Origin of the sequence: Bradyrhizobium centrolobii (assembly GCF_001641635.1) — a bacterium.
Classification (GTDB): domain Bacteria; phylum Pseudomonadota; class Alphaproteobacteria; order Rhizobiales; family Xanthobacteraceae; genus Bradyrhizobium; species Bradyrhizobium centrolobii.
Window position 1 is genome coordinate 284 of record NZ_LUUB01000074.1, and the last position, 55,754, is coordinate 56,037.

Annotated in this window: 55 protein-coding genes and 1 pseudogene; 24 read left to right on the forward strand and 32 right to left on the reverse strand. The window is 64.5% G+C overall.

Translation table 11 applies throughout. The features are described 5' to 3' along the window. Positions 1-36 precede the first annotated feature (36 nt). The 5 genes from AYJ54_RS23790 to AYJ54_RS23810 form a co-directional block, all read right to left on the reverse strand. A complete protein-coding gene (locus AYJ54_RS23790; protein ID WP_063702639.1) occupies positions 37-1,392 on the reverse strand; it encodes an esterase-like activity of phytase family protein in 1,356 nt (451 codons plus the stop codon). Positions 1,393-1,476: 84 nt separating this feature from the next. Continuing rightward, on the reverse strand, positions 1,477-2,373 hold the full coding sequence (locus AYJ54_RS23795) for a carbohydrate ABC transporter permease (RefSeq protein ID WP_063702641.1): 897 nt from the start codon (positions 2,371-2,373) through the stop codon (positions 1,477-1,479). Then, positions 2,366-3,322 (reverse strand): carbohydrate ABC transporter permease, encoded by a 957-nt coding sequence (locus tag AYJ54_RS23800; RefSeq protein ID WP_063702643.1) that lies wholly within the window; start codon positions 3,320-3,322, stop codon positions 2,366-2,368. The genes AYJ54_RS23795 and AYJ54_RS23800 overlap by 8 nt, the downstream gene beginning before the upstream one ends. Before the next feature lie 125 nt (positions 3,323-3,447). Then, positions 3,448-4,788, reverse strand: a complete 1,341-nt coding sequence (locus AYJ54_RS23805) for an ABC transporter substrate-binding protein (RefSeq protein WP_063702645.1) — start codon at positions 4,786-4,788, stop codon at positions 3,448-3,450. Between the two features lie 85 nt (positions 4,789-4,873). After that, the gene (locus AYJ54_RS23810) at positions 4,874-5,917 is read right to left on the reverse strand and encodes a C-terminal binding protein (RefSeq protein ID WP_063702647.1); all 1,044 of its coding nucleotides are present in this window, start codon (positions 5,915-5,917) and stop codon (positions 4,874-4,876) included. 260 nt (positions 5,918-6,177) lie between these two features. Here AYJ54_RS23810 and AYJ54_RS23815 point away from each other — a divergent pair, with 260 nt between their 5' ends. After that, positions 6,178-7,863 (forward strand): methyl-accepting chemotaxis protein, encoded by a 1,686-nt coding sequence (locus AYJ54_RS23815; protein ID WP_063702782.1) that lies wholly within the window; start codon positions 6,178-6,180, stop codon positions 7,861-7,863. A gap of 128 nt (positions 7,864-7,991) precedes the next feature. Here AYJ54_RS23815 and AYJ54_RS23820 read toward each other — a convergent pair whose 3' ends face one another. Beyond that, positions 7,992-8,969, reverse strand: a complete 978-nt coding sequence (locus tag AYJ54_RS23820; protein ID WP_063702649.1) for a Bug family tripartite tricarboxylate transporter substrate binding protein — start codon at positions 8,967-8,969, stop codon at positions 7,992-7,994. Between the two features lie 117 nt (positions 8,970-9,086). Continuing rightward, the gene (locus AYJ54_RS23825; protein ID WP_063702651.1) at positions 9,087-10,022 is read right to left on the reverse strand and encodes a DMT family transporter; all 936 of its coding nucleotides are present in this window, start codon (positions 10,020-10,022) and stop codon (positions 9,087-9,089) included. Between the two features lie 104 nt (positions 10,023-10,126). On the opposite strand from AYJ54_RS23825, the gene AYJ54_RS23830 reads away from it, so the two are divergent. Further along, positions 10,127-10,516 carry a DUF1330 domain-containing protein gene (locus tag AYJ54_RS23830; protein ID WP_201724248.1) on the forward strand — a complete coding sequence of 130 codons (390 nt, stop codon included), beginning with the start codon at positions 10,127-10,129 and terminating at the stop codon, positions 10,514-10,516. 204 nt (positions 10,517-10,720) lie between these two features. On the opposite strand, the gene AYJ54_RS23835 is transcribed toward AYJ54_RS23830, so the two are convergent. Further along, positions 10,721-11,359, reverse strand: a complete 639-nt coding sequence (locus AYJ54_RS23835) for a TetR/AcrR family transcriptional regulator (RefSeq protein WP_063702655.1) — start codon at positions 11,357-11,359, stop codon at positions 10,721-10,723. A 73-nt stretch (positions 11,360-11,432) separates the two neighbouring features. Here AYJ54_RS23835 and AYJ54_RS23840 point away from each other — a divergent pair, with 73 nt between their 5' ends. Continuing rightward, positions 11,433-11,837: a hypothetical protein gene (locus AYJ54_RS23840; protein ID WP_063702785.1), complete on the forward strand. Its 405-nt coding sequence runs from the start codon at positions 11,433-11,435 to the stop codon at positions 11,835-11,837. Between the two features lie 8 nt (positions 11,838-11,845). On the opposite strand, the gene AYJ54_RS23845 is transcribed toward AYJ54_RS23840, so the two are convergent. Further along, the gene (locus AYJ54_RS23845; protein ID WP_063702657.1) at positions 11,846-12,778 is read right to left on the reverse strand and encodes a DMT family transporter; all 933 of its coding nucleotides are present in this window, start codon (positions 12,776-12,778) and stop codon (positions 11,846-11,848) included. A gap of 163 nt (positions 12,779-12,941) precedes the next feature. Continuing rightward, on the reverse strand, positions 12,942-15,440 hold the full coding sequence (gene mgtA / locus AYJ54_RS23850; RefSeq protein WP_063702659.1) for a magnesium-translocating P-type ATPase: 2,499 nt from the start codon (positions 15,438-15,440) through the stop codon (positions 12,942-12,944). A gap of 321 nt (positions 15,441-15,761) precedes the next feature. Between mgtA and AYJ54_RS23855 the strand changes: the two genes are divergently transcribed. Together AYJ54_RS23855 and AYJ54_RS23860 are read left to right on the forward strand one after the other, a co-directional pair. Continuing rightward, positions 15,762-17,054, forward strand: a complete 1,293-nt coding sequence (locus AYJ54_RS23855) for an adenylosuccinate synthase (protein WP_063702661.1) — start codon at positions 15,762-15,764, stop codon at positions 17,052-17,054. A 37-nt stretch (positions 17,055-17,091) separates the two neighbouring features. Further along, complete coding sequence (locus tag AYJ54_RS23860; RefSeq protein WP_063702663.1) at positions 17,092-18,705, forward strand: hypothetical protein; 1,614 nt, start codon at positions 17,092-17,094, stop codon at positions 18,703-18,705. A 259-nt stretch (positions 18,706-18,964) separates the two neighbouring features. On the opposite strand, the gene AYJ54_RS23865 is transcribed toward AYJ54_RS23860, so the two are convergent. The 3 genes from AYJ54_RS23865 to AYJ54_RS23875 all read right to left on the reverse strand — a co-directional run bounded on the left by AYJ54_RS23865 (position 18,965) and on the right by AYJ54_RS23875 (position 20,001). Next, the gene (locus AYJ54_RS23865; RefSeq protein ID WP_347337228.1) at positions 18,965-19,240 is read right to left on the reverse strand and encodes a hypothetical protein; all 276 of its coding nucleotides are present in this window, start codon (positions 19,238-19,240) and stop codon (positions 18,965-18,967) included. 252 nt (positions 19,241-19,492) lie between these two features. After that, entirely contained in the window at positions 19,493-19,723 is a 231-nt protein-coding gene (locus AYJ54_RS23870) for a hypothetical protein (protein ID WP_063702667.1), read from the reverse strand. A gap of 35 nt (positions 19,724-19,758) precedes the next feature. After that, a complete protein-coding gene (locus tag AYJ54_RS23875; protein ID WP_063702669.1) occupies positions 19,759-20,001 on the reverse strand; it encodes a hypothetical protein in 243 nt (80 codons plus the stop codon). A 177-nt stretch (positions 20,002-20,178) separates the two neighbouring features. Between AYJ54_RS23875 and AYJ54_RS23880 the strand changes: the two genes are divergently transcribed. Then, on the forward strand, positions 20,179-20,604 hold the full coding sequence (locus AYJ54_RS23880) for a DUF5413 family protein (protein WP_063702671.1): 426 nt from the start codon (positions 20,179-20,181) through the stop codon (positions 20,602-20,604). Positions 20,605-20,665: 61 nt separating this feature from the next. After that, on the forward strand, positions 20,666-21,208 hold the full coding sequence (locus AYJ54_RS23885) for a DUF4112 domain-containing protein (protein ID WP_063702674.1): 543 nt from the start codon (positions 20,666-20,668) through the stop codon (positions 21,206-21,208). A 77-nt stretch (positions 21,209-21,285) separates the two neighbouring features. Here the strand turns inward: AYJ54_RS23885 and AYJ54_RS23890 are convergent, their stop codons facing one another. From AYJ54_RS23890 to msrA, 4 genes are all read right to left on the reverse strand, one after another. Beyond that, positions 21,286-21,573 carry a hypothetical protein gene (locus AYJ54_RS23890; RefSeq protein WP_027553305.1) on the reverse strand — a complete coding sequence of 96 codons (288 nt, stop codon included), beginning with the start codon at positions 21,571-21,573 and terminating at the stop codon, positions 21,286-21,288. Positions 21,574-21,786: 213 nt separating this feature from the next. Next, entirely contained in the window at positions 21,787-21,951 is a 165-nt protein-coding gene (locus AYJ54_RS23895) for a DUF3309 family protein (protein WP_082905838.1), read from the reverse strand. 109 nt (positions 21,952-22,060) lie between these two features. Continuing rightward, entirely contained in the window at positions 22,061-22,480 is a 420-nt protein-coding gene (gene msrB / locus AYJ54_RS23900) for a peptide-methionine (R)-S-oxide reductase MsrB (RefSeq protein ID WP_063702678.1), read from the reverse strand. 33 nt (positions 22,481-22,513) lie between these two features. After that, positions 22,514-23,218, reverse strand: a complete 705-nt coding sequence (gene msrA, locus AYJ54_RS23905) for a peptide-methionine (S)-S-oxide reductase MsrA (protein WP_063702680.1) — start codon at positions 23,216-23,218, stop codon at positions 22,514-22,516. Between the two features lie 248 nt (positions 23,219-23,466). Between msrA and AYJ54_RS23910 the strand changes: the two genes are divergently transcribed. Further along, positions 23,467-25,155, forward strand: coding sequence for a caspase family protein (locus AYJ54_RS23910; protein WP_063702682.1), 1,689 nt, complete (start codon positions 23,467-23,469; stop codon positions 25,153-25,155). A 337-nt stretch (positions 25,156-25,492) separates the two neighbouring features. Here AYJ54_RS23910 and AYJ54_RS23915 read toward each other — a convergent pair whose 3' ends face one another. The 6 genes and pseudogenes from AYJ54_RS23915 to napE all read right to left on the reverse strand — a co-directional run. Continuing rightward, positions 25,493-26,608: an ATP-dependent DNA helicase gene (locus AYJ54_RS23915; RefSeq protein ID WP_063702683.1), complete on the reverse strand. Its 1,116-nt coding sequence runs from the start codon at positions 26,606-26,608 to the stop codon at positions 25,493-25,495. Positions 26,609-26,709: 101 nt separating this feature from the next. After that, positions 26,710-27,363, reverse strand: a complete 654-nt coding sequence (locus tag AYJ54_RS23920; RefSeq protein WP_063702685.1) for a NapC/NirT family cytochrome c — start codon at positions 27,361-27,363, stop codon at positions 26,710-26,712. Then, on the reverse strand, positions 27,360-27,830 hold the full coding sequence (locus AYJ54_RS23925) for a nitrate reductase cytochrome c-type subunit (RefSeq protein WP_063702687.1): 471 nt from the start codon (positions 27,828-27,830) through the stop codon (positions 27,360-27,362). Before AYJ54_RS23925 ends, AYJ54_RS23920 begins: the two co-directional genes overlap by 4 nt. 2 nt (positions 27,831-27,832) lie before the next feature. Further along, positions 27,833-30,337, reverse strand: coding sequence for a nitrate reductase catalytic subunit NapA (napA, locus tag AYJ54_RS23930; protein WP_063702689.1), 2,505 nt, complete (start codon positions 30,335-30,337; stop codon positions 27,833-27,835). Between the two features lie 15 nt (positions 30,338-30,352). Continuing rightward, a complete protein-coding gene (locus AYJ54_RS23935; RefSeq protein WP_063702691.1) occupies positions 30,353-30,667 on the reverse strand; it encodes a chaperone NapD in 315 nt (104 codons plus the stop codon). Positions 30,668-30,704: 37 nt separating this feature from the next. Further along, positions 30,705-30,875, reverse strand: a pseudogene (gene napE / locus AYJ54_RS47735) (periplasmic nitrate reductase, NapE protein); the annotation flags it as partial. 263 nt (positions 30,876-31,138) lie between these two features. Here napE and AYJ54_RS23940 point away from each other — a divergent pair. The 16 genes from AYJ54_RS23940 to AYJ54_RS51385 all read left to right on the forward strand — a co-directional run bounded on the left by AYJ54_RS23940 (position 31,139) and on the right by AYJ54_RS51385 (position 45,450). Continuing rightward, positions 31,139-32,344: an LLM class flavin-dependent oxidoreductase gene (locus tag AYJ54_RS23940; RefSeq protein ID WP_063702693.1), complete on the forward strand. Its 1,206-nt coding sequence runs from the start codon at positions 31,139-31,141 to the stop codon at positions 32,342-32,344. Positions 32,345-32,573: 229 nt separating this feature from the next. Further along, positions 32,574-33,362: a helix-turn-helix transcriptional regulator gene (locus AYJ54_RS23945; protein ID WP_063702695.1), complete on the forward strand. Its 789-nt coding sequence runs from the start codon at positions 32,574-32,576 to the stop codon at positions 33,360-33,362. 433 nt (positions 33,363-33,795) lie between these two features. Further along, complete coding sequence (locus AYJ54_RS23950) at positions 33,796-34,335, forward strand: hypothetical protein (protein WP_245329114.1); 540 nt, start codon at positions 33,796-33,798, stop codon at positions 34,333-34,335. Positions 34,336-34,455: 120 nt separating this feature from the next. Next, entirely contained in the window at positions 34,456-34,980 is a 525-nt protein-coding gene (locus tag AYJ54_RS23955; RefSeq protein WP_082905833.1) for a lipocalin-like domain-containing protein, read from the forward strand. A 191-nt stretch (positions 34,981-35,171) separates the two neighbouring features. Next, complete coding sequence (locus tag AYJ54_RS53520) at positions 35,172-35,294, forward strand: hypothetical protein (RefSeq protein WP_283808705.1); 123 nt, start codon at positions 35,172-35,174, stop codon at positions 35,292-35,294. Between the two features lie 86 nt (positions 35,295-35,380). Next, complete coding sequence (locus tag AYJ54_RS23960; protein WP_063702701.1) at positions 35,381-35,881, forward strand: lipocalin-like domain-containing protein; 501 nt, start codon at positions 35,381-35,383, stop codon at positions 35,879-35,881. A gap of 93 nt (positions 35,882-35,974) precedes the next feature. Continuing rightward, on the forward strand, positions 35,975-36,520 hold the full coding sequence (locus AYJ54_RS23965) for a DUF3237 domain-containing protein (protein WP_136623890.1): 546 nt from the start codon (positions 35,975-35,977) through the stop codon (positions 36,518-36,520). 654 nt (positions 36,521-37,174) lie between these two features. Next, positions 37,175-38,047, forward strand: coding sequence for a L,D-transpeptidase (locus tag AYJ54_RS23970; RefSeq protein ID WP_063702705.1), 873 nt, complete (start codon positions 37,175-37,177; stop codon positions 38,045-38,047). A 95-nt stretch (positions 38,048-38,142) separates the two neighbouring features. Beyond that, a complete protein-coding gene (locus AYJ54_RS23975) occupies positions 38,143-39,312 on the forward strand; it encodes a cytochrome P450 (RefSeq protein WP_063702707.1) in 1,170 nt (389 codons plus the stop codon). 535 nt (positions 39,313-39,847) lie between these two features. Continuing rightward, positions 39,848-40,798 carry a sulfonate ABC transporter substrate-binding protein gene (locus AYJ54_RS23980; RefSeq protein ID WP_063702709.1) on the forward strand — a complete coding sequence of 317 codons (951 nt, stop codon included), beginning with the start codon at positions 39,848-39,850 and terminating at the stop codon, positions 40,796-40,798. Between the two features lie 38 nt (positions 40,799-40,836). Then, the gene (locus AYJ54_RS23985) at positions 40,837-41,790 is read left to right on the forward strand and encodes a sulfonate ABC transporter substrate-binding protein (protein WP_063702787.1); all 954 of its coding nucleotides are present in this window, start codon (positions 40,837-40,839) and stop codon (positions 41,788-41,790) included. Continuing rightward, positions 41,787-42,953, forward strand: a complete 1,167-nt coding sequence (gene ssuD / locus AYJ54_RS23990) for an FMNH2-dependent alkanesulfonate monooxygenase (protein ID WP_063702711.1) — start codon at positions 41,787-41,789, stop codon at positions 42,951-42,953. Before AYJ54_RS23985 ends, ssuD begins: the two co-directional genes overlap by 4 nt. Beyond that, positions 42,950-43,756: an aliphatic sulfonate ABC transporter permease SsuC gene (gene ssuC, locus AYJ54_RS23995; RefSeq protein ID WP_063702713.1), complete on the forward strand. Its 807-nt coding sequence runs from the start codon at positions 42,950-42,952 to the stop codon at positions 43,754-43,756. Before ssuD ends, ssuC begins: the two co-directional genes overlap by 4 nt. 7 nt (positions 43,757-43,763) lie before the next feature. Further along, positions 43,764-44,600, forward strand: coding sequence for an ATP-binding cassette domain-containing protein (locus AYJ54_RS24000; protein WP_063702716.1), 837 nt, complete (start codon positions 43,764-43,766; stop codon positions 44,598-44,600). Positions 44,601-44,632: 32 nt separating this feature from the next. After that, complete coding sequence (locus tag AYJ54_RS24005) at positions 44,633-45,214, forward strand: flavin reductase family protein (protein ID WP_063702718.1); 582 nt, start codon at positions 44,633-44,635, stop codon at positions 45,212-45,214. Between the two features lie 80 nt (positions 45,215-45,294). Beyond that, positions 45,295-45,450, forward strand: a complete 156-nt coding sequence (locus AYJ54_RS51385; RefSeq protein WP_201724249.1) for a hypothetical protein — start codon at positions 45,295-45,297, stop codon at positions 45,448-45,450. Between the two features lie 200 nt (positions 45,451-45,650). Here AYJ54_RS51385 and AYJ54_RS24010 read toward each other — a convergent pair whose 3' ends face one another. From AYJ54_RS24010 to AYJ54_RS24050, 9 genes are all read right to left on the reverse strand, one after another. Continuing rightward, positions 45,651-46,799, reverse strand: coding sequence for a M20 family metallopeptidase (locus tag AYJ54_RS24010; RefSeq protein WP_063702720.1), 1,149 nt, complete (start codon positions 46,797-46,799; stop codon positions 45,651-45,653). A 432-nt stretch (positions 46,800-47,231) separates the two neighbouring features. Continuing rightward, complete coding sequence (flbD, locus tag AYJ54_RS24015) at positions 47,232-48,617, reverse strand: sigma-54-dependent transcriptional regulator FlbD (RefSeq protein ID WP_063702722.1); 1,386 nt, start codon at positions 48,615-48,617, stop codon at positions 47,232-47,234. 134 nt (positions 48,618-48,751) lie between these two features. Then, positions 48,752-49,102 (reverse strand): flagellar motor switch protein FliN, encoded by a 351-nt coding sequence (gene fliN, locus AYJ54_RS24020; RefSeq protein ID WP_063702724.1) that lies wholly within the window; start codon positions 49,100-49,102, stop codon positions 48,752-48,754. 3 nt (positions 49,103-49,105) lie between these two features. Continuing rightward, entirely contained in the window at positions 49,106-49,726 is a 621-nt protein-coding gene (locus tag AYJ54_RS24025; RefSeq protein WP_063702726.1) for a FliH/SctL family protein, read from the reverse strand. Beyond that, the gene (fliG, locus tag AYJ54_RS24030) at positions 49,726-50,820 is read right to left on the reverse strand and encodes a flagellar motor switch protein FliG (RefSeq protein ID WP_063702728.1); all 1,095 of its coding nucleotides are present in this window, start codon (positions 50,818-50,820) and stop codon (positions 49,726-49,728) included. The genes AYJ54_RS24025 and fliG overlap by 1 nt, the downstream gene beginning before the upstream one ends. Positions 50,821-50,837: 17 nt before the next feature. Continuing rightward, complete coding sequence (gene fliF, locus AYJ54_RS24035; RefSeq protein WP_063702730.1) at positions 50,838-52,457, reverse strand: flagellar basal-body MS-ring/collar protein FliF; 1,620 nt, start codon at positions 52,455-52,457, stop codon at positions 50,838-50,840. Between the two features lie 182 nt (positions 52,458-52,639). Beyond that, on the reverse strand, positions 52,640-52,915 hold the full coding sequence (gene sciP / locus AYJ54_RS24040; RefSeq protein ID WP_002714638.1) for a CtrA inhibitor SciP: 276 nt from the start codon (positions 52,913-52,915) through the stop codon (positions 52,640-52,642). 338 nt (positions 52,916-53,253) lie between these two features. After that, positions 53,254-53,964 carry a flagellar hook assembly protein FlgD gene (locus tag AYJ54_RS24045; protein ID WP_063702732.1) on the reverse strand — a complete coding sequence of 237 codons (711 nt, stop codon included), beginning with the start codon at positions 53,962-53,964 and terminating at the stop codon, positions 53,254-53,256. Positions 53,965-53,976: 12 nt separating this feature from the next. After that, positions 53,977-55,587, reverse strand: coding sequence for a flagellar hook-length control protein FliK (locus AYJ54_RS24050; RefSeq protein WP_063702734.1), 1,611 nt, complete (start codon positions 55,585-55,587; stop codon positions 53,977-53,979). Positions 55,588-55,754 lie beyond the last annotated feature (167 nt).

A 55,754-nucleotide genomic window follows, 5' to 3' on the forward strand; every position in this document is an offset into this window, starting at 1 on the left:
GGCGGAGTTTGTGGCGGCTGAAGAGAGACCGATGTCCTACTTCGCCTTCAGGAAGTCGGCGACTTCGAGCAGCATGAACTCGTCGTCGTCGGCCTTGTTGGGATCGCGGCTGGACGAGAACGGCAGGTTGTTGTCGTTGCCGACGATGATGTGGGTCTCGTCGACGCGATCGACGTTCTCGATGGTGAAGAACGGGAAGGTGTAGACGCCGTCATTGAGCGGCTTCTTCGCCTTCTTGTCGGGGTCCTTGATCTTTAGAAGGTCGATATAGCCGATCTTGCGCACGGGCTTGCCGACATTGGCGTCCGTGAGCTCGATCTTGTAGATGCGCTTGAACTTGGCGACGTCGGGGAAGCAGTTCTCGCCGCGCACGCCTTGCGGGCAGGCCTTGTCGGCCGTGCCTTCGCCGTTGTCGCGTTCGATGACGAGGCCGGCGCTCGGATCGATCATGTTGAAGTCGCCGATGGCGTTGCCGTTCTGCTCGAACACATACTGCCAATAGCGGCCGGTGAACTTTTCCGCAGCGACGTCGAATTCGAGGATGCGAGAGGCTTCCTTGCCGTCGACCTTCTCCCAGTCTTTCTTGTCGGCATCCCACAGCGGGCCCTCGAGCAGGCCGTAGAGGAACTTGCCGTCCTTCGAGGACGCAAAGCCCTCAAAGCCCTTGGAGCGGCGGAGGTTGACGTTGGTGTAGGTCGCGCCCGGTGCGCCCGGCGTCGCCACCGCCCAGTGATCGGGCGAGCGCACCGGTTTGCCATCGGCGATCGTTTCGAACACGCCGAGGATCTTGCCGGTCTTGTCGGCCTTCAGGATGTAGGGGCCGAACTCGTCGCCGATCCAGAAGGTGTCGCCGATGATCTGGAACCCCTCGGTGTCGAAGTCGGAGCCCGTGAGGTAACGCTTCTGGGTGTCCTCATGCACGATGCGGAACGGCACCTTCTTGTCGGGATCGTGCAGGAACACCGTCTCCAGCCGCTCGATCTTGCCGCTGGCCCAGTCCATCTTGTATCGGTTCAGGTACAGCATCGAATCCGGCGAGTTGGCGCGCGCGCCCATGCCGTTGTCGGTGATCACCCAGAAGGTGCCGTCGCCCAGTGACTTGATGCCGGAATGGCCCTGCAGCGGCTGGCCCTTGAACGGCAGCGACACACCGGTCGGGCGCTCGGCGGACTTGCCCATCACGGTGCCGAGCGCGTCGACGCGCTTGCCCGTGGTGTATTTGCCCGAGGTCTTGAGATCGGCGGGCGCATCCGCCGGCGCGTCGATGAAGGACTCGGCCGGCATCACGACGTGGCCGGTCAGCGTGGCGGGGAATTCGCCTTCGTTCTGCGCGAGCGCGGCGCTCGTGGCGAGAAGGATTGTTGCGACGGAGGCAAGAAAAGTCGCGCGCATGTGCGTCTCCTGTTGAGGGAGGCCGTCTTATGCGGACCGCGTATTGCAGTTTTGTGAAGGCGGGCCAAACGCCGCAGGCGCTTGCTACTCCTTTACCGCGCCGGTGAGCGAGGACACGTAGTAGTCCACAAACAGCGAGTAGAAGATCGCAACCGGCAGCGAGCCGAGCAGCGATCCGGCCATCAGCGCGCCCCACTGGTAGACGTCGCCGGTGACGAGCTCGGTCAGGATCGCGACCGGCACGGTCTTGTTGGCGCCGCTCTGGATGAAGGCGAGCGCATAGATGAACTCGTTCCAGGACAGCGTGAAGGAGAAGATGCCGGCCGAGATCAGGCCGGGCACGGCGAGCGGCAGGGTGATCCGCCGCAGGATCTGCAGCCGCGTGGCGCCGTCGACCAGCGCGCATTCCTCGAGCTCGTAGGGGATCGACTTGAAATAGCCGATCAGGAGCCAGGTGCAGAACGGTACCAGGAAGGTCGGATAGACCAGGATCAGCGCCAGCGGACTGTCGAACAGGCCGAACTGCACCACGACGGTGGCGAGCGGAATGAACAGGATCGACGGCGGCACGAGATAGGCCAGATAAATGCCGAGGCCGACATACGGGCTGCCACGGAAGCGCAAGCGCTCGATCGCATAGGCCGCGAGCGTGCTCGCGAACAGTGACAGCGTGGTCGAGCCGATCGCGACGAGCATCGTCGTCTTCAGCCAGCGCGGATAGGAAGTCTCGAACAACAGATGCTTGATGTGGGCAAGCGTCGGCGAGGTGATCCAGAACGGGTTGTGATCCCTGAAGTTCATCAGCTCCGCGTTTGGTTTGAACGCGGTGATCGCCATCCAGTAGAACGGAAACAAGAGGATCAGCACGAAGCAACCGAGCGGCAGGTAGATCATCATCATCCGCCGCAGCCCGGAATCCCAGGCCATGGTGTCAGGCGCGGAGTTGGCGACTGCGGCGGGCTGCGTGACGGTGTCAGTCATTGCCCTCTCCCTGCTGCCATTTGCGGCGCGCGAGACCGAAATAGGAGAACAGCGTCGCGAACACCAGGAACGGGATCATCGAGACCGCGATTGCCGCACCCTCGCCGAGCTCGCCGCCGGCAATGCCGCGCTGGAAGGCGAGGGTGGCCAGCAAGTGGGTCGAGTTGACCGGCCCGCCGCGGGTGATGGCATAGACGAGCTGAAAGTCGGTAAAGGTGAAGATGATCGAGAAGGTCATGACGATGGCGAGGATCGGCATCATCATCGGGAAGGTGATGTAGCGGAAGCGCTGCCAGGCGCTGGCACCGTCGAGCATCGCGGCTTCATAGAGCGAAGGCGAGATGGTCTGGAGCCCTGCGAGCAGCGAGATCGCGACGAAGGGAATGCCGCGCCAGATGTTGGCGGCGATCAGCGAGAAGCGCGCCGGCCAGGGCGAGCCGAGGAAGTTGATGTTGGCCGAGCGCCAATGCAGCACGTCGACCAGGAGGTAGGAGATGATCGAGAACTGCGGATCGTAGATCCACCAGAACGCCAGTGCCGAGAGCACGGTCGGCACGATCCAGGGCAGCAGCACGATGGCGCGCAGCAGGCTCTTGAACGGAAAATGGTTGTTGAGCAGCAGCGCGAGCCAGAAGCCGAGCGCAAACTTCCCGAAGGTCGCAACCGCCGTATAGAACACGCTGTAGAACACCGCGCCCCACCACAGGGGATCGGTGAGCAGATACTGGAAATTCTCAAGGCCCACATAGACGCCGCGCCGTCCAATCGTGGTGTCGGTGAAGGCGAGCCAGATGCCAAGGCCCAGCGGATAGGTGAGGAAGACGGCAAGCAGCCCGATCGCGGGCGCAAGGCACATCACGATCAGGAACGGCTTGTAGTCGAACAGCCGCACCAGCCACGACGGCTGCCGCAGCGCCAGAGCGGGGGAGGAGAGTGTGGTCACGGACATCAGGTCGTTGCCCTGTTCTGGACGGTCACCGCACCGTCATTGCGAGCGAAGCGAAGCAATCCAGTCTGTCTCCGCAGTCGCAGTCTGGATTGCTTCGTCGCTCCTCGCAATGACGGTGTTTGTTGCTATCGCCGGAAGTATCGCTTGCAGCGCCGCTCAGCCTCGGCTGCTGCCTGCTCCGGCGTCGCCGCACCCGTCGCGACCGCGGCACACATCTGCACCAGCACGTAATCGGCGCTGACGGCGCCGGTGGCCGAGGAGATCGGCCCCTTGTAGCCGTCGTAGTAGGTGCTGTTCATGGTGTCCTTGAAGATCCTGACCTTCGGATCCTCGCTCCAGACCTTGGCCTCGGCATAGGCGGCCAGCGGCTGGGCCCAATAGCCGGAATTGGCATTGAGCCACGGCTCGTACTGGTCCTTCTCCAGCATGTATTGCAGGAACGCCTTTGCGGCGTTGGGATACTGGCTGTGCTTGAACACCATCGCGTTCAGCGTCAGGCCTGCCATCGGCGAAATCTTGGCATTGCCCTTGGGCAGCAGCTGATGCTCGCTGTCCTCGGCTATGGCGCGGGTCGCCGGATCGTTCTTCAGCGAGAAGTACAGCGAGACACCGTTGGCGGTCAGCGAGATTTCCTGCGAGGAATAGGCGCGGTTGTTGCTGACGTCGTTCCATGACGGCGTGCCGGCGATGAAGGTCGGGTACAGCTCCTTGACCCAGTTGAGCGCGGCGATCGTCTCCTTGCTGTTGATGACGACATTTCCCTCCTCGTCGAGCAGGGAAGCGTTGTGCGACCACAGCGCCCAGTTGGCGAAGCCGTTGCCGTCGCCCTTGGCATTGCCGAGCGCGAAGCCGGCCGGCTTGCCGGCCTTGTGCAGCTTGCGGCACAGGTCGACAACGCCGGCGTGATCCTCCGGAACCTTGTCGAAGCCGACCGATTGCAGGATCGACTTGCGGTAGATCAGGGGACCTGCGGTGGCGCCGAACGGCAGTCCGATCCAGGACTCGCTCTTGCTCTTCATGCCGTACTTCTGCGCCAGCGGCAGCCAGCCGCCATAACGTTTGCCGAGATAGTCGGCGACGTCGGTCAGCTCGATCAGCTTGTCGACATAGATATGCGGGGCGTCGGAGAAGCCGATGATGATGTCGGGGCCGGCGCCGGAGTTCGCCGTCACCGCGGTCTGCTGGGCGATGTCCTCCCAGCCGACGAAGTCGACCTTCACCTCGACGCCGGTCGCGTCGGTGAAGCGCTTGGCGTTGGCGCGGAACACGTCCTCGTCCGGCTGGACGAAGCGCACAGGCCGCAGCATGCGCAAGGTTGCGCCCTTCTCGATCGGCAGCTTCGGCGCCGGAACGTCGGCGGCCTTGATTGGAGATGGCGTTGTTTGCGCCGCAGCACCGGTCGCGGCAAGTGCCGCGGCCGATAGGCCCAGCGCCAAGGCGTCACGACGCGTAAGGTCGTTCCTCATCAGTTCCTCCCTGTTGTCTCCCTTCCCGGCGTTGATCGCCGGTGAAGGGTCTTTTCGGTGTTCCCGCGCGTTTTGCGCCCGCCGCCTAGCTGTTCGGCCCGCGGTCCATGCTGACGGGCTGCCAGCGGCGGAGCGCGGTGTCTTGCAGCACCGACGGATTGACACAGCTTACCGGCCACATGCCCTGAAGCACCAGTGACAATTCGTAGCCCACGCGGCGCTTGCGCGCTTCGTCGAACCGTGCCGAGGCCGAGGCGACATGGGCGGTCAGGGTCACGTTCTCCATCCCGAGCAGGGGATTGTTGTGCGACGGCGGTTCCTTCTCCAGCACGTCGAGGGCAGCGTGCGCGATCCAGCCCTCCTGCAGCGCCTTGATCAGGCTCTCTTCATCCACCGTGGCGCCGCGGCCGGTGTTGATGAAGATCGAGCCCTTCTTCATCTGCCGAAAATGCTTTTCGGTCAGCATGTGATGCACCTCGGGCCGGGCGGGCGCGTGCATCGAGACGAAGTCGGATTGCGACAGCACCTCGTTCAGCGTTGCCGGCATCACGCCGTGATCGTACATCAGCGTTTCCTGGATGAAGGGATCGTAGGCCATCATGCGCAGACCGAACGGTGCGGCGCGCTTCGCGACCGCACGCGCCACGCGGCCGAAGGAGATGAAGCCGAGGGTCTGGCCCATCAGCCGCGGGATCTTGAGCAGCGCAGGGCGGCCCTCGGCCCAGCGGCCGGTGCGCACCATCCGGTCCTGCTCGACCAGGCGGCGGAAGCCGGCGAGCAGCAGCATCATGGCGTGGTCGGCGACTTCCTCGATGAAGGTGTCGGGAATGTTGGTGACGGGAATGCCGCGCGCGGTGGCCGCCTTCACATCGACACTGTCGACGCCGACCGAGCCGAGCGTGATGACCTTGCAGCTCTCCAGCGCGTCGATGATGGTCTTGGTGATCGGGATGCCCTTGGCGTAGATGGCGTCGGCGGTCTTTGCGGCGGCGATGAACTCGGCCTCGTTCGCCGGCGCCTCGACGATCTCGGCATCGATCGGATCGAGCGCCTCGCGCTCGTAGGAATAATCGCTGCCCGCGACCGTGAAGCTCGCGCCCTTCGGCGTCACCACCCTGTATTTCGGCATGTCCTGCTCCGATTTGGTTTGTCGGTTTTTGTTGTGACCCGGCCTTCGTGACGGGCCTTTGCGTCTTTTACGCGAAATCGCGGCGATCGCGTACAATTCTCGGTTGTCGGACGCGGTTGATAAGGTCGGTTTTCCACGTGCGATCCGGGCTTTTACGGAGCCGGCCGTAACAGGTTGCTAATGGGTCTCACACTAGAAGTTGCTTCAATTTGTATCGATTGACTCGCGTGCCCGTATCCCTTTTGCCTCGGAGCCTCACCGTGAAGTTGAGCAATCTGAAGATCGCCCCCAAGCTCGGCATTCTTGTCGGCGTCACTCTGTTCGGCCTGTGCATTTCCGGGGTTCTCGCCGGTTATCTGATGAAACGCGCAATGTTGGACGCGCGCATCGACCAGACCAAGGCCATCGTCGAAGTGGCCCGCACCTACGCGGCCACCTTGATGAAGCGGGTCAATGCCGGTGAAATGACGAAGGATGCTGCGCTCGCGGAGCTCCGCCGCTACGGCAACGCCATGACCTACGACAGGGGCTCCGGCTATCTGTTCGGCACCACCTATGACGGCATCACGCAGCTCGCGCCCGATCCGAAGCAGATCGGCACCAATCGCATGGACGTCGAGACCAACGGGCGAAAGCTCTCCCGCGAGATCATGGATGGCGTCAGGGCCAACGGCGATATCCTGCTCTTCTACGAATATGTGAAGCCCGGCCAGGAGAAGCCGATCCGCAAGCTCGGCTACGCCGTCGCGGTGCCCGGCTTCGAGATGTATCTCGGCACCGGCGCCTATCTTGAGGACATCGACGAGAAGATGGGCCCGGTCTACTGGCTGCTCGGCCTCGCCATGCTCGGCATCGTGATCATCGCCGGCAGCATCGCCTGGCTGCTCGGCCGCAGCATCAGCCGACCGCTGGCGCTGCTCGGCACCCGCATGAAGGAGCTCGCCGACGGCAAGCTCGAAGGCGACATCCCCGGCGTCGGCCGCGGCGACGAGGTCGGCGGGATGGCGGCTACCGTCCAGATATTCAAGGACAACGCGGTCCGGATTCGCGAGATCGAGAAGACCGAGGGCGAAGCCAAGGAACGTGCCGCAGCGGAACGTCGCAGCGCGATGGAAGAGATCGCCAACGACTTCGAACGCAGCGTCAACGGCATCGTTCGCTCGGTCTCCTCGGCCGCGGCGGGCATGCAGACCACGGCGCAGTCGATGACCGCGACCGCCAGCGACGCCTCTTCGCGCGCGGCGACCGTTGGCGCCGCCTCGCAAAAGGCCTCCGGCAATGTCGGCACGGTCGCAGCCGCCGCCGAAGAGCTGTCGAGTTCGGTTGCGGAAATCTCCCGCCAGGTGACGCGCTCGACCGAGGTCGCGAGCCGCGCCGTCAGCGATGCCGAGCGCACCAACACCACCGTGCAGGTGCTGTCCTCCGGTGCCGAGAAGATCGGCGAGGTGGTCAAGCTGATCCATTCGATCGCGGCACAGACCAACCTCCTGGCGCTCAATGCCACCATCGAGGCGGCGCGCGCCGGCGAGTCCGGCCGAGGCTTCGCCGTCGTCGCCTCCGAGGTCAAGGCGCTCGCCAACCAGACCGCCAAGGCGACCGAGGAGATCTCCGCCCAGGTCGCGGCGATGCAGACCTCGACCAGCGATGCGGTCGCGGCGATTGCCGGCATCACCCAGACCATCGCCGAGATGAGCGAGATCACCGCCGGCATCTCTGCCTCGATCGAGCAGCAGGGGGAGGCCACCCGCGAGATCGCCCGCAACATCCAGTCGGTCGCGGCCGGCTCGAGCGAGATCAACGCCCATATCGGCAGCGTCACCTCCGCTGCGGAGGCGACGGGCAGCGCGGCCACCGACGTGCTCTCCAGCGCCCGCGAGCTGGACAACCAGTCCGGCGCGCTGCGCAGCGCCGTCGACGGCTTCCTCGCCAAGGTGCGCGCGGCCTGAGTCACTGTTGTCATGCCCCGCGAAAGCGGGGCATCCAGTACGCTGCGGCCTCTCAGCTCAAGTTGCGCTGCCTCTGGAATACTGGATCGCCCGCTTTCGCGGGCGATGACAGCATCCTAGGTGGCTCCCTACTGCTTCTCGATCCCGGCGTTGCGGATCAGCTTCTCCCACAACACGAGCTGCTCGCCGACGAAGGTGCCGAGCTCTTCCGGCGTGCCGGAGAAGGCATCCATGCCGAGCGTCGCGAGCTGGGCCTTGATCTCCGGCTTCTCGACGATCTTCCTGATCTCGGCGTTGAGCCGCGCCACGATCTCCTTCGGCATGCCGGCCGGGCCGAAATAGCCCTGCCAGGAGGAGATGTCGAAGTCCGGCACGCCGGCTTCCTGCATGGAGGGCAGTTGCGGCACCAGCGGCGAGCGGTCCTTGGTCGTGACGGCGAGCGCGCGCAGCGCGTTGCCGTTGACGTGGGGAAGGCCGGTCAGGATGTCGACGAACATCATCGAGACCCGGCCGCCCATGACGTCGTTGAGCGCCGGCGGCGAGCTCTTGTACGGTACGTGCAACAGGTCGAGCCCGGCATTGTGCGCAAAGGTCGCGCCCGACACGATCGCCGAGGACGAGCCCGAGGCGTAGCTCAGCTTGCCCGGATTGGCCTTGCCGTAGGCGACGAGCTCGCCGACGGTTTTGGCCGGCACATCGGGATGGACCACCAGCATGAAGGGCAGGTCGCCGGTGCGCGCGACCGGCGTGAAGTCCTTGACGGGATCGTAAGTCAGGCTCTTGAGCAGATAGGGATTGGCGGAATGCGTGGTGTTGGTGGTCACCAGCAGCGTGTAGCCGTCGGGTGCGGCGCGCGCGACATAGGTCGCGGCGATCATGCCGTTGGCGCCCGCCTTGTTCTCGATGACGATGCCGACACCGAGCGCCTGCGACAGATGCTGCGAGATCAGCCGCGTCGTGGTGTCGGTGCCGCTGCCGGCCGCGAACGGCAGCACCAGCGTGATGTTGCGGCTGGGATAATTGTCGGCCCGCGCGGCGAATGCGGCGGCAAGACACAGCGCAGCCGCGCCGACGGTGTGGATGACGCGGTTCAGCGATGACAGCATGTTCGGACGTTCCCTCTTTTCGTTGGCGGGGAACCTAGCTGCTCGAAGGCCAAAGAGGAAGGCGCGTCTTGTCGCTTGCTTTCGATATGAGATTTCGCGAGCTCCGCGGCACGGAATTTACTTGACCGCCGACCCCTGCCGCGACGCGATCACGACGCCTGCGAGCACCAGCGCATAGCCGATCAAATGAAAGGGCTGGAGCTTCTCGCCGAGCAGCAGGATCGCCATCGCCGAGCCGAACACCGGCACCAGGTGGAAGAACGGTGCGGCGCGGTTCGGTCCGATCAGCGCCACGCCGCGGTTGAAGAAGAGATAGGCGAGCGTCGACGGGAAGATCAGGATGTAGGCGAGCGTCGCCAGCGTCACCGTATCGAATTGCAGGACGTTGCCGCTCCAGGCTTCCCAGACCGCTGTGGGCAGCAGCATCATCGCGCCACAGCAGGTGGTGAAGGACAGGAACGAGAGCTGATGAACCTTCGGCCGGCGCGGAATGAAGGCTGAGTAGATGCCGAACGCCACGAGCGAAGCGGCAAACATGATGTCGCCTCTGTTGAAGGTGATGCTCGCGAGCGCCGCGAGGTCGCCGCGCAGGATGATGATCAGCACCCCCGCGAGCGAGATCGCAATGCCCCCTAGCTGCCCAGCCGTCAGCCGCACGCCGAACAGCACCAGCGACCACAGCGCCACGAACAGCGGCCCGGCCGACTGGATCAGGAGTGCGTTCAGCGCCTCGGTGTATTGCAGGGCCCAGTAGGAGATCGCGTTGTTGAAGGCAAAGCCGACCAGCGACAGGAACAGCATCAGCGGCAGGCTTTTGCGTAAGCTTGGCCAATCGCGCTTCAGATGCGGCCAGGCGAACGGCAAGAGGATCAGGAACACGCCGAACCAACGGATCGTGGTCACCGTCAGCGGCGGCACGTGCGCGCCGACATGGCGCGCGAGCACTATGTTGCCGGCCCAGAACAGCGAGCTCAGGCTCAACAGCAGATAAGGCTGATTATTGAGCCAACTGGCCGGATTCGAGGCCGGTGGCGCGGGCGAAGCAATCGTCATTGGCGTCGGATGCGAGCTTGTGCCGGATTCTCGTTGCGGCACAAGTCACGCCGTCGCAATGCTACAATGCAAGCATACCTGAGGAGGTGTCATTGGCGGTTAATATGTTGAACATCGAAGGCCTGGAGGAGCTCGATCAGCATGCGCCGGTGGTGATGCTGAACCTGATGCGCTTCAACGAGCGCTCGCGCGACGGCGATGGTTCCGGCTGGGACGCGTACTTGCGCTACAGCGCGATCACCGTGCCGATGATCAAGGGGCGCGGCGGCACGCTGCTCTGGACTGGCGAGGCCAAGGCCATCGCGCTCGGCCCGCACCAGGGCAATGAGTGGGATTTCGTCGCGCTGGTCTATTATCCGTCAGTGGCGGCCTTCCTCGACATGATGACGTCACAGGCCTACGAGACCGAGGCCGACCCGCACCGCCGCAACGCCTGCGCCGAGCATGTGATCATCGCGACGAAAGAAGCGTACAGCAAGTTCAGGACGAGTTGACGCGCCATAGCGAGATCAAGGTCGCGCGGCGCGATCTTACCCTCTCCCCTTGTGGGAGAGGGTGGCTCGCCGCACAGCGGCGAGACGGGTGAGGGGGCTCTATCCGCGAGCATCACTCTCGATTTGGATTCGCGGAAAGAGACCCCTCATCCGGCGCTTCGCGCCACCTTCTAGAAGGAAGATGAAGCGTCCTCGTCGTGACACTTACTTCTTCCGCTCCGCGCTTCCGCGCGCCTCCAGCGTCAACGCATCCACAGCTGCGTGGCACGCCGTCTGCAACAGCCGGCAGACCTCCTCCGTCGAGCGCTGCGGGCGCAGCGTGGCGAAGGTCGGATAGCACGTCAGCGCGAAGATCAGGTCGACCGCGTCCTGCACGGACAGCTTTGCTGCGCGTTTCTCGGTGATGCGCGTGATGAGCTCCGTCAGCAGCTCGCGCCGCCGCTCGTTGCGCGCAACCAGCGCCTCGCCGAACTCGGGATCGGTCGCGATCGCCTGGTTGAGCCCGCCGATCGCGGGGTCGTGGGCCCAAAAGCCGCAGAAGATCGCGACGACGCGGTCGAGCGCGGCGCGAGGGTCCGCCATCGACATCACTTCAGTAAGCTCGAACAGCCCGCCCTGTCGCGCGATATCGTCGAATACGGCCTCCAATAGCCCGCGCCGCGATCCGAACTGGTTGTAGACGGTCAGCCGGGTGACGCCGGCGGCCTTCGCCACCACGTCGAGGGAGAAGTTGGCGATGCTCGCTTCCTTCCGCAGCAGGTGCGCGCCGGCCGCGATGATGCGCTCGCGCGTTTCCGCCGCCGCCGACGCCCGCGCCGGGCTCACATAGCTGCGCTTCGGCATCGCCTTGCCTTCATCTTGACGTATTGACTATACATATTGTATATCCAATTTAGAAGCCGGTTTGGAGCTTGCCATGCAGACTGCTCTTGTGATCGCCCTGTCGCTTCATGTCTTGTCGTCGGTGTTCTGGGCCGGATCAAGCTTGGCGCTGGCGCGCACCGGCGGAGCGGGCGGCGAGCAACTCGTCTTTCCGCAGCTTGGCGCGGCGACGATCGCGATTCTGACCGGCGGCTATCTTGGCCACCTCGTTCATGCCGGCAGTTTCGGCACGACCGAGCAGGTGCTGGCGTTTGGTGCGGTTTGCGCACTGATCGGAGTTGGCGTTCAGGCGGCGATCGGGCCCCGCGCGGTCCTGACCTTGCGCCGTGGCGCGGGCGATCCGGCGGACGCACGTTCGCGCATCGCGACCGCGCAACGCGTGGCGGCGGGCCTGCTCGGCATCGCCGCGCTCTGCATGGGCGCCGCGCGCTATATCTGAAAGCGGCCTTAAGTGGTCTGCCTGCGCGAGGCGACGAACACGCCGGACAGTACCAGCGCGAAGCCGATGAAGTGGAAGGCCTGCGGGCGCTCGCCGAGGAAGGCCATCGCCATGATCGAGCCGAACACCGGCACGACATGGAAGAAAGGTGCGGCGCGATTGGCCCCGATCAGCCGCACCCCGCGATTGAAGCAGAGATAGGCGAGCGTCGAGGGAAACACCGCGACGTAGAACAGCGTCAGGAGGTTCGGGCCGTCGAGCTTCATCACCGGCCGCGCGAACAGCTCCCAGATCTCCAGCGGCACGAGGCAGGCGGCGCCGGCGCCAAAAGTGAAGGCGAGGAACGACAGGCCGTGCATCGGCGGCCGCTTCAAGGTCAGCACCGAATAGAGCGCGAAGAAGATCAGTGCGACGACGAAGATGAGATCGCCCTTGTTGAACTCGATGTTCGACAGTGTGGTGAAATCGCCGTGCAGGAGAATCGTCAGCACGCCGCACATCGAGAGCAGCACGCCGAAGGCCTGCGCCGCGGTGAGGCGGACGCCGAGGATGACCAGCGACCACAGCGCCACGACCAGCGGCGCGGCCGACTGGAGCAGCAGCGTATTGAGGGCCTGGGTGTGCTCCAGCGCCCAATATTGCAGCGTGTTGAAGGCGCCGATGCCCGTGATCGACAGCACGATCATCAGGCCGAGCTTCTCGCGGATCGCGGGCCAGTCCTGCACCAGATGCTTCCAGGCGAACGGCAGCACCAAGAGGAAGGCGAAGGACCAGCGCAGGAACGACAGCGTGACCGGCGGGATGTGGCCGGCGGCGAGCCGTCCGACAATGGCATTGCCGGCCCAGCACAGCGCGGTGATGCTGAGCAGGAGATAGGGCTGGTTGGCGATCCAGTTGTGGCCGGACGATTCGGTGCCCGTGGTCTGGCCGGTGGCGGACATTGTGATTGTTATGGCCCCGCGTCATGCGCCGAGGCCTCCGGCCCGGCGGCATCCGGGCCGGCTCACAGCCCGGCCCTGTCCAAAGACACGGAAATCGGCCTGATATCAATGGGGCGCGACGCATCGCGTCCATGCGAAAGGTACGACGCGGCGGGAACTGCGCTCAGCCGTCCCGCCCCGCGCGGATCGCAAGCGGCTTCAACAGCTCGGCACAGGCGAGATAGACGACGACCAGGGCGGTGATGCCGGCCAGCATGAGCGGTGGCGGCACGACGAAGCCGAACCACGCGCCGACCGGCGTGAACGGCGCGATCATCGCGACCAAGAGGGCGATCAGCGAGGAGGCCGACAGCACGGGATCAGGCCGGTTGCGCCAGGGACGTCCATTGGTGCGGATGATGAAGATCACGAGGATCTGGGTCGCCATGGATTCGATGAACCAGGCGGTGCGGAATTCGTCGGGTGAGGCCTTGAACAGGACGAGCAGGGCGCCAAAGGTCAGGAAATCGAAGACCGACGACAAGGGCCCCATGATCGCGGCGAAGCGCACAAGGCGCGACATGCTCCAGACTTGCGGCTGCGCGGTCGCCTGCGCCGAGACGCGGTCGAAGGGAATGCCGAGCTCGGAGAGATCGTAGAGCAGATTGTTGAGCAGGATCTGCGTCGGCAGCATCGGCAGGAACGGCAGCGCGATGGAGGCGATCGCCATCGACAGCATGTTGCCGAAATTCGAGCTCGCGCCCATGCGGACATATTTGAGAATGTTCGCGAAGGTGCGCCGGCCCTCCTCGACGCCATCGGCGACGACTTCGAGGTCGGAGGCGAGCAGGATCATGTCGGCGGCCGCCTGCGCCACGCCGGTGGCGCCTTCGACCGACAGCCCGATATCGGCGGCCTTCAGCGCCGGTGCGTCGTTGATGCCGTCGCCGAGGAAGCCGACGACCTCGCCGCTCGCCTGAAGCGCCTTCACGATACGCGACTTCTGGTCGGGCGCGAGACGGCCGAAGGCGTCGGTGGATTGAACCCGCACGGCCAGTGCCTCGTCGCTGAGCTCAGCGATGTCCCGCCCCGACAGCACACGCTCGGCGTTGAGCCCGACGAGGCCGGCCAGCCGCTTCACCACCACGGGATCGTCGCCCGACAGGATCTTGAGCTTGATGCCGCCCGAGGCGAGCCGGGCAATCGCGGCCGCCGCGGTCGACTTCGGCGGATCGGCGAAGGCGCAATAGCCCTCGAAGGTGAGATCGGTCTCGTCTTCCGTCTCGACCTCGCGCGTTGCGCCCATCCACCTGCGTGAGGCGATGGCGACGCTCCGCAGGCCCTCGGTCGCGAGCTGACGTACGCGCGCCATCGCGGCCGCACGTGCGCCATCGTCCATCGTGCACAGGTCGAGCACGGCCTCCGGCGCGCCCTTGACGATCAGGAGCATGCCTTCGGGGCCGCTCGTCAGCACCGATCCCAGCCGCCGCGAAAAATCGAAAGCCTGGCGGCCTGCAAGTGTCCAGCCCTGCGCAGCGTCCGCACAGCCTGCGATCAGCGCCGCATCGAGCGAGCCGCGGTCGCCGCCGAGCGCGGCGGCGATGGCTCCGAGCCGGGCGGCGCGGGCGTCCTCGTTGCCGCCGGCGTCGAGGCTTTTGGCCAGCGTGATCTCGGCCGAGGTCAGCGTGCCGGTCTTGTCGGTGCACAAGACCGTCATGGCGCCGAGATCGTGGATCGCCGCGAGGCGCTTCACGATCACCTTGCGGCCTGCCATGCGCAGCGCGCCGCGCGACAACGTGACCGTGGTGATCATCGGCAGCAGCTCCGGCGTCAGTCCGACCGCGAGCGCCACCGCAAACAGCAGCGAATCCAGAACGGGGCGCCCGAACAGCACGCGGATGGTCAGCACGACCAGTACCAGCGCCAGCGTCGCCCGCGCGATGACGAGACCGAATTCGCGCAGATCGCGGTCGAACGGTGAGGGGGCCTGCGCTTCCGCGAGCGCAGACGCCGCGGCGCCGAACACCGTGTCGCGGCCGGTACGCGCGGCGAGCGCGATCGACTCGCCGGTCTGCGCCACCGCGCCGCGGAACAGCGCATTCGAGGTGTCGTCGGGACCGCCGGCTGCGCCTGCGCGTTTTTGTACCGGATAGGGCTCGCCAGTGAGCGCCGCTTCTGCGGCGGTGAACGCCGTGCTCTCGAGGATCAGCGCATCAGCCGGGATGATGTCGCCGGCGCGGATGCGCAGTATATCGCCGGGCACGACCTCTTCGACGTCGATCTGGCAAAACGCGCCGTCGCGCCTGACCTCGGCCTTCAGCGCCACCGAGCGGCGCAGGATCTCGGCAGCGCGGACCGCATGCCCCTCCTGGATGGTGTCGAGCCCGATCGACAGCGTCAGGATCAGGACGATGATCAGCCCGCCGATGTCGTCGCCGGTCAGCATCGAGATGACGCCGGCGACCAGCAGGATCAGCGACAGGGGCTCGAACAGCCGTCGCAGGATCGCGCGCATCGCGCCTTCGATGCGGGGCGGCGCGTCGCTGTTCCGGCCGTACCGGGCGAGCCGTGCGGCGGCTTCAGTCGTGACGAGGCCCTGCAACCCGCAGCCGAGCTGCTTGCAAAGCGCGTCGGCCGACAGACGCCAGAACTGGCTGGCAGGGTTTCCCGATGCTTCGGTCACGGCATGTCCGCAAAGGAGGTCTGGTGCCCCGGCGCAAGGTAAGGGGCGGAGGTGACAACCATCCCTTGGCCCATTCGGCGGGTGGGGCGGTTGATGTTCGTCAATTTGCCGCCGGGGAGCTTGCCCGCGCAGGCCCGAAGGTTTCCGAATTTTAAGGGGATATCAAAGGCTTGTATCGTGCATTGAGCCCCGAAAAAGCCCCGTTCTTGCTTGCCTAGAGAGGCCGCTTCCTTTATCCGGTTGGCTGCCTCGCGTGCGAGCGGCCCCCGGCCGTGGATTGGGCTGGGCGCAATAAACAGATTGCATAGGGATTACCCGCGAATGGCCAATGTTGTCGTCGTCGGCGCCCAGTGGGGCGACGAAGGAAAGGGCAAGATCGTCGACTGGTTGTCTGAGCAGGCCGACATCGTCGTCCGCTTCCAGGGCGGCCATAATGCCGGCCATACGCTGGTCATCAACGGCCAGACCTACAAGCTCGCGCTGCTGCCCTCGGGCGTGCTGCGCGAACACAAGCTGTCGGTGATCGGCAACGGCGTGGTGTTCGACCCGCAGGCCTTCCTCGACGAGGTGACCAAGCTCCGGGCGCAGGGCGTCGCGGTCTCTCCGGACAATCTGCGCATCGCCGAGAACGTCACCCTGATCCTGCCGCTGCACCGCGAGCTCGACGCGCTGCGCGAATCTGCCAGCGCGGCGACTGCGATCGGCACCACCCGCCGCGGCATCGGCCCGGCCTATGAGGACAAGGTCGGCCGCCGTGCCATCCGCCTGATGGACCTCGCCGACCTCGACACGCTGCCGCACAAGATCGACCGGCTGCTGGCGCACCACAATGCGCTCCGCCGCGGCCTCAACCTGCCGGAATTCGACGGCAAGGAGATCCTGCGCGAGCTCAGCGCGCTGGCGCCGCAGCTTCTGCCTTATGCCGAGACGGTGTGGCGGCTGCTCGACATCAAGCGACGCGAAGGCAAGCGCATGCTGTTCGAGGGCGCGCAGGGCGCGCTGCTCGATGTTGATCACGGCACCTATCCTTACGTGACCTCGTCCAACACGGTTGCGGCCCAGGCGGCGACCGGCGCCGGCCTCGGCCCCGGGGCCGTCGGCTATGTCCTGGGCCTGTGCAAGGCCTATACGACCCGTGTCGGCCAGGGCCCGTTCCCGACCGAGCAGGACAACGAGACCGGCCGCAAGATCGGCGAGCGCGGCCGCGAGTTCGGCACCAATACCGGGCGTCCGCGCCGCTGTGGCTGGTTCGACGCCGTGCTGGTCCGCCAGGCGGTCCGGACCTGCGGCATCAACGGCCTGGCGCTGACCAAGCTCGACATCTTGGACGGTTTTGACACAATCGAGGTCTGCACCGGCTATCGGCTGGACGGCAAGGAGATCGACCATTTCCCGGCGGGCGAGGGCGCCCAGGCCCGGGTGGAGCCGATCTACGAGACCATCGAAGGCTGGAAGGAACCGACCGCCAATGCACGGTCCTGGGCCGACCTGCCGGCCCAGGCGATCAAATATGTCCGCCGGATCGAGGAATTGGTGGGGTGCCCGGTCGCGCTGCTTTCCACGAGCCCCGAACGCGAAGATACTATCCTGGTGCAAAATCCGTTTGAGGCTTAACGAAATCTTACCGGGACGCGCGTATAGTTGAGTTGAAATGGCTGATTACTATCCGCTGATCGCCCGTGCTATTGCCGCCCTGGACCCCAACGCTCCCGGCGAAAGCCGCCGTGCGCTCTATGAACGCGCGCGCACGGCGCTGATCGCGCAGCTCCGCAGCGTGCAGCCGCCGCTCTCCGAATCCGAGATCACCCGCGAACGGCTGTCGCTCGAAGAAGCCGTCCGCAAGGTCGAATCCGAGGCCGCCCAGCGCGCCCGCGAGGCCTCCCGTCCCGCCGCCGGTGGCGGTGGGCGCGGCGGCAGTGGCGATGCCTTCCGCAGGGCCAGCGCCGCTCGCGCCGCCGAGGGCAATCCGCCCGCGGCCTCGCCGGCTGGCCCGCCGCGCGCCCGTCCGGCTGCGCCGCCGCCGCGCAACGAGCGCCCCTCGTTCGGCGGCGACGAAGAGGGCGATCGCGACACCCAGCGCCAGCCGCGCGCCCCGCGTTTCGACGCGCCGCGCCAGCCGGCTCCGCAGCCGCCGATGCCGGAGCCGCCGGCCCCGCCGACGGGGCGTGATCGCTCCGCTCCGCGCCGCGCACCCGACGTCGGACCTCCGCCGCCGCTGCCGCAGTCGCCGGGCGTACGTGGCTTCCGCGACATCACGGCGGATGCCAACGATCTCGGCGGCGCCGCTGCGCAGGCCAACCGCGCCGCGCGCCGCACCTATGCCAACGTGCCCTCGCCCTCGCCGGAATTCGACCGGCTTGAGCCGAGCCTGGAAAACCGCGCCGGCGAGCCGGACGAGCCCTATTCCTACGATGAATCGCTGGAGGAGGCCGAGCGCTACGCGCCGCCGCGCTCGCGCGTCACGTCCGACCGCGAGGTCAAGAAGCGCGTCCGTTCGGGCTCCGCCTTCCCGTTCAAGAGCGCGATCGCCGTCGGCATCGTGCTGATCCTGGTCGGCGCCGGCATCCTCTGGGGCAAGCCGGCGATGCAGACCGTGACCAGCCTGTTCAAGTCGTCGCCCACCCAGGTGGTCGAGGCGCCAAAGGATACGACCCAGCCGCAGACCAAGCCGAAGATCCCGGATCGCGTCGGCCAGCCCTCGGCGAGCGACCAGCCGGTCGCGCCGGTGGCGCAGAAGGTCGTGCTCTATGACGAGGATCCGTCCGACCCCAAGGGCAAGCAATATGTCGGCTCGGTGGTGTGGCGGACGGAGCCGATCAAGGCGTCCGGCAACCAGAAGGCCGACGTCGCCGTGCGCGCCGACATCGAGATTCCCGACCGCAAGTTCAAGATGACGATGTCGTTCCGCCGCAACACCGATTCATCGCTGCCGGCGAGCCACACCGCGGAACTGACCTTCATCCTGCCGCAGGATTTCCCGGGCGGCAGCGTCTCCAACGTGCCCGGCATCCTGATGAAGTCGAACGAGCAGGCGCGCGGCACGCCGCTCGCAGGCCTCGCGGTCAAGGTCACCGACGGCTTCTTCCTGGTCGGCCTCTCCAATGTCGATGCCGACCGCGCCCGCAACATCCAGCTCCTGAAGGAGCGTTCGTGGTTCGACGTGCCGCTCGTTTACGCCAACCAGCGCCGCGCCATCATCGCGATCGAGAAGGGCGCTCCGGGCGAACGCGCCTTCAACGACGCGTTCGCACAGTGGGGCGAGTAGGCGGGCCTAAATCAAGGGCTTGGTCGGATCAGATTTCAGCGGGCTGCCGCGGTCTTCACCTCTCCCCAGCGGGGAGAGGTCGGATTGCGCTTGGGGCGATGCGAAGCATCGTCCAGTGCAATCCGGGTGGGGCCGCAGCGCTCAGTGAGACCGTAACCCCTCACCCGGATCGCATCTCTCGATGCGACCCGACCTCTCCCTGCGGGAGAGGAGAGGCGAGTCCCTTCGCTGGCAGCAATCCGACTGAAGCTTGTCAGGTTTAGTTCGCGGCTGCTTCCCGCTTGCGCGCCGCCGCGGCGGCGGCGTGCTCGCGGTCCATCACAGCGCGACAGCCGGGGCTGACATGCGCCTTGTTCCTCACCATGCAGGCGGTGATCCGCGAGATGTCCGGAATCTCGCTGGAACACAGCCGCATGGCGTCGCCCGAGCACATCTGTTGCGCTTCGGGTGAGAAGGCGAGGCTGGGTGATGTCTGGAGTGCGATGGCGGCGGTGGCGAAGGCCATGAGCGTGGCGATCGTATGGTAGCGTGTCATGTCTGATGCGTCCCCAAGTTCCGCAGGCGTGAGTTGCTTGTTGTTGGGGCGCCGCACGCGGTTTGCTCTGCCGCACGTCACAGCCCTCACGCAGGAACTTAATCCTGCATGTGGTCGCTCGATTTCTTGATGTTCGAATCGAAAGTGCTGCGCCGCCCGAGCGAAGTATGCGCGATTGTCACGAAGCTGCAATGGCGGACGAAAAGGAATTTGCAGTTGTTGCGCGTTCGTCACGCGAAACGACGTGACGAGTCAGACGAGGCGATAGAACGGAGCCGACGCTTGTTCCGTGTCGGTCTCGGTGAGCGCTGCAGCATGCTCTTCGACGGCAGTGACGCCCTTTGCGGTGAGCTCGAACAGATCGCCGTCCTTCATCACGTAACCATCTGCGATCAATTGTCCGACCTTGCCGTGCCTGTCGTCGGAAAAAGCGATGGACTGGCTGATGTCCCGCAGGATGGAGAGCTGTTCGTCGCGCAGCATGGCTGAAGTCTCCGATCTCGGAGCCAAGTTCCTGCTCACATGCCGTGGCTCTCGAACACCTTGCGGCACGACTTCGACAGCCTGGCGCGATTGGCTTGCAGGCAGGCCTGCACCGCATTGTCATTGCCGAGGTCCTTGCGGCACAGGCGCGAGGCGTCGCGAGAGCAGGCGTTCTGCTCCTGCGGCGTGCCGGCATGACCTTGCGCGCGGGCGGGCGCGCTCGAAAGACCGCTCAGAGCCGTCATCGCAATCGTCGCCAGGAGGAGCTTCCGGAGCATCGGCGGGTCCCAATCTGCCAGGAGGCGTGAATTTCAGGTCCTGTCAGAACTCGTCCGCCTGCCAGTTGTTCCCGCCTGCTGGAGGGCGGGCCTGTAGTCGCCAAGGGGACCTTTCCGCCCCGCTATCCAAGCTCGCCGCCCGGCTGGTATAAAGCCGCGGAGTACGAGGGGTAATTGATGAAACGCTATTTGATCTTTGCGCTTGTCGGTCCGTTCCTGGGCGGGTTCCTGCTCCTGCTGACGACGACCTATCAGTCCGGCTATTGGGCCCAGACCAGTCTCAGCGAGGTCGGCAAGCTGTTCGTGGTGTTCTTCAAGACCCTGCAATACAGCTATCTGTTCGGCTTCCTGCCGTCGCTGATGATCGGCGCGGTCGACGACATCCTGATCCACGTCAGGCGGATCGGCCCCGTGCTGCGGATGCTGCTGGTGGGCCTGTTCGCCTTCATCCTGGCGTCGCTGACCTACAGCTCGCGCGGGCCGGATTCCGGCGTCGTGCAGTTCATCCTGTACGGCCTGGTCGGCTTCGTGCCGGCGGTGGTGTCGTCCTGGCTCGTGCACAAATATGTCGAGGAGCCGCAGCCGGCGGCGGCGCCGACCTGAATGCGCGACGTTCGAGCGCGTCGCAGCAACCCTTGCCGGGCGGGCGCGTTTGCTTCAGGCGATGACCATGTCCGACGATGACATTCTTGCAAGGCGCGGGCCCCGCTCGGGGCGCGCGTCGCGCGCGACCTTCTCGGGCGCCGAAGCGCGCGGACCGATCATCGATCAGGAGGGCCGCGAGATCCGCCCTGAGACGCTGGAGCAGGGATTTCGCGAGTTTCGCTTCGAGTTCGGCAAAGACAATCCGTTCGGCAATCTGACGCGGGAGCAGCGGCTGGCGCGGCTCGAGGCGATCGCAAAGCTGCTCGACATCGCCTTCATCCTGCCCGGTACCAACATCCGCTACGGCATCGACGGACTGATCGGACTGATCCCTGTCGTCGGCGACATCATCACCACCGCGATCTCGCTGTGGCTGGTGCGCGAGGCGCGCGCGCTGGGCGCGCCCTGGTACATCACGGCGCGGATGCTCGGCAATGTCGCGGTCGACGGTGTGATCGGCATAGTCCCGTTCGCCGGCGACGCTATTGACGTCATGTTTCGCGCCAACATGCGCAACGTCCGCCTGCTGCGCCGCTGGCTCGACAAGCAGCCGCGCATGTAAGGCGCGCGAAACGCAAAAAGCGCGAGGGCCGTTCGGCCATCGCGCCTTTAGCGCACATCGAAGGCTTGCGAAAAAACTTACGCCGCGTCGGCGTCGGTGTTCGCGGCCGGCTTGCGGCGGCGCGGCAGCGGGAAGGCCTCGCTCTCATAGAGCGAGCGGATGCCGTTCTGGTCGAACCGGGCTTCCTCGACCTGGAGATAGGCGCCGTTCAGCGAGTCCGTCGGCAACTGCTCCATCGCGAACTGCACGGCTTCGGCCGCGGTGCCAAAGCGGCGATAGGTGAAGCCCGCGCGCTTCTTCTTGCGGATCGCGGCGGGGAACAGCTCGGCAGAGGTATTGAAGTTGAACGGACGCATTGGACGCATGGTCAAAGACCTCGTGATCTTCTCTGGGTTCTAAGCGCGTGGGGTTTTGGAGGGCGAGGGCCGCAATCCGGCGAGCCCGCCGTGCACATCATTTTCGCTCTCTAATATAGGCCGATTTGACAGAAATGCGACCCCTGCGAACGCAGATGATGAATCTGCGCATGGCAGCTCCGCATCCAAAATAAATGCAGCAATATCAATGGCTTGTTTGGTTTAAATTTTGCCAAGCAGAAGCAGCACGATCAGCACCACCAGCACGACGCCGCCGATCCCCATGCCGGAATGGCCCATCCCGTAGCCATAGCCGCCGATCCGGCCCCACAGGCCGCCGACGAGATAGATGATCACCAGGATGATCAGGATGGTCCCAAGCGTCATGGCATCCTCCCCGGCGGCCGCCGGACTGCGCTGATCGGCCGCACCGCCAGGAAAGAAAAGCACATCCCGCCATCGGGTTCCATCACGGAACCCGGCGGCGGGCGGGACGTCATCGCGGCTTGAGCTTCAGCGCCGCGGAGTTGATGCAGTAGCGCAGGCCGGTCGGTGCCGGCCCGTCGGTGAAGACGTGGCCGAGATGGCCGCTACACTTGGAGCAGAGCACCTCGGTGCGGATCATGCCGTGGCTCATATCCGTCTCCTCGTCGATATGGCTCTCGACGGCCGGCTGGGTGAAGCTCGGCCAGCCGCAGCCGGAATCGAACTTGGCGTCGGACTCGAACAGCACGTTGCCGCAGCCGGCGCAGACATAGGTGCCGGCGCGGTGGTCGTGCTCATATTCGCCGGAGAAGGGACGCTCGGTCGCCTTTTCTCGGAGTACGGCGTACTGCATCGGCGACAATTCGCTCCGCCATTGCTCTTCGCTCTTGATGACCTTGTCTTCTGTGGTTTTCGCCTTGGTGTCGGGCATGGGTCTCCCGTTCAGTCAGTGTGTGACTTGCGATCAGTTGGTGGCCTTGCTGGCATTCACCAGCGTCGGCTTCTCGACATAGTTATCCGCGAACAGTTTTTTCAGGTTCTCGACCTTCGGGATATCGTTATAGGCAATGTAGGGCTGGTGCGGGTGCAGCGTCAGATAGTCCTGGTGATAGGCTTCCGCCGGGTAGAACGCCTCCAGCGCACCGACCTTTGTCACGATCGGCTTCTTGAACACCTTGGCGTCGTTGAGCTGGGCGATATAGGCCTCCGCGACCTTCTTCTGCTCCTCTGACGTCGTGAAGATCGCCGAGCGATATTGTGTGCCGACATCGGGGCCCTGGCGGTTGAGCTGGGTCGGATCGTGCACCACCGAGAAGTAGATCTGGAGGATCTTGCCGTAGGAGATCTTCTTCGGGTCGTACTTGATCTCGACCGACTCGGCGTGCCCCGTCGTGCCGGTCGAGACGGTCTGGTAGTCGGCGGTCGCCTTGGTGCCGCCGGCATAGCCGGAGACGGCGTTGACGATACCGGCGGTGTGCTGGAACACGCCCTGCACGCCCCAGAAGCAGCCGCCGGCGACGACGGCTGTCTGGATCCCGCTCGTGGGCGCCGCGTCGACGGCAGGGGTAGGGATCACGACCGCTTCCTCCGCGGCCCTGGACGGCACGGCAAAGGCCAGCGTCAGTGCGGTGGTGGCGGCGAGCATGGACAGGAGGGTGGAGCGGCGCATGGCGGATCCTCTTGCGGAAGGTCTGACAGTCTAGGGCGGCTGGCGCCGGGCGAACAGCCTGCCCGGCGGCGTTTTCAGTCACCGAAGATACGGGCGACAGGGGCGTTTGTTACATCAGTGCGGACACGAGTATGTGAAATTGAACGGTTAGGACGGGACAGGCCGATCGAGCCGGCGTCTCGGCCTTGATGAACCCGCGCGATCGATGATCGACTTGGAAAAATGGTGGCTGGAGCTGATCTGACAACATGCTGCGCGTCGTTTCCCTGACCCTCGTCGTCCTGATCTCCTGCGCCGCGATGGCCGCGGCCGAGCCCCAGGCGAGCGACGATCTCGCCACCTGCCGCGACCGCCAGGCGGAGGTGCAGGCGCGGACGCAGGCCTGCGACAACCTGCTCGATGCCGACCATGTCACCGGCAAGGACAAGGCGACCGCGCTGCTCTTCCGCGGCAACACGCTGATCAACAAGCGGGACTACGATCATGCGATCGAGACCTTGTCCTCCGCCCTCGATCTCGATCCGGACAACGTCGTGGTCATGAACCTGCGCGGCGTCGCCTATGAGCACAAGGGCCAGGACGATCTCGCGATGGCCGACTACAACCGCGCCATCCAGAAGCGCCCGGTTTACGGTGTCCCCTACAACAACCGCGGCACCCTTTATCTGCGCAAGAGTGCGCTGCAAAGCGCGCTCGACGATTTCAACCTCTCGATCAGATACGCGCCCAGGTTTCTGCTCGGCTACACCAACCGTGCCCGCGTGCGCACGCTGACGAAGGACTATAAGGGCGCGCTTGCCGATTTCGCGGAAGCCGAGAAGATCGATCCGAACGCGCCGCAGATCGCCTCGAACCGCTGCATCACTTTTGGCGCGATGGGCAAGTTCGACGAGGCGCTCGCCGACTGCAACGGGCTGATCCAGAAGCAGCCGAAGAACCAGTATGCGATCAACAACCGCGCCGACGTCTATCTCGCCAAGGGCGATCCCGATGCGGCCCTGAAGGATTACAATGTCGTCCTCGAGCTCAACCCGAACAATGTGCGCGCCCATGCCGGCCGCGCACAGCTGTTCGAGCAGAAGCACGATCTCGCCCAGGCGCGCGCCGACTATCGCTCGGCGGCCTATGCGCTGACGTCGTTCGACGAGATCGACGTCGCCCGCGCCCGGGCCAAGGCGCAGGAGCGGCTGGCGGCACTCACGCCGCAGACGCCGGCGGCCACGCCCAACGCGCGCCGTGTCGCGCTCGTGATCGGCAACGGCGCCTACAGGAACGTCCATGCGCTGGCGAACCCGCCGCGCGATTCCAAGCTGATCGGGGGCGTGCTGCGCGACGTCGGCTTCCAGAGCGTGGTGGTCGCCAACGACCTGACGCGCGACAAGTTCTTCGAGACGTTGCACGCGTTCGCCGCTGAGGCGGAGAAGGCGGATTGGGCGGTGGTCTATTACGCAGGTCATGGTTTCGAGATCGGCGGGGTCAATTATCTCGTGCCGGTCGACACCAGGCTTGCCGCCGACAAGGACGCCGAGACCGAAGCCGTGGCGCTCGAGCAGGTAATTGCCGCGGTCGGCGGCGCGCGCAAGCTGCGTCTCGTCATCCTCGATGCATGCCGCGACAATCCGTTTGCGCCGACCATGCAGCGCACGCTGTCGCTGAAGCTGGTCGACAAGGGTTTTTCCAACATCGAGCCCGGCGCCGGCTTCATGGTGGTCTACGCCGCCAAGCACGGCGAGACCGCCATGGACGGCGACGGCACGCCCGACAGCCCGTTCGCCACCGCTCTCGCCCGCGACATCCGGGAGCCGCGCATCGAGATCCGGAAACTGTTCGACATCGTCCGCGACGACGTCTGGACCGCGACCAAGCACGAGCAGCAGCCGTTTACGTACGGCTCTCCGCCGGGCCGCGAGGATTTTTATTTTGTGGCGGGGAAGTGACGGCTGCTTATGGGATGCGACAGCGGCACCACATGCTCAGTGTCGTCCCGGCGAAGGCCGGGACCCATAACCCCAGGGAGGGGTTTGGCGAAGACTCGTAGTGATCGAATCTTCCTTGGTACTGACGCCACCGAATACAGATAGATTCCGCGGTATCGGTCCCGGCCTTCGCCGGGACGACATGTGGAGTTTGACGCTGCGACCTTGCCGCAAGCGCCGCAGTCGTAGGGTGGGCAAAGCGAAGCGTGCCCACCACCTTTTAGCACATTGGATGAATTAGCACATTGGATGAACGGTGGGCACGGCGCTTCGCGCCTTTGCCCACCCTACGGCAGCGTCACACCACCACGCTCAGCCGTTTCGCCGCCCGCGTAATCCCCGTGTACAGCCACCTTGCCCTGCTGTCCTGGAACGCAAAGCTCTCGTCGAACAGCACGACGTCATCCCATTGCGAGCCCTGCGACTTGTGCACGGTCAGCACGTAGCCGTAGTCGAACTCGTCATAGGGCTTGCGCTGCTCCCAGGCGATCTGCTCGATGCCGCCCTCGAAGCAGTCGGCGCGCACCGAGACCTTCGTCACCTTGTGCCCAAAATCCTCGTCCGGCGAGAGCCGCATGCTGAGGATGCGCGACTTGGAGCGCGAAGTGTTGCGCGACTTCACGCGCCACAGGCCGCCGTTGAACAGGCCCTTCTTGCGGTTGTTGCGCAGGCACACCAGCTTGTCGCCGGCGACCGGGAACTGGTCCTCGATGTTCTGCCGCTGCCGCACCCGCATGTTGTAGGCGCGGCGGGTGTTGTTGCGGCCGACCAGGATCTGGTCGGCGCTCATGACACGGTCGGGATCAAGCTCCTTGCGCGACACCACCTCGCTCTCGCCATAGCGGCCGATATCGAGCTCGCGGCCTTCGCGGATGTCCATCGACATCCGCACGATCGGATCGTCCTGTGCCTGGCGGTGCACCTCGGTCAGCATCGCGTCGGGCTCGGAATTGGTGAAGAAGCCGCCGCCCTGGATCGGCGGCAGCTGCGCGGGATCCCCTAACACCAGCAGCGGGCAGTCGAACGACATCAGGTCGCGGCCCAACTCGGCGTCGACCATCGAACATTCGTCGATCACGATCAGCTTGGCCTTGGACGCGGGCGCATCGTCCCAGAGCTCAAAACTCGGCTGCTCCTCGCCGGATTCGCGGGCGCGGTAGATCAGCGAATGGATGGTGGAAGCGTTGTCGCAACCCTTGTTGCGCATGACCAGCGCGGCCTTGCCGGTGAAGGCGGCGAACTTCACCTCGCCGTCGACGCCGTCGGCGATGTGCCGCGCCAGCGTGGTCTTGCCGGTGCCGGCAAAGCCGAACAGGCGGAAGATCGGCGGCGTGCCGTTGCGGCCGGGCTTGGCCTTGAGCCAGTCGCCAACGGCCTTGAGGGCGGCATCCTGATGCGGGGTGAAACTCGGCATTTTTGTCTTGAGGGAGGGCGAAATCGAAGCGATTCGCCACCCCCCAAAACTAACCATTCGCCCCGCCGGTTCAAGCGGCGCAAATGCCCGTGCCGGCGCCCCTACTGCCAGCCGGGAACACCGCGCATGTCGGGCAGATGGTGGGCGATGCCCTTATGGCAGTCGATGCAGGTCTTCTCGCCCGTGAACAGGAAGCGCTGGTGAGCGACCGAGGCCCGCGGCGACTGCTTGGTGATATCCATGGAATCGGCGCTATGGCAGTTGCGGCATTCCAGGGAATCGTTGGCCTTGAAGCGCGCCCATTCATGCGCCGCGAGCTCGAGCCGGTGATCCAAAAACTTCTCGCGGGTGTTGATCGTGCCGAAGATCTTGCCCCAGACCTCCTTGGAGGCCTGCATCTTGCGCGCGATCTTGTCGGTCCAGTTGTGCGGGACGTGGCAGTCCGGGCAGGTCGCGCGCACGCCGGAGCGGTTGGTGAAGTGGATGGTCGACTTCAGCTCGGCGTAGACGTTGTCCTTCATCTCGTGGCAGCCGGTGCAGAACTTCTCGGTGTTGGTCAGTTCCAGCGCGGTGTTGAAGGCGCCCCAGAACATCACGCCCGCCGCGATGCCCGCGAGCACGAGCACGCCGAGCGCGAACACCGAGCTCGGCCGGATCAGCACCTGCCAGAGTTCGAGCGCAAAATCCCGGCACCGCGCAAGGAAGCCGCGCTTTGCCTCCGGCTTTGCATTGGGTTCATCGGCGGCCGTCGTCATCGGCGGCCACCGGGGCTTGCGCGCGACAGCAGCGTGTCGATATCGACGAAGTCGTTGCTGACGGGCGGAGTGGCGGAGTTCTGCGGCACATGGCACTCCGTGCAGAAAAAGCGCCGCGGCGAGATCGAGGCCAGGAACTGGCCGTCACGATCCATGAAGTGCGTGATCGAGACCATCGGTGCCTGCGATTCCGCCGTGCGCGAGCGTGCATGGCAGGACAGGCATTTGTTGCTGTTGAGGTCGATCTGGTAGCCGTCGATCGAATGCGGGATCACCGGCGGCTGCTCCGGATAGTTGCGTGCCTCCTTTTCGGAGGTGTTGCGGTTCGGAAGCATCGGCGGAGCCGGGCCTTCATCGTTGAGCGGCGCCGGGCCGCGGAGGCCGGAGGTCACCGTCTGTGCGGTCAGCGAGCCCGTGGCCGCGGCAATCGCGAGCGCCAGCAGGATAATTCCACTTCGCTTCAGCATGGTCACACCCGCTCGATGCGCACGGCGCATTTCTTGAAGTCGGTTTGCAGCGAGATCGGGTCGGTCGCGTCCAGCGTCACCTTGTTGATCAGCTTGGACTCGTCGAACCACGGCACGAACACGAGCCCGCGCGGCGGCCGGTCGCGGCCGCGCGTCTCGACGCGGGCGCGGATATAGCCGCGGCGGGAGACCACCTTCACCTCGTCGCCGCGCCTGAGTTTTGCGTCCTGTGCGTCGTCGGGATGCATGAAGCAGACAGCCTCCGGAAACGCCTTGTAGAGCTCGGGCACGCGGCGCGTCATGGTGCCAGAGTGCCAGTGCTCCAGCACGCGGCCGGTCGAGAGCCAGTACGGATACTCGTTGTCGGGCGATTCGGCCGCGGGCTCGAAAGGAAGCGCGAAGATGCGCGCCTTGCCGTCCGGGTAGCCGTAGAACTGCACGTCGGTGCCCTGCTTGACATAGGGGTCGCTGCCCTCGCGGAAGCGCCACTTCGTCTCCTGGCCGTTCACCACCGGCCAGCGCAGGCCACGCTCGCGGTGATAGCTCTCGAACGGCGCGAGGTCGTGGCCATGGCCGCGGCCGAACGAGGCGTATTCCTCGAACAGCCCCTTCTGCACGTAGAACCCGAACGCCTTGGACTCGTCGTTGGCGTAGCCTTCCTCGATCTCCGAGGTCGGAAACTTGTCGACCTGGCCGTTCTTGTAGAGCACGTCGAACAGCGTCTTGCCGCGATATTCCGGCTTCTTGGCGAGCAGCTCCTCCGGCCAGACTTCCTCGATCTTGAAGCGCTTGGAGAATTCCAGGAGCTGCCACAGATCGGATTTGGATTCGCCCGGCGCGGTCACGAGCTGGTGCCAGAACTGCGTGCGCCGCTCGGCATTGCCATAGGCGCCTTCCTTCTCGACCCACATCGCCGTCGGCAGGATCAGGTCGGCGGCCAGCGCCGTCACGGTCGGATAGGCATCCGAGACCACGATGAAGTTGTCGGGGTTGCGGAAGCCGGGATAAGTCTCCTCATTGACGTTGGGACCCGCCTGCAGGTTGTTGTTGACCTGCACCCAATAGGCGTTCAGCAAGCCGTCGCGCAGCATCCGGCTCTGCAGCACGGCGTGATAGCCGGGCTTATCGGGAATGGTACCCTCGGGCAACAGCCAGATGTGCTCGGTCTTGTCGCGATGCTCCTTGTTGGTGACGACCATGTCGGCCGGCAGGCGGTGCGAGAAGGTGCCGACCTCGCGCGCGGTGCCGCAGGCCGAGGGCTGGCCGGTCAGCGAGAACGGGCTGTTGCCGGCCGATGAGATTTTCCCGGTCAGAAGATGGATGTTGTAGACGAGGTTGTTGCACCAGACACCGCGGGTGTGCTGGTTGAACCCCATGGTCCAGAACGAGACCACCTTGGTCTTGGGATCGGCATAGAGCTCGGCGAGCGCCTCCAGCCGGTTGAGCGGCACGCCGGACAATTTTGCCGCTTTCTCCAGCGTGTAGTCCGACACGAACTTTGCGAACTCGTCATAGCTCATGTCGGTGGAGTCATTGGCCTTCGCCGCGCCGGTCGCCTTCTTCTGAAGTGGATGTTCGGGCCGGAGGCCATAGCCGATGTCGGTCTGCCCGCGCCTGAACACGGTATGCCCGGCGACGAAGTCCTTGTTGACCCGGCCGGTCTTGATGATGTGGTTGGCGATCGCGTTGAGGATGTAGAGATCGGTCTGCGGCACGAACACGATGCCGATGTCCGCAAGGTCGAACGAGCGGTGCTCGAAGGTCGAGAGCACGGCGACGCGGACATGTGGCGCGGACAGCCGGCGGTCGGCCACGCGCGTCCAGAGGATGGGATGCATCTCCGCCATGTTGGAGCCCCACAGCACGAAGGCATCGGTGGCCTCGATATCGTCATAGCAGCCGGCAGGCTCGTCGATGCCGAAAGTGCGCATCATGCCGGCAACGGCCGAGGCCATGCAGTGGCGCGCATTGGGGTCGATGTTGTTGGTGCGGAAGCCGGCCTTGAACAGCTTTGAGGCCGCATAGCCTTCCCAGATCGTCCACTGTCCGGAGCCGAACATGCCGACGCCGCTCGGCCCACGCTTCTTCAGCGCGTCCTTCCACTTCTCCGCCATGTTGTCGAAGGCTTCGTCCCACGTGATGGGCGTGAACTCGCCGTTCTTGTCGTATTTGCCGTTCGTCTTGCGCAGCATCGGCTGCGTCAGGCGATCATGGCCATACATGATCTTGGAGAGGAAATAGCCCTTGACGCAGTTGAGGCCGCGATTGACCTCGGCCTTGATGTCGCCGTGGGTGGCGACGACGCGGTTGTCCTTGGTCGCGACCATCACCGAGCAGCCGGTGCCGCAGAAGCGGCAGGCGGCCTTGTCCCATTTCAGTTCGGATGCATCGCGCTCGGAGATGAGGTTGGCGGCGAGCGCCGGTGCCGGCATGCCAGCGGCAGCGGCCGCGATCGCGGCGGCTTCCAGTTTCAGCATCTGGCGGCGGTCGAGCTTGGGTGACGTCATGGTGGCTCTCCGGCCTCAGGCAGTTTCGATGGCGTGAAAGACGAGCGCCGCGGAATAAACGTGCGGCAGCGATTGAATGGTGTTGAGCAGGGTGCCGAGGCTGCCGGTGTCGGGCGCTTCGGTCACGACGACCAGCTTGCCGCGCGCATCGCGGCCGTGGATCTCGCAGCCGGGCAGCGCGGTGATGGTGGCCTCGAGCTCGGCGAGGCGGTCGGGGCGTGCCTGCACCAGAATGCTGGCGATCTCGCCGCCCGGCGGCGCCACGATGCGGTCGGCGCTGAGCACCCGGCCGGTGATCAATGCGCGGCGGTTGAGTTTGGCTTGAGCCATGATGCCTGTCTTTCGCTTTACGGGGATCAATGCGGGGCGGGGGGCCGGGAGGCCCTGCGAACATCTGGTAGATCCAGACGGCGAGCCCATAAGAGCCGACCGTTCCGACCGCGAGGACGGGCATCACGACCGCGGTCAGGAACAGGAAGGCAAAAACCTCCATGCGCTTACGGCGCACGCGCGACGTCGTGTCGTCAGGGGCCGACATATTCGGTCTCTCTGAAATTTTCGGAATTGGGACGGCGTCCGGGCCGTTGCCTTGCTGCAATTTAGATGCAACAGGGCCGCTGCCGCGTTGATCTGGATCAATCCATCGACTTGCAGGCACCGTGCAGCACCAGCGCTGACGTCAGGGCGCCTTGCGTGGTATCGCGAGGGATCGTTCTCCCGTGCGGCGGAATTGCGATTCCGTAGACAGCGCCGCCTCGCCCATTAAGATGAGCGCAACAAGAACAATGCGGGAGAGGCGTGATGAAGTTCGGCATCTTCTATGAGCTGCAACTGCCGCGGCCCTGGGTGGCCGGCGACGAGCTCAGGCTCTACCAGAATGCCCTCTCCCAGATGGAACTCGCAGATGGCCTCGGCTACGACCATGCCTGGGTCGTCGAGCATCACTTCCTCGAGGAATATTCGCACTCGCCCTCGCCGGAGTCCTTTCTCGCCGCCGCCAGCCAGCGCACGCAGAGGATCAGGCTCGGTCACGGTATCCTCCAGCTCACCACCAATCATCCCGCGCGCGTTGCCGAGCGCGTCGCGGTGCTCGATCTGCTCTCCAACGGCCGCTGCGAATTCGGCATGGGCGAGAGCGCCTCCATCACCGAGCTCGAGCCGTTCGGCCGCGACATGGAGACCAAGAAGGAGGTGTTCGAGGAAGCCGTGCGCGCGATCTTCCCGATGTTCAAAGACGGCGGCAGCGAGCATCACGGCAAGTATTTCGACATCCCCTTGCGCAACGTCGTGCCGAAGCCGGTGCAGAAGCCGCATCCGCCGCTGTGGATGGCCTGCTCGCAACTGCCGACCATCGAGCGTGCCGGCCGCCACGGTTTTGGCGCGCTCGGCTTCCAGTTCGTCAGCGCCGATGCCGCCCATGCCTGGGTGCACGCCTATTATAACGCCATGACCAAACGGCTGCACAAACTCGCCGACTACGAGATCAACCCGAACATGGCGCTGGTGTCGTTCTTCATGTGCGCCAAGACCGACGGGGAGGCACGCGCGCGCGCCGACGGCGCCACCTTCTTCCAGTTCGCGCTGCGCTTCTACGGCGCCTCGCAGAACCGCCAGCGTCCCGCGCCCGGCACCGTCAACATGTGGGACGAGTACAACAGATGGAAGCGCGACAATCCGGAGGCGCAGGAGGCGGCGCTGCGCGGCGGCCTGATCGGCTCGCCCAAGACGATCCGCAGGAAGCTCAAGCGTTTCCAGACCTCGCATATCGACCAGGTGATCCTGCTCAACCAGGCCGGCAAGAACAGCCACGAGCACATCTGCGAATCGCTCGAGCTGTTCGCCCGCGAGGTGATGCCGGAGTTCCAGAACGATCCGGAGCAGGCCGCCTGGAAGCAGGGCGTGATGAGCGGCGCGATCAAGCTCGAGGAGATCGACACCGAGGCTTTTACGGATTGCTACGGCAAGCTCGCCATCAACGTCACGCCGGCGAAGGTCGCGGCGGGATAGCGTTCCGTATCTGGCATAGGCCCCGGCTCAGCAGCGCACCGCCGAAGTGGCGCTGCGCTGCGTCCGGGGCACGAGCCCACCGGTGAGGCACGTGTTCCGGACGCGCTGCAGCGCGGAGCGATGCTGCGCAGAGCCGGGACCTAGAGGCGGCTGACGCGAGCCCGGCCGGCTTCCAGCGAAATCCCCTAACTGATATCGTCCGCCAAAAGAACGTTTGACGGAGGAAACAATGCGGCCCCACGGGATGGCCCCAGATCCAGCGGCTGGCGACGTCACGCCCGCGGTGCTCGCCATCGGCCGCCCCGACTTTCCAAACATCCTCATCGACACGCTGCGCCGGCAGGCCGGCGTCGGCCATTGCATGGTGTTCGCCCTGACGCGCGCGGGCGCGGCGCGTTGCCTGCTCGATGCCGGCAACATCCCGACCGGCGGCGATCTCGGCGCGGCCTATGCCGGCCAGTTCCACGAATCCGATCCCAATCGCGATGCGCTGTTCGAAAGAGAGGGCAGCGCGCCGATCATGCTGCCGGCCTTTGCGCCCCGCATGTACGGCGCGCGATATCGCAAGATCTTCTTCAACGACTCCGGTATCGTCGACAAGTTTGCGACCGCGATCTGGGTCGACGACACCTGCTTCTACGTCAATTTCTATCGCATCGCCGCCCAGGGCCGCTTTAGTGCGGTGCAGCTCGCGCGGCTCCAATCCATCGCGCCGGCGATTGGGGCGAGCGTGGCGCGCCATTTCCAGCAGGCCGCGACAGCAACGCCGGACCAGACTCTTGCCGCACTGTTTGCGACGCGCGCGCCGCTCGCCGCGCTCACGCCGCGGGAGCAGGAGGTCTGCCGCCGCATCCTCCTCGGCTTCAGCTCCGAGGCGATCTCCCAAGCGCTCGGCATCAGCCTGCATTCGACCCTGACCTACCGCAAGCGCGCCTATGAACGGCTTGGCATCTCCTCGCAGAACGAATTGTTCGGAATCGTGCTGCGCTTGCTCGCGGGGCCTCACGGTCTGAACTAAGGGAGACTCTAAGTCCGCGAGATATCTGCTTCCGAGTGCGAAGCGGACACGCAGCCCGCCGTCAGGATCGTCGCCTTTTGACCCCAAGCTGACGTGAGATGGATTAAACGGTGACACTTGTCCGGGCCGGCGCCGAGGATACGCTCGAGCACGTCGCTGTCATCTGCTTGGGAGGAATTCCGGACTACCCCGGAGGGGGAATGTTTTTCACGGGTTCTTAATGGGTATGCTTCTTGCCTCAAGCCAGCTGCCCATGCGTCCGGCACGGTGGTACGGAGCATTGCCAGGGCCGAAGTCACCTCGTTTAGAAAATTAGCCGCGCTTGTTCCTGGCGATAGGAACTGCCTCGGGCCGTGCAGGTGTCGAGCATGCGGTCGCCTGTGCAAATAGGGGCCGTCGCGGCTTGAAGACCGCCGCTCGTTAGGAGATGCCAATGATCCGCGTCAAAACAAGCCTAGCCATGGAAGCTACCCTTCTTTGCGCAGTCCTCGCGGTCCTTGTTCCTGCAGCTGCGGAAGCACAGACAATAGAAAAGAAGGGGACAACACCTTACGTGACACACTTCATTTTTCGTCCGATCATGAGCATTGACATCCCCGGCCTTGGAACTGCCACCGACCTGGAAGCAGTCGGGACGACGCAAAACATGAAAGGAGAAAAGATGCTCGACAAAATGTCGGCACATTGCGCAGCGCTGAGCGTTGCATCAGGCGATAAGAACTACATCGACGGCGCTTGCGTACTGGCTGACAGCGACGGTGACAAAATCTTCTCGACGTTTGATACTCGCGATGTCGATAAATCCCAGCCTGAAATGAAGTGCGGCACGCACATCATTACGGGCGGTACCGGTAAGTACAAAGGAATAGCCGGCACCGAGCCATTTGCATGCATAAATATGCCGGCTCTAGCTGGCGCAGGCGGCTTCACCGCGATGGATATCCCGCATAACACGGCGTGGGAGATCAAGTGATAGGCCCATCGGGTGAGGCGCGCGCGCTTCGTCCTCGTCTTTGCGGGCGTGTCGGCATACAAAGCCGTGTTGCCTTTTGGACGCAAGTGCTCATCTCACTTACACTCAAGGGAGGCCACAATGGACCGTCGCACTACACTCGCTTTGCCCGCCATTGTAACGCTGTGCCTCGGAGCTGCCTTCCCCGGCTCTGCCGTTGCGCAGTCTGCCAAAGACATCGTGGGATCATGGCGCCTCGTGTCTTGGGTCGAGGAGGAGACAGAGACCAAGGCGCAGCACAAGAATTTTGGCGACAACCCGAGCGGCATCCTCACCTATACCGCGGACGGCCGCATGTCGATCATCTTCACCGACCCGCGGCGCCAGCCGCCGGCCTCCCCGAAGGCGACCGATGCCGAGGCCGCACAGCTCTATCGCGGCATGGTTGCTTACGCCGGCAGCTATCGGTTGGAGGATGGCAAGGTAATCCATAAGGTCGAGGTCTCGTGGAATCGGACCTGGGACGGCCAGGAGCGACCGCCCGCTGCCGTCGAAATCAAAGGCGATCGCCTCACCTACAAGACTTCTCCGTTCGTGAGCCCGTTCCTCGGCAAACAGATGGTCGCAACGCTCCTTTGGGAACGCATTGGCTCGGGAACGCACTAACTAGATGACCTCCGGGCGTCAGATGGTTATCGAGTAAACAAGCCGCTTGAATCGGCCGCTGCGGCCAAGCGTACGCTGCGCTGCAATTTCTGTTGACCGCCACAACTGGACCTTCGCGGCTCAGAGGGGGGCGGTGGGCGAGTCGCCGCCATCTGTACGCTAGCTCGCGACTGATCTCGAGCGGAGGCGACTTGGCCTCCGACTACGGCCTTGTGCATTTCGCGCCGCATGCCAAGCCGGACGATGTCAAGAACAGGGCAAAGTATCTCGTCGTCTGGAAACGCAAAGCTGACCGCACGCGCGCCTTCAAGTAGCAGCATGGCGGGCGCGCCGGGGATAGGAGGACACGCTGCAGAGACATCAACCGCTCTTCAGTACAAGACAGTCAGGGAGCTACACCATGAAAAGATTCGCTGCATTCACGGGAATAGCGTTGTTCTTATCGCCAATCATTGCGCTGGCCGGCGAGAACCCGCTTCTGGGCACATGGAAACTGAAGTCGTTAGTCCGCGAAGTGGCGGCAACCGGCGAGAAGATCAATCAGTTCGGTGAACATCCGAATGGCTATCTCAGCTACTCCGCGGACGGTCGCATGTATGCAATTGGCACATGGGACAATCGCTTGAAACCACACAACGTGAATCCGGCGGATGAAGAACGGATCAAGCTGCACCAGACCATGTTCGCATACGCCGGCACGTACACGCTGGAGGGCGCGCAGGTGATTCATCATGTGGACATCTCATGGAATGAAGCCTGGACTGGAACCGACCAAGTTCGCTTTTACAAGCTGGATGGGAACACTCTGACGATTACAACGGCGCCCAACAAGAGCACGTACGACGGTCGAGAAGGCCGCACCGTTGTGGTCTGGGAAAAAGTGAAAGCGCCGACCCAGTGATTGGCTCCAGCCCGAAGCAACGAACACGCACGCACACTTGGGGCGGGATAGTGAAGCGACTTCGCAGTGCTAGAAAGAGAACAGGAGGACACGATGAGCCCCTATGCACTGTCATCACGGTTGGCCACTCTGGCAACTGCGGCCCTTTTCTCCGGAACGCCAGTAATGGCTCAATCGACATCTGTCAGCACCGAGTATCTGATGACACTGTACCTACTGAAAGACGCACCTTTAGGCGTCGACGCCAGTCTCGCGATCTCCCCCGATCCAGCAGGAGGATGGGTAAGAGGAAAGGTCAGGGGAACGGTTCTTGCGCCATCCGCCGACTGGGTTAGGATCGTGCCTGGAGACGGCATGCGCCTCCGCCTAGATGCTCGCGTAACTATCGAAACGGACGAGCACGAGATAATCTTCGTGACCTACAATGGAAGAATGTACTGCGATAAGGAGGCCGCGGATCGGTTCCGCAAGCGAGAGGTACTAAGAGCCGACGAATGTTATCTTATTAGTGCTCCCACGTTTCAAACCAAATCGGAGAAATATTCCTGGCTTAACGACGTTCAGGCCATTGGAAAGATGGTTGAGTACCAGCCCGGAAAGGACGGGCACCTCACATACGACATCTTCGCCGTCAAATGAGGCACATATCTCGAGGCGTGTCATTCTGGTCGGCGGATAATAGTACTCTGCGTTTGCTCACCTCGGCCGCTGGCTAGTAACCCTGCAAGTTGAGGCCGAATCGCTCACGGCCTCTCTCCCGCCCTGGCACGCAGGACCTTCATTTCGGCGCTTCCGTCGCGCGCGACGTGAGGCTGATTGCAACGCCCAAGGCCGCGGCGAGAGATTGGTCAATCTCAGGTGCCTCTCTCCTAGATTTCCGGCGTCACGCGGGAATATGTCACCTCGATCTGATATCAACGCCTGGAGCTATCGGAGCCGTCAATAGCTTCTGGCTAGTCCGGTGCCATGGCCGTACGTCCGGTTTTGGCCCATAGCCGACATTCGCTGGTGGAGCCTCTATGTCCGCTCTGCAGTGTTGAACCGACTCGGTCCAGCAAGCTGGCGGGGTCAGCTTTTGACCCGAAGCCGCCGTTAACGAAAGAGCTGAACGTGTCCGCTCCGCCGGGCGATTCAGACCCCGACTCGTTCCGCGACGAGAAGCACGTCATTGATCTCGCCGAACAAGGGGTCGGCGTTAACCACGGCTAACGGTTCCGGTCTGAGCGAAATCGCTTCGAAGTTTCTTAAATTTTGCTGGGTACCTCTTCCAGGCATGGTGACCTGGGGAAAGACATGAGTAAGCGCGCCAAACGTGGAAAGGCGGAGACGCTCGCCCTACCAATGGCCGCGAGAGTTGCAATTGGTGCCGTGGCCGTAGCCGTCGTGGGGTACAGTTTGCTGTCTCGCCCGACGAGCGTGCAACCGATACGAAAACCGTCCGCGCAACAAGCCCAGGCGTCGTCAACTCCGGTTTACGTGTCAACTCCAGTTCGTGCATCAGCGCCGGCTCCGGTGCCAGCTCCGGCTCCGATTCCGGCCCCGGCGCCTCTGGTCGAACCACCAAAAGCCGCTGACGGTCCCGGAGCACTTGTTCGGCAGGTCGTTGACTACGCCAGCCATCAGACGCCAGGCACCGTGATCATCGATACCGGAAACACATTCCTTTATTTCGTTCTGAATGACAGGCAAGCGATGCGCTATGGCATCGGTGTCGGGCGCGAAGGCTTCACATGGTCCGGTGAGCAGACCGTGGCCCGTAAAGCAGAATGGCCGGATTGGCATCCGCCTGCGGAGATGGTCTCGCGTCAGCCTTATCTGCCGCGGTTCATGGCAGGCGGTCCCGGCAACCCGCTCGGCGCCCGGGCGATGTATCTGGGCGACACCGAATATCGAATTCACGGCACCAACAACCCCGATACGATCGGGAAGCGGGTTTCGTCCGGCTGTATCCGGCTGACCAATGAGGACGTCGTGGACCTTTATGAGCGGGTGAAAGTCGGAGCGAAAGTGATCGTGCTTCCGGCAACCGCTGCCCGTCGACCATCCCAGGGAGCGCCGCTCGACGCCGCTTTCCGATCGCCGGACCCGGCATCGCCGTCGAACCGGCCCTTGGCGACTAACGCGCAGATGCTGTCATCTGGACCGAAGATCGCCGAGGTCCGGTAACTCGAATGCCGCCCGTCCCTATCGCTAGGGACAGACGCCGACACCGGATTTCGCTAGTCTGGCTTGGAGGAAACGAAAATCCAGGAGAGGCCGCCTTGAGCAACGCGCCGCGCATCGACATCGACCCGGCCTCGTTCTGGGCCGATCCTTATCCGATGCTCGCGAAAATGCGCAAGGAAGCGCCGATCGCCTTCGTGCCGCAGCTCGGCTCGACATTGCTGGCGAGCCGCGACGACATCTCGATTTCCGAGAAGCAGATCGACGTGTTCTCCTCGCACCAGCCGCAGGGGCTGATGAACCGGCTGATGGGCCACAACATGATGCGCAAGGACGGCGAGGCGCACCAGGTCGAGCGGCGCGCGTTCTTTCCCGCGGTCTCGCCGAAGACGGTGAAGGCGCACTGGACCGCGCAGTTCCAGGCCCACGCCGACCGCCTCATCGACGCGATTGAACCGGGCGCGCGGATCGATTTCATGCGCGACTTCGCGCTGCCGTTTTCAGGCGAATGTCTGAAGTCGATCACCGGCCTCACCAATATCGGCTTTGCCGAGATGGATGCCTGGTCGCAAGGAATGATCGAGGGCATCGCCAACTACACCGGCGACCCCGCTGTCGAGGCGCGCTGCCATGCGGCGACCGCCGGCATCGATGCCGCCATCGACGACATGCTGCCGGTGATGCGCAAGAATCCCGACCAGAGCCTGCTCGGCGTCCTCCTCGCCGCCGGCATGCCGATGGAGAGCGTGCGTGCAAACGTCAAGCTCGCGATCTCCGGCGGCCAGAACGAGCCGCGCAAGGCGATTGCCGGCACGGTGTGGGCGTTGCTCACCCATCCCGGGCAGCTTGATCTCGTGCGCAAAGGCGAGGTGTCCTGGCTCCAGGCGTTTGAGGAATATGCCCGCTGGATCTCGCCGATCGGCATGTCGCCGCGGCGCATCGCAAAGCCGTGGTCGATCCGCGACGTCTCGTTCGAGCTTGATGAGCGCGTGTTCCTGATGTTCGGCTCCGCCAACCGCGACGAGAAGCATTTTGAGCGTGCCGACCAGTTCGACGTGCGGCGCGATGTGAGCAAGAGCGTCGCCTTCGGCGCCGGCCCGCATTTCTGCGCCGGCGCCTGGGCCTCGCGCGCCATGATCGCCGACGTCGCGCTGCCGACGGTGTTCGCCCGCGCAAAGCATCTGGAGATCGCCGATGACGAGCCGGTGCGGATCGGCGGCTGGGCCTTTCGCGGGCTGCTCAATCTGCCGGTGAGATGGTTGCATTAGTTCGCAGAGAGTTCTGCGCTTTGGATCAAAGCACGCGCTAGCCACAGTTTCGGTGTCATCGCCCGCCTTGTGCGCAATTGCGCACTGGGGCGGGCGATCCAGCACGCCGCGGCAGTTGCGTGGAACATTTGACGCCTCTGGAATACTGGACTCCCCGCCTTCGCGGGGAATGACAGCGGAGAGGTGGAAGGAGCTTCGGCCCGCAGCTCCCAGTCCGCGATGATGACATCGTGCACCTGTTTTGCCCGACGGGTCAATCGAATTTCGGATAATGCGTAAGTTGTTGTTTTCGCACCCCCTCCTACTGTGCATGGGGTTGTTTTCAGCATTTTATGTTGTGGCCGTGCTTGCCTCACATTCGCGTGCGGAAAAATCCGTCTGCATGAGCGCGAGCGATTGAAAGATTAATCATGCACGTTGCCGCACGCGCAGTGCTCGCATCGCTATTTTCCCGACCGTCTCGACAGCTCCGCTGACCCACACCATCATTCCCGCGTCGCAAGGAATGACGGCCGCTCGCGGCCGGGAGTGTGGAATGCAGCGTCGGGACTTTCTGAAACTCTCCGTTGGAACGGCAGCCGCTGCCGCGTTCGCCTCGCGTGCGAATGCACAAGCCACCGTGAAGGAAATTCGTATCGGCTACCAGAAGAACGGCGTGCTGGTCACCACGCGCCAGCAGGCCGCGCTGGAAAAACATTTCACGCCGCAAGGCATCGAGGTGAAGTGGGTCGAGTTCTCCTCGGGACCGCCGATGATGGAGGCGATGAATGTCGGCAGTGTCGATTATGGCGCGGTCGGAGATTCTCCGCCGGTGTTCGCCCAGGCCGCGGGCGCCGCGATCGTCTATGCGGCGGGCCAGCCCATCACTAACGGCCAGGGCATCCTGGTGCCGAAGGACTCGGCGATCCGCTCGATCGCCGAGTTGAAGGGAAAGCGCATCGGCTTCACCAAGGGATCCAGCGCCCATAACATCGTGGTGCAGACGCTTGAGAAGGCGGGCCTCACCTATGCCGACATCACGCCGGTCTATCTGACGCCGCCGGACGCAGGGCCTGCGTTTGCCAATGGCAGTATCGAGGCCTGGGCGATCTGGGATCCCTACTTCGCGATCGGCGAGACCAAGCAGAACGGGCGCATCCTGATCAACGCGCGCGAGGTCACCAAGACCAACTCCTTCTACATCGCCAACCGCGATTTCGCGAAGAATCACGGATCAACCCTGCAACAGATCGTCGACGTAACGACCGCGACCGCAAAATGGGCCGAGCTGCACCGCGACGAGGTCGCCAAATCGCTGGCAGCGGTAACCGGCATTCCCCTGGAGATCCAGACCATCGCGGCCAACCGCTCAGCCTTCGTGGTCGGCCCCGTCACCGACGACATCGTCGCGACCCAACAGGGTGTCGCCGACCGCTTCCACAAGCTCGGCCTGATCCCGAAGCCGATCGTGATCCGCGACATCGTCTGGCGCAGCACGGCGACCTGATCGTGCCGACCAATCTTCCCAATTCAAAGGGTTTGAACATGAGGCGTATCATCCAGCGTCTGATCGCGGCCATTGTTCTGTCGATCGGCATCGTCGCGGCCGCGGTCGGCACGTCCTACGGCCAGGACAAGGTTGTCCGCATCGGCTACCAGAAATACGGCAAGCTGGTGCTGCTGAAGAGCAAGGGCACGCTGGAGCCGAAGCTTGCGGCTGAAGGCTACAAGGTGGTGTGGACCGAATTCCCGTCGGGTCCGCCGCTGCTCGAAGCGCTCAATGTCGGCGCGATCGATTTCGGCAACACCGGCGAAGCCCCGCCGATCTTCGCGCAGGCCGCCGGCGCGCCGATCCAGTATGTCGCCTATGAGCCGGCGGCGCCGAAGGGCGAGGCGATCCTGGTGCCGAAGGACAGCCCGTTGAAGTCGGTCGCCGAACTCAAGGGCAAGAAGGTCGCGCTCAACAAGGGCTCCAACGTTCACTATCTGCTGGTCAAGGCGCTGGAGAAGGCGGGCGTCAAATATTCGGAAATCGAGCCGGTCTTCCTGGCTCCGGCCGATGCGCGCGCCGTCTTCGAGCGCGGTGCGGTCGATGCCTGGGTGATCTGGGATCCGTTCCAGGCGGCGGCGGAAGCCGCCACGGGCGCGCGGACGCTGACTGATGGCAGCAACATCGTCTCGAACTACCAATTCTATTTCTCATCGAAGAAATTCCTCGAGGCCAATCCGAAAATCGTCGACGCCGTGCTGGCCGAGCTGAGCGCGGTCGATGACTGGGCGAGGAGCGACATCCACGCGGTCGCCGAGCAATTGGCGCCATCGATCGGATTGTCGGTCCCCGTGGTCGAGGTGGCGCTCAAGCGTCAGTCCTACGGCATCAAGCCGATCACCGATGTGGTCATCGCTGATCAGCAGCAGGTTGCGGATGCGTTTTTCGCGCTCAACCTGATCCCGAAAGCAATCAAGATTTCCGACGTGGCGCGGAGGCCAGGATCATGAGCAAGCAAGGTAATGCCAACATTCTCTGGTTCCTGCCGACCCACGGCGACGGCCGTTATCGCGGCACCGGCATCGGTGGCCGCGAGGTCAACTTCAACTATCTGCGCCAGATCGCGCAGGCGGCGGATCAGCTCGGCTATTACGGCGTGCTGCTGCCGACCGGGCGGAGCTGCGAGGATTCCTGGATCGTCGCCTCCAGCGTCGCGCCGTTCACCGAACGCCTGCGCTATCTCGTGGCGGTCAGGCCCGGCCTGCAGTCGCCGAGCGTTGCTGCGCGCATGACCGCAACGCTCGATCGCATCTCGAACGGGCGGCTGCTCGTCAACGTCGTCACTGGCGGCGATCCCGTCGAGAACAAGGGCGACGGCATCTTCCTCGCCCATGACGAGCGCTACGAGGTCACCCGTGAGTTCCTGAATGTCTATAGCGACCTGCTCGCGGGCAGGACGGTGAACGTCGAGGGCAAGCACATCCACATCGAGGCTGGCAAGCTGCTATTCCATCCGGTGCAGTCGCCACGCCCGCCGCTTTATTTCGGCGGCTCGTCGGATGCCGGCATCGACGTCGCCGTCGACGCCGTCGACAAATATCTGACCTGGGGCGAGCCGCCGGCTTTAGTCGCCGATAAGATCGCGAAGGTGAGGGCGGTCGCTGGCGCACGCGGCCGAAAGCTCTCCTTCGGCATCCGCCTGCACGTCATCGTCCGCGAGACCAATGAGGAAGCGTGGCGAGCCGCTAACGATCTGATCAAGCACGTCAGCGACGAGACTATCGCGCTCGCCCAGAAGAATTTCGCGCGCATGGACTCGGTTGGCCAGCAGCGCATGGCGCAACTGCATGGCGGCAACCGCGACAAGCTCGAGATCGGCCCTAACCTGTGGGCCGGTGTCGGCCTCGTGCGCGGCGGAGCCGGCACGGCGCTGGTCGGCGATGCCAAGACGGTCGCCGCGCGCATCAAGGAGTATCAGGACCTCGGCATCGATACCTTCATCATGTCGGGCTACCCGCATCTGGAAGAAGCCTACCGCTTCGCCGAGCTGGTCTTCCCGCTGCTCTCGCTGGAGCAGCCGAGCAACGTGACGAAGCTTCATTTCAATGGCGGGCCCTTCGGCGAAACCGTTGGCAGCGATTTCCGTCCGCAACAGCAGGTGTCGCAGTCATGAGCCTGATCGACAGCGTTTCCTTCCCACGCAGCGTCCGCCTGCCGCGCGTCGACGGCCTGATCCAGTGGATCGTGCCGCTCGCCATCATCGCCATCTGGCAACTTGCCTGCGTTACCGGTTTCGTGCCGACGCGCGTCTTGCCGGCGCCGAGCGACGTCGTGCTCGCGGGATGGAAGCTCCTGCTCTCCGGCGAGCTCGTCCGCAACATCTGGGTCTCGTTCTGGCGCGCCTCGATCGGTTTCCTGATCGGCGGCAGCATCGGCTTCGCTTTCGGCCTCGCCAACGGCCTGTCGCAGCTCTCGGCAAAACTCACCGACACCACGCTCCAGATGGTGCGCAACGTGCCGCACCTCGCGCTGATCCCGCTGGTCATCCTCTGGTTCGGCATCGACGAGAGCGCAAAGCTGTTCTTGGTGGCGCTCGGCGTCTTCTTCCCGATCTATCTCAACACGCTGCACGGCATCCGCACCGTCGATCCCCAGCTCATCGAGATGGGCCGCATCTACGGCATGACCGACGGCGAATTGTTCCGCCGGGTCATCTTCCCGGGCGCGCTGCCCTCGATCTTCGTCGGCATCCGCTTCGCGCTCGGCATCATGTGGCTGACCCTGATCGTCGCCGAGACGATCGCGGCATCCTCGGGCCTCGGCTACATGGCAATGCAGGCGCGCGAGTTCATGCTGATCGACGTCGTCGTGCTCTCGATCCTGATCTACGCGCTGCTCGGCAAGCTTGCCGACAGCGCTTCCCGTGTGCTGGAGCGCCTGACGCTCGCCTGGCACCCCGCTTTCCAGAAACGTTGAGAGTGATATGCAGACAGCCCTTCGCACCTCCCTTCCCGAGACCGGGCTCGCAAGCCGCGCCAATTTCGCGCCGCATGCCCGCGTCGTGCGCGAGGAGCGCCCGGTGCACACGAGCGGCCTGCCGCTCAGCATCCGCGGCTTGCGCAAGTCGTTCGGCGACAATGAAGTCCTGCGCGGCATCGACCTGCACATTCCCGCCGGCCAGTTCGTCGCGATCGTTGGAAAAAGCGGCTGCGGCAAGAGCACGCTGCTGCGCCTCATCGCCGGCCTGGAAAAGGTAGATGCCGGCAGCATCAGCTTCGGCGATCAGGTCCAGCCTGAGGACATTCGCGTGATGTTTCAGGAGCCGCGGCTGCTGCCCTGGGCCCGGGTGCTCGCGAACGTCAAGGTCGGCCTCGGTCGCGATCGCGCCTCCGGCGACGCACAGTCGCGCGCGGAGAAGGCGCTGAGCGAGGTCGGGCTTGCCGACAAGCGCGGCCAGTGGCCCTCGGTGCTGTCGGGCGGACAGAAGCAGCGCGTGGCGCTGGCGCGTGCGCTGGTCTCCCGTCCGCGCGTGCTCGCCTTCGACGAGCCGCTCGGCGCACTTGATGCGCTGACCCGCATCTCGATGCAGCGGCTTCTGGAGCGGGTCTGGCGCGACCAGGGCTTTACCGCGATCCTGGTCACCCATGACGTCTCCGAGGCGGTTGCCTTGGCTGACCGGGTGCTGGTGATCGAGGAGGGCCGCATCGCCCATGATGTCTTGGTTAACGCAGCCCGGCCGCGCGAGCGTGGCTCCGTCGAACTCGCTGGCCTCGAAGGCTCGATCCTGAGCCACCTTTTGTCGGCGGACGATCGTACCTAAATGAAGAGGAACCCCGCTTCGGGGAGCATGCCATGAATGTAGTTCCCCGCGATCTCATGACCGATACTCCTGTCCCGTCCGCCGATTTCCGCGGAGCCATGCGCCACCTGACCGGCGGCGTCAGCGTCATCACGGCTGGTCGGGGGAGGGACATCACCGGCATGACGGTCACCTCGGTGACCTCGCTTTCGGTCGATCCGCCGACGCTGCTCGTCAGCATCAATCGCGACGCGTCGTCCTTTCCGCTGATCCGGCGTCACGGCGCCTTCGGCGTGAACATCCTCAATGCAGATCAACTCGACATCGCCGAGCGCTTTGCCGGCAAGGGCGGACTGAAGGGCGCCGATCGTTTCGCCGGCGCCCAGTGGGTGACAGGCGTCTCGGGCGTTCCCCTGCTGCTCGGCGCGCTGTCAGCCTTTGATTGCGAGGTCGAGGAGATCCTCGAACGGCATTCGCACGGCATCGTGATCGGGCGGGTGCGGCACATCAAGAGCTCGACGCGCAGCGCCGCGCTGGCCTATTGGCATGGTCAATATGTGGCGGTCGACCAGGACGAAGACGGGGCAAGGCTTGCGGACGTCAGCGTTCCCACCCGCGTCCGGCGCGGCATTTGATCGCCGCTGGCCTTTTACCCGTCATCGCTCTAGAAGCGCTCCCTTGAGCCTCCCCGCCGGGAAGGCATTGGAGCGGAACGATGAAGCGCGTCGCGATCCTAGCCTTCTACGCCGTCGGCGCGCTGGCGATCGCCTATCTCGCGCTGTACGCCTATGCGACGTTCCGCGGCCAGCCCATTATTCCCGGCGATCCCATCCACATCTTCCGCAAGCCCGACGCGCCGAGCTATTCGTGAGCTCTCGTAGGGTGGGCAAAGGCGCACCGCGCCGTGCCCACCATCTGTCCACGACCGCGACAGAGTTGGTGGGCACGCTTCGCTTTGCCCACCCTACGCACTCTCTCGTCATGGCCGGGCTTGATCCGGCCATCCACGTGCAGCCGCGATTTCGGAGCGACGTGGATGCCCGGGTCAAGCCCGGGCATGACGAGTGGCGATTAGCTCCGCAAGATCGCCAGCGCCAGCGCCTGCGCGCGGGGGACGATGCTGTCGAGCTCGAGATATTCCTCCGGCGTATGCGCGAGCCCGCCCACCGGCCCGAGGCCGCAGATGGTCGGCGCGCCGACCGCCGCGGTGAAGCCGGAATCGGCGCAGCCGCCGGAGAACTCGCCCTGGAGCGTGGTGAGGCCGACGTCTCTTGCCGCCGCCTGGTAACCCTCGAACAGCGCCTTCGAGTCCGCGCTCTGCACCGCCGGCAGGAATTCGCCCTTGACCGTCAGCACGGCGCTGGTACCCGGCACGTAAGGCGTGGCGATGATCCGTTCGATCTCGGCCATCACCGTCGCGCGATCGGCCGGATCGATGTAGCGCAGATCGATCTGTCCTTCCGCATAAGGTGCCGTCGTGTTGACGGACTGGCCACCCGAGACCAGGCCGACATTGAGCGTGATGCCCTTGGTGAGATCAGTCAACGCGTGGATCTGGACGATCTTGTGCGCGAGCTCGCCGATCGCGCTGACGCCGGCGGCGAAATTGGCGCCGGAATGCGCGGCTTTGCCCGTGATACCGAAATGCATGAAGATGCCGCCCTTGCGGCTTGTGACGATATTGCCGGTCGGGCGGCCCGGCTCGGAATTGTAGACCGCGCGTGCGGCGCGTCCCTCGCGCTCGATCACCGGCCGCGACGACGGCGAGGCGATCTCCTCGTCCGAGGTGATCAGCACCTTGATCGGATGCGGATTGCCGCCGAATTTCGCGAAGGCCGCGGCCACGAACACGTTCATGACAAGACCGGCCTTCATGTCGGCGACGCCGGGCCCGTAGGCACGCTTGTCCCGAATCGTGAACGGGCGCCGTCCGGTCTCGCCTTTGGAGAACACCGTGTCGCGATGGCCCATCAACAGCACCGGCTTCTCGTTGCTGCCGGGCTTGGCGACCTCAGCATGAATCGCATCGCCGAAGGTGCCGTGGGCCTCCCGCCAGGTGGAAATGCCATGCTCGGAAAAATGCCGCTCGAACCGCGCGCCGACCGCATCGACGCCTTCCTTGTCATAGGATCCGGAATCGATGTTCACGACCTCGCTGAGCAGATCGATCATCGCCTGCCGCTGCGACGCCAGCCATTCCGTGATTTGAGCCTCAGACATTGTCACCTCGCGTGGTTCTCACCACGCGCTTATAGGGCGTCCCATGCGTCCGACCTAGTCGCCGAATGCGGTGCGGCCATGTCTCCGGTCCCGTAGCCCCGGATGAGCGAAGCGATATCCGGGAGAACCCAAAACGGATGCCCCGCATATCGCTGCGCTTATGCGGGCTACGGGATGTTGCGTGTGGACACGCAGAGTTTCCCAATGTCGTCCCGGCGAAGGCCGGGACCCATACCGCGGAATTTCTCGATTGTGGGCGGTGGGAGTCCCGAACGACGAGTCTCCGCCAAACTCCTCCCTGGGGTTGGGTCCCGGCCTTCGCCGGGACGACACCGGAGGTGTGGCGCCTGCATATCCTCGGCTGCAAAAGAGAAATGCCCGGGACTTTATCCCGGGCATCCGCGCCTTTTGAACTCTGCAGCTGAGCGCCGCCTACGCCCCCATCACCGGCATGCGCGGATATTCGCCGGGGGTGCCGGCGGGCGGGATCGGGATGCCGCCGTCGGCGTATTCGTTGAGCTTGTTGCGCAGCGTGCGGATCGAGATGCCGAGGATGTTGGCGGCGTGGGTGCGGTTGCCGAGGCAGTGCTTCAGCGTCTCCAGGATCAGGTCGCGCTCGACGTCGGCGACGGTGCGCCCCACAAGAGCGCGCGTCACCTGCTCGGCCGCCATGGTGGCATGCGCCACGGCCGGTGCGGTCCTGGCGATGTCGAGGCGGTCGCCGTCCGGGGTGATGATGGCGTCAGCCCCGATCTCGTCGCCCTGCGCCATCAGCACCGCGCGGTGCATGGTGTTTTCGAGTTCGCGGACGTTGCCCTGCCAGCGGTTGGTGGAGAGCACGCGGCGCGCTTCCGCCGAGATCGGGCGCAGCGGCACGCCGTTGGCGTCGGCGTATTTCTTCACGAAATGCTGGGCGAGCTCGAGGATATCGGCGGGGCGCTCGCGCAGCGGCGGGATCTTCAGGTTCACGACGTTGAGGCGGAACAGGAGGTCCTCGCGGAAGGTGCCTTCGCGCACCGCCTCCGCCAGGTTGCGGTTCGAGGTCGCGATGATGCGGATGTCGACCGGCACCGGACGCGTGCCGCCGACGCGGTCGATCACGCGCTCCTGGATCGCGCGGAGGAGTTTTGACTGCAGGCGGACATCCATCTCGGAGATTTCGTCGAGCAGCAGAGTGCCGCCGGTCGCCTCCTCGAACTTGCCGATGCGGCGGGCGACCGCGCCGGTGAAGGCGCCCTTCTCGTGGCCGAACAGCTCGGACTCCAGCAGATGCTCGGGGATCGCGGCACAGTTGATCGAGATGAACGGGCGCTTGGCGCGCGCCGAGCGCATGTGGACGTAGCGGGCCAGCACCTCCTTGCCGGTGCCGGATTCGCCGGTGATCATCACCGAGGCGTCGGAGCCGGCGATCTGCTGAGCGAGCTTGATCACCTTCGCCATGGCGTCGTCGCGATAGATCAGCTCGCGGGAATCGTTGGCGACGGCTGCGAGCACCGCGGCGATCAGCTCCGGCTCCGGCGGCAGCGGGATGTATTCCTTGGCCCCGGCGTGGATCGCCGCGACCGCGGCGCGGGCGTCGTTGGTGATGCCGCAGGCGACGATCGGAGCGTGGATGTGCTCGGCCTCCAGCCGCATCACGAGGTCGCGGATGTCGAGGGCAACATCGACCAGCAGGAGATCGGCGCCCTTGCCGCCGCGCAGGACGCGCATCGCCTGCTCGTGATCCTCGGCATGGGTCACGGTGGCGCCGTTCTCCATCGCGATCTTGGTGGCGGTGGTGAGCTGGCCCTTCAGAGTGCCAACGATGAGAAGCCGCATGTCAGTCTCCTGTCCGTCTGTCCGCGCTGCCGCGCGCTATTCCCTGCGATTGCGCAACAGCATGATCCGGACCCGGAGGGCCGCGTTAGCGCAAAGTGCGTAGCGGTTTTCCGAGAAGATCATGCTGAAAATAATCAACCTCGTTCGGTCTTGATGATTTCGGTCATGGTCACGCCGAGCTTGTCTTCGACCAGCACCACCTCGCCGCGGGCGACGAGACGGTTGTTGACGTAGATGTCGATGGCCTCGCCGACGCGGCGGTCGAGCTCGAGCACGGTGCCGGGCCCGAGCTTCAGAAGCTCGCCGACATCCATCTTGGAGCGGCCGAGCACGGCCGAGACCTGCACCGGCACGTCGAACACGGCCTCGAGGTCAGCGGCAACGCGGGCCGCATATTCGTCCTCGTTGTAGCCGACATCGGTGCCGGCCGGCGGCATCGGGCCGTTGAGATCGGGCAGCGGGACCTGTCCGTCGCTGTCGCTCATGGTTTAGCTCCCCCTGCGGGACGCGATATAGCGTCCGACCATTTCGTCGATCTTGGCCGCGATGGCGCCGCGCTCCAGCACGACGCCGCCATCGGCCCATTCGATCCGGCAGTCGCCGGTCGCAATCTCGGGCTCGGCCAGGATCACCAGCCTGCCTTCGAAGCCGCTCTGCTTGGCGAGCCGCTCGATCTTCTCGCGCGCGCTGTCATAGAGCGCGTCGTTGATGCGGACGACGAGATGCGGCGTCGCGACCAGATGCGAGAAGCAATCCCTGACCAGGGCGATGATTTCCCCGAGCGGCTCGGCGGCGACGAGCTCGGCGCACAGCTTGCGCGCGACGGCCACCGCGACGTCGACCGCCTCGGTCTCCATCCTGGCCTCGATGCCGCCCATGCCGGAGGCGATGCCCCTGATCGCGATGTTGATCTCTTCCATGGCGAGCGCGATGCGGCGGTCGCTTTCCGCCTTGGCCTCGCGCTGGCCGGCGGCAAAGCCGTCCTGATAGGCGCGCGCCTCGGCCTCGGCGACCTTCTGCGCGATCTCGGCGGCCGACGCCGCCTTCTCCCGCGTCCGGTCGGGCGCGGCGAAGTCGGTGTCGAACAGGAATTTCGCGGGTGCCGCCATCAGTACACCAGCTCGTCGTCGGCGCGGTTCTTGGTCAGCATGATCTCGCCCTTGGCGGCGAGGTCCTTGGCGAGATTGACGAGGAGGGCCTGTGCCTCGTCGACGTCACGCAGGCGCACCGGTCCCATCGCGGCCATGTCGTCCTGGAGCATCTTCGCCGCGCGCGAGGACATGTTGCCGAAGAAGAAGTTGCGGACGTCCTCGTTGGCGCTCTTGAGCGCGACGCCGAGCTTGTCCTTGTCGACGTTGCGCATCAGGGTCTGGGCCGAGCCGGAATCGAGCTTGACGAGGTCGTCGAAGGTGAACATCAGCGCCTTGATGCGCTCGGCCGATTCCCGGTTCTCCTCTTCCAGCGAGGTGATGAAGCGGGTTTCGGTCTGGCGGTCGAAATTGTTGAAGATTTCGGCCATCACCTCGTGCGCGTCGCGGCGGCGGGTCTGCGACAGGTTGGACATGAACTCAGTGCGCAGCGTCTTCTCCACGCTCTCGATCACCTCCTTCTGCACCGCCTCCATCTTCAGCATGCGACCGACAACGTCGAGCGCGAGCTCTTCGGGCAGGATGCCGAGCACGCGCGCGGCGTGCTCCGGCTTCAGCTTGGACAGCACCACCGCAATGGTCTGCGGATATTCGTTCTTCAAATAGTTGGCGAGAACCTCTTCCTGCACGTTGGAGAGCTTCTCCCACATGTTGCGGCCGGCGGGGCCGCGGATCTCGTCCATGATGCCGTTGACGCGCTCCGGCGGCAGGTACTGCTGCAGCAGCCGCTCGGTGGCGTCGAAATTGCCCATCAGCGCGCCCGAGGCCGACATGCGCGAGACGAATTCGAGCAGCATGTCCTCGACCGTGTCGACCTCGACGGTGCCGAGCGTCGACATTTCGAGCGAGAGCTGGCGCACCTCGTCGTCGTCGAGCAGCGACCAGATCTTGCCGCCATACTGCTCGCCCAGCGCCAGCATCAGGATCGCGGCCCGCCGCGGTCCGGGCATTTGCCCGGTCTTGGCGCCGCCCGCGCGATTGCCGGCGCGGGCACCCAGCGTCGAGATCACGCTGGTGATGTCGTTGGAGTTGGCGTTTTGCAGGGAGGCGGCCATGTCAGTTCACTTCTCAATCATTTCGCGGGTTCGGTCAGCCACTGGCGGATGATGGCGACGGTTTCGTTGGGGTTGCGCTCGGCGAGCTCGCCGACGCGATGAACGGACTGGGCGTGGACCTGGCCCTGGATCGTGGCGACGTCGATCGCGCTCGCGGCGGTGCTACCGCCCGGCAGCAGCGCCTGGCCGCCCGCAGCCGGCGCGGCCTCGCCGCTGGCGGGGCCGGCGAGGACTCCGCTGATGGCGGCGGCGACTTCGTCGGAGGCCAGGATGCGTTTGACCAGCGGACGGATGACCATGAACATCACGATGAGGCCGAGCAGCATCATCACGCCGAGCTCGACGAAGTACATGACGTCGTCCTTGGTGAACTGCAGCATGCCGAGGAAGCCAGAGGGCTCTCCGATCGGAGCAGTGGAGGGCGCGTCGGCAAAGCGCAGGTTGACGACCTCGACCTGGTCGCCGCGCTTCTGGTCGAAACCGATCGCCGAACGCACCAGGGTCGCGATGCGGTCGAGCTGCTCCTTGGTGCGGTCCTGGTAGACCTGCTCGCCTTTCTCGTTCTTGGAGTAGATGCCGTCGACCAGCACCGCGACCGAGATACGGTTGACCCGGCCCGCCTCGGTCACCTCGGTCTTGGTGGTGCGGGAGATCTCGTAATTGTTGGTCTCTTCGGTCTTCTTGCTCTGGTCCTTCGCCGCCACGCCGCTGTTCTGCTGGTTGCCCGGCAGCTCGTTGTTGACGGTGACCTGGCCGTTATTGTCGGCGGTGAGGCTCGACTCTTCGCGGGTCTGGCTCGAGCGCAGCACGCGGCCCTCGGGATCGAACCTGTCCGAGGTCTGGGTGATCTTGTTGAAGTCAAAATCGGCGGAGAGCTGCACGCGGGCGCGACCCGAGCCGACCACGGAGGACACGATGTCCTCGACCTGCTTGCGCATGCGCTTTTCGAAGGCGATGCGGCGCTCGTCGCCGAGCGCCTGCTCCGGATCGGTCGCGGCGCCGTCGGCGAGCAACTGGCCGGCCTCGTCGACGACCGAGACCCGCTGCGGCTTCAGCCCGTTCACGGCGGAGGCGACGAGGTGGCGGATGGCGCGGATCTGCTGGGCTTCCAGCGAGCCGCGCACGCGCAGCACGATCGAGGCGGACGGCTCCGGCGCCTCGCGCGAGAACAGCGGCCGCTCCGGCAGCACGAGGTGGACACGGGCGGCCTGGATGCGGTCGATGGCGCGGATGGTGCGGGCGAGCTCGCCTTCCAGCGCGCGCAGATGATTGATGTTCTGGACGAAGCTGGTGGTGCCGAGCGCATCCGACTTGTCGAACACCTCGTAGCCGACGCCGCCGCCCTTGGGCAGGCCGCCCTCGGCGAGCTTCATCCGCAGCCGCGTGACCTTGTCCTTCGGCACCATGATGATGCTGCCTTCATTGCGCAGCTCGAACTGGATGCCCTGGCGTTCCAGGTCCTTGATGATGCTGGAGGAATCCTCGACGCTGAGGTCGGTGAACAGCGTCGTCATCTGCGGCGTGGTGACGCGCATGATGACGAACGCGAAGAAGCCGATGAGCGCGGCAGTGACCGCGATCATTGCCCCGAACCGGGCGGCGCCGATACCTTTCAGGAAGTCAACCAGACCTTGCAAGCAACCGCCCCGACAAATTCGGCCGCATTCCCAGGAAGGCCGACTGGGCAATTATTGCCTAGGTGATGGTTTCGATATGGTTAACGAAGGTTAAGAGGTGGGACAAAAGTGGCGACATGAAAAAAAATCGGCCTCGCACGGCGAGGCCGATTTTGATCAAAAGCTGCAGATTTCCGAATCGCTTACTGGCGATATTGCTGGATGCGGGTGGTGCGAAGGCCCGCCAGACCGTGCTGGTCGATGGAAAACTGCCAGGAGAGGAATTCGTCGACCGTCAGGGTGTAACGGCTGCAGGCCTCCTCCAGGGACAGAAGTCCGCCACGCACAGCGGCGACGACTTCAGCCTTGCGGCGGATGACCCAGCGTTTGGTGCCGGGCGCAGGCAGATCCGCGATCGTCAGCGGACTGCCGTCCGGCCCGATGACGTATTTTACCCTCGGGCGATGGGGTTCTGTCATGGCGTACTCACAAACTCTCAACCACTGAACTCACGCCGAAAACCTTACGCCCACCGGCTTAAAAATTGGCTAAGCCTAAGGCTTCAATACAATTCTCGTTGAAAATGACGGGAACACAACCGGCCCGGCGGGCGGGACATAAGGTCCTGGCCGGCCAAGCGGGGCAGAAGGTACGCTTCGACTTCCTCGGCTACTCGTTCGGCGTGCATTGGTTTGAGGCGAACGGGAACCGATTCATGTAAATGTTGGCCCGAATGACTTTTGGCGGGCCCGGCGCGAGCCCAGAACTCTGATCCACCTCTCCCCGCTGGGAAGAGGTGACACACCTCGCACGAGCCTTAGTTGCTGCTGCCGACGATGCTCTTGACCTGGCTGACCGTGTAGCTGTTGCCGTCGATCGTCAGCAGCGGCGGCGACTGCGTCAGGTCCACCGAGGACACCGTGCCCTGGACCTGCGCGGCGATGCCGACATTGTTGTTCGCGATGTCCTTGCCGGTCGCCGAGATCGTGTACTTGCCGTCGGGCCACTGCGTGCCGTCATTGCCCTGGCCGTTCCAGGTGAACGGAATGTCGCTGCCGGCGCCGGCGGTATATTTGCCGGTGAAGACGGTCTGGCCGCTGGAGTTGGCGATCGAGATGTCGACGGTCGCACTGGTCGGCACGCTGAGATGCCAGGTCGCGGACGAGTTGGTCATCGTCGCGGTCGTGCCGTCGACCACGGCGGTCTTGCCGACGAAGCCGAGCGCCTGGGTCGCCTGCGTGGTCTGCTGCAGGCTGACGAGCTGAGCGAGCGAGTCGTTGGTCTTGAGCTGCTGCTCGACGCCGGCGAACTGCACGAGCTGCTGGGTGAACTGGTTGGTGTCGAGCGGATCGAGCGGGTTCTGGTTCTGCAGCTGCGTGGTGAGCAGCGTCAGAAAGGTCTGGAAGTTGCCGGCCAGCGTCGATCCCGTCGTCGAGCTGAGGCTCGAATTGGACGACGATGACGACGATGACGTCGGGGTCGTACCGGAAACGACCGAAGGGGCGGTGGCGGCATTCGTGGTGGTCATGGCGAATACTCCTCACACTCTGATGTCGACGCCGCTGCTCGATCCGAGCATGCGGCCATAGCTGCGTCCAACGGGCGCGGCCGGAGCCGCATCCTCTTCGCTGATGATCAGCCGGCGGGCATTGCCGCCATTGTCGTTGTTGTTGCCGGAGTTCTGGCCTGAAGCGTTCTGGTCGCGCAGACTGAACGACAGGCCGTTGTTGCCGGTCTTCAGGCCCGCGTCGTCGAGCGCGCGCTGCAATTGCGGCGCATCCTGCTTCAGCATCGACAGCGTCTCCGGCTTCTCGACGGTGAGATGCGAGGTGACCTGGCCGTTGCGGTCGACGTTGATGCGCACGTCGATGCGGCCAAGCTCGGCCGGATCGAGGCTGATGTCGAAGCGGGTTTTTCCGGCGCGCGCGGCCGCCGCGATCTCGATCGGCACGCCGCTGATCGGCACGGCAGTGGCGGTTGCCGCGGTCGCGGTGAGCGTCGCGGTGGATGCGGTCGCGGCCGACATCGTCGTGGTCATCGGCGTCTGCACGGCGGAAGCGGCCTGCGCGCTGGTGTCCGTCGGAGTGACGCTGGCCTGTGCGCCGGCGTGGGCGTGGGTCGTCGGCGTGCCCGGCGTCGCATCGGTGGCGCGATCGGATGCGCCTGCCTTCGCATCGGTCGCGCCTGCGTCGGCCTGCGGCTTGGCGGCTTGCGGATGCGCGGCTGCGCTGGGATTCGTGGCAGTCGCGGGATTTTGCGCGGTGGTGCCTGTCTTGCCGGTGTCCTGGCCGATATTGGAGACGTCGGTCTGTCCTTGTGCGGTAGAGACGGCCTTGAACGAAGTCTTTGGCGTGCCCTGGTCGACGGCGGCGATCAGCGCGCCGTTGCCCTTGGCATCGGTCGCCGTCGTGTCGGTCGTTCCAGTCGCGGCATCCGCAAGCGTCGTCGTGGTGTCCGCGCTCACGGTGGCACCCGCAGTCTTCGCGCTCTTGTCGCCGGGCGTTGCCGTATCGGTCTTGTTGCCTGCGATCTGCGCCGCGGTCGTGGCGCTGGCGGCGATGCCGGCGGCGGCGATCGTCAGCGGCGAAGAGGAATTGCTGGCGGCCTGGCCCGCCGCCGCGTTCGGATCGGTCGGCACCACGGGGGCGGCAACGACGATCGCGTTCGGATCGGGCGTGGCTGGCTGCGTCGCATCCGGCTGCACGGTGGACGCGGCATCGACGGCGGTGGCGAGTCCGTCGGCATCGTTGCTCTTGTCGCCCTTGGTCTCCCCGGACTTGCCGGACGCCTTGGTGGTTTCCGTCTTGTCCTTGGGCTTGTCGCTTGCCTTGGTGGTGGCGGACGTATTGTCGCTCGCTGGCGCCGATGAATCGGTGTTGTCGCTCGCCTTGCTCTGCGAGGACTGGTCGGTCGATGAGGCGTCGCGCGTGCCCTTGTCGGAGGACGACGACGTCTGGTCGGTGCGGCGCGGCGCGGTGTCTTGCGTCGACGACGACGCTGCATTGTTGCTGATCGCGGCCGTGTTGCTGTCCACCAGCGCACCAAAGGAGTCGTTGGCGGACGCGCCTTGCGCGCCCTGCGACCGGGCAGGCTTCTGCGGCGCGCTCGGAACAGGCACGCTGGCAGCTACATCTGACGTCACACCGACCACACCAAAGCCCCTTGAAAACATCTTCGGAGAACGGGTAGCAAGGAGCGGGCCAGCCCGCGCGACGAAATTTTATGTAAAAAAACAAATACTTAAAGAAATGGCGGCGGCGCCATCAGGCCCTCAGCGACCGCGCCATTTCTGCCTCCCGGCAAGAATTGCCCTAAGTG

Excerpts from the sequence above, each read along its gene's own strand:
- AYJ54_RS23790 (WP_063702639.1), bottom strand. The coding sequence starts at position 1,392 with ATGCGCGCGACTTTTCTTGCCTCCGTCGCAACAATCCTTCTCGCCACG.
- AYJ54_RS23795 (WP_063702641.1), bottom strand. The coding sequence starts at position 2,373 with ATGACTGACACCGTCACGCAGCCCGCCGCAGTCGCCAACTCCGCGCCT.
- AYJ54_RS23800 (WP_063702643.1), bottom strand. The coding sequence starts at position 3,322 with ATGTCCGTGACCACACTCTCCTCCCCCGCTCTGGCGCTGCGGCAGCCG.
- AYJ54_RS23805 (WP_063702645.1), bottom strand. The coding sequence starts at position 4,788 with ATGAGGAACGACCTTACGCGTCGTGACGCCTTGGCGCTGGGCCTATCG.
- AYJ54_RS23810 (WP_063702647.1), bottom strand. The coding sequence starts at position 5,917 with ATGCCGAAATACAGGGTGGTGACGCCGAAGGGCGCGAGCTTCACGGTC.
- AYJ54_RS23820 (WP_063702649.1), bottom strand. The coding sequence starts at position 8,969 with ATGCTGTCATCGCTGAACCGCGTCATCCACACCGTCGGCGCGGCTGCG.
- AYJ54_RS23825 (WP_063702651.1), bottom strand. The coding sequence starts at position 10,022 with ATGACGATTGCTTCGCCCGCGCCACCGGCCTCGAATCCGGCCAGTTGG.
- AYJ54_RS23830 (WP_201724248.1), top strand. The coding sequence starts at position 10,127 with ATGTTGAACATCGAAGGCCTGGAGGAGCTCGATCAGCATGCGCCGGTG.
- AYJ54_RS23835 (WP_063702655.1), bottom strand. The coding sequence starts at position 11,359 with ATGCCGAAGCGCAGCTATGTGAGCCCGGCGCGGGCGTCGGCGGCGGCG.
- AYJ54_RS23840 (WP_063702785.1), top strand. The coding sequence starts at position 11,433 with ATGCAGACTGCTCTTGTGATCGCCCTGTCGCTTCATGTCTTGTCGTCG.
- AYJ54_RS23845 (WP_063702657.1), bottom strand. The coding sequence starts at position 12,778 with ATGTCCGCCACCGGCCAGACCACGGGCACCGAATCGTCCGGCCACAAC.
- AYJ54_RS23855 (WP_063702661.1), top strand. The coding sequence starts at position 15,762 with ATGGCCAATGTTGTCGTCGTCGGCGCCCAGTGGGGCGACGAAGGAAAG.
- AYJ54_RS23860 (WP_063702663.1), top strand. The coding sequence starts at position 17,092 with ATGGCTGATTACTATCCGCTGATCGCCCGTGCTATTGCCGCCCTGGAC.
- AYJ54_RS23865 (WP_347337228.1), bottom strand. The coding sequence starts at position 19,240 with ATGACACGCTACCATACGATCGCCACGCTCATGGCCTTCGCCACCGCC.
- AYJ54_RS23870 (WP_063702667.1), bottom strand. The coding sequence starts at position 19,723 with ATGCTGCGCGACGAACAGCTCTCCATCCTGCGGGACATCAGCCAGTCC.
- AYJ54_RS23875 (WP_063702669.1), bottom strand. The coding sequence starts at position 20,001 with ATGCTCCGGAAGCTCCTCCTGGCGACGATTGCGATGACGGCTCTGAGC.
- AYJ54_RS23880 (WP_063702671.1), top strand. The coding sequence starts at position 20,179 with ATGAAACGCTATTTGATCTTTGCGCTTGTCGGTCCGTTCCTGGGCGGG.
- AYJ54_RS23885 (WP_063702674.1), top strand. The coding sequence starts at position 20,666 with ATGACCATGTCCGACGATGACATTCTTGCAAGGCGCGGGCCCCGCTCG.
- AYJ54_RS23890 (WP_027553305.1), bottom strand. The coding sequence starts at position 21,573 with ATGCGTCCAATGCGTCCGTTCAACTTCAATACCTCTGCCGAGCTGTTC.
- AYJ54_RS23895 (WP_082905838.1), bottom strand. The coding sequence starts at position 21,951 with ATGACGCTTGGGACCATCCTGATCATCCTGGTGATCATCTATCTCGTC.
- msrB (WP_063702678.1), bottom strand. The coding sequence starts at position 22,480 with ATGCCCGACACCAAGGCGAAAACCACAGAAGACAAGGTCATCAAGAGC.
- msrA (WP_063702680.1), bottom strand. The coding sequence starts at position 23,218 with ATGCGCCGCTCCACCCTCCTGTCCATGCTCGCCGCCACCACCGCACTG.
- AYJ54_RS23910 (WP_063702682.1), top strand. The coding sequence starts at position 23,467 with ATGCTGCGCGTCGTTTCCCTGACCCTCGTCGTCCTGATCTCCTGCGCC.
- AYJ54_RS23915 (WP_063702683.1), bottom strand. The coding sequence starts at position 26,608 with ATGCCGAGTTTCACCCCGCATCAGGATGCCGCCCTCAAGGCCGTTGGC.
- AYJ54_RS23920 (WP_063702685.1), bottom strand. The coding sequence starts at position 27,363 with ATGACGACGGCCGCCGATGAACCCAATGCAAAGCCGGAGGCAAAGCGC.
- AYJ54_RS23925 (WP_063702687.1), bottom strand. The coding sequence starts at position 27,830 with ATGCTGAAGCGAAGTGGAATTATCCTGCTGGCGCTCGCGATTGCCGCG.
- napA (WP_063702689.1), bottom strand. The coding sequence starts at position 30,337 with ATGACGTCACCCAAGCTCGACCGCCGCCAGATGCTGAAACTGGAAGCC.
- AYJ54_RS23935 (WP_063702691.1), bottom strand. The coding sequence starts at position 30,667 with ATGGCTCAAGCCAAACTCAACCGCCGCGCATTGATCACCGGCCGGGTG.
- AYJ54_RS23940 (WP_063702693.1), top strand. The coding sequence starts at position 31,139 with ATGAAGTTCGGCATCTTCTATGAGCTGCAACTGCCGCGGCCCTGGGTG.
- AYJ54_RS23945 (WP_063702695.1), top strand. The coding sequence starts at position 32,574 with ATGCGGCCCCACGGGATGGCCCCAGATCCAGCGGCTGGCGACGTCACG.
- AYJ54_RS23950 (WP_245329114.1), top strand. The coding sequence starts at position 33,796 with ATGATCCGCGTCAAAACAAGCCTAGCCATGGAAGCTACCCTTCTTTGC.
- AYJ54_RS23955 (WP_082905833.1), top strand. The coding sequence starts at position 34,456 with ATGGACCGTCGCACTACACTCGCTTTGCCCGCCATTGTAACGCTGTGC.
- AYJ54_RS23960 (WP_063702701.1), top strand. The coding sequence starts at position 35,381 with ATGAAAAGATTCGCTGCATTCACGGGAATAGCGTTGTTCTTATCGCCA.
- AYJ54_RS23965 (WP_136623890.1), top strand. The coding sequence starts at position 35,975 with ATGAGCCCCTATGCACTGTCATCACGGTTGGCCACTCTGGCAACTGCG.
- AYJ54_RS23970 (WP_063702705.1), top strand. The coding sequence starts at position 37,175 with ATGAGTAAGCGCGCCAAACGTGGAAAGGCGGAGACGCTCGCCCTACCA.
- AYJ54_RS23980 (WP_063702709.1), top strand. The coding sequence starts at position 39,848 with ATGCAGCGTCGGGACTTTCTGAAACTCTCCGTTGGAACGGCAGCCGCT.
- AYJ54_RS23985 (WP_063702787.1), top strand. The coding sequence starts at position 40,837 with ATGAGGCGTATCATCCAGCGTCTGATCGCGGCCATTGTTCTGTCGATC.
- ssuD (WP_063702711.1), top strand. The coding sequence starts at position 41,787 with ATGAGCAAGCAAGGTAATGCCAACATTCTCTGGTTCCTGCCGACCCAC.
- ssuC (WP_063702713.1), top strand. The coding sequence starts at position 42,950 with ATGAGCCTGATCGACAGCGTTTCCTTCCCACGCAGCGTCCGCCTGCCG.
- AYJ54_RS24000 (WP_063702716.1), top strand. The coding sequence starts at position 43,764 with ATGCAGACAGCCCTTCGCACCTCCCTTCCCGAGACCGGGCTCGCAAGC.
- AYJ54_RS24005 (WP_063702718.1), top strand. The coding sequence starts at position 44,633 with ATGAATGTAGTTCCCCGCGATCTCATGACCGATACTCCTGTCCCGTCC.
- AYJ54_RS51385 (WP_201724249.1), top strand. The coding sequence starts at position 45,295 with ATGAAGCGCGTCGCGATCCTAGCCTTCTACGCCGTCGGCGCGCTGGCG.
- AYJ54_RS24010 (WP_063702720.1), bottom strand. The coding sequence starts at position 46,799 with ATGTCTGAGGCTCAAATCACGGAATGGCTGGCGTCGCAGCGGCAGGCG.
- flbD (WP_063702722.1), bottom strand. The coding sequence starts at position 48,617 with ATGCGGCTTCTCATCGTTGGCACTCTGAAGGGCCAGCTCACCACCGCC.
- fliN (WP_063702724.1), bottom strand. The coding sequence starts at position 49,102 with ATGAGCGACAGCGACGGACAGGTCCCGCTGCCCGATCTCAACGGCCCG.
- AYJ54_RS24025 (WP_063702726.1), bottom strand. The coding sequence starts at position 49,726 with ATGGCGGCACCCGCGAAATTCCTGTTCGACACCGACTTCGCCGCGCCC.
- fliG (WP_063702728.1), bottom strand. The coding sequence starts at position 50,820 with ATGGCCGCCTCCCTGCAAAACGCCAACTCCAACGACATCACCAGCGTG.
- sciP (WP_002714638.1), bottom strand. The coding sequence starts at position 52,915 with ATGACAGAACCCCATCGCCCGAGGGTAAAATACGTCATCGGGCCGGAC.
- AYJ54_RS24045 (WP_063702732.1), bottom strand. The coding sequence starts at position 53,964 with ATGACCACCACGAATGCCGCCACCGCCCCTTCGGTCGTTTCCGGTACG.